This window comes from Vibrio sp. Hal054 (assembly GCF_037162405.1).
GTDB lineage: Bacteria > Pseudomonadota > Gammaproteobacteria > Enterobacterales > Vibrionaceae > Vibrio > Vibrio diazotrophicus.
Genome location: NZ_JARLUT010000001.1, coordinates 2,998,914 through 3,056,584 on the forward strand (window position 1 = coordinate 2,998,914; position 57,671 = coordinate 3,056,584).

Consider the following 57,671-nt stretch of genomic DNA (forward strand, 5'->3'; position numbering starts at 1 on the left):
TTCCCACTTAGTAATCATTTGGGACCTTAGCTGGCGGTCTGGGTTGTTTCCCTCTCCACGACGGACGTTAGCACCCGCCGTGTGTCTCCCGGATAGTACTTACTGGTATTCGGAGTTTGCAAAGGGTTGGTAAGTCGGGATGACCCCCTAGCCTTAACAGTGCTCTACCCCCAGTAGTATTCGTCCGAGGCGCTACCTAAATAGCTTTCGGGGAGAACCAGCTATCTCCGAGTTTGATTGGCCTTTCACCCCTAGCCACAAGTCATCCGCTAATTTTTCAACATTAGTCGGTTCGGTCCTCCAATTGATGTTACTCAATCTTCAACCTGCCCATGGCTAGATCACTCGGTTTCGGGTCTATATCCAGAGACTAAACGCCCAGTTAAGACTCGGTTTCCCTACGGCTCCCCTATACGGTTAACCTTGCCACTGAATATAAGTCGCTGACCCATTATACAAAAGGTACGCAGTCACCCCACGAAGAGGCTCCTACTGCTTGTACGTACACGGTTTCAGGTTCTATTTCACTCCCCTCACAGGGGTTCTTTTCGCCTTTCCCTCACGGTACTGGTTCACTATCGGTCAGTCAGGAGTATTTAGCCTTGGAGGATGGTCCCCCCATATTCAAACAGGATATCACGTGTCCCGCCTTACTCGTTTTCACTCAAAATGACATGTCGGTTACGGGGCTATCACCCGGTATCGCGATACTTTCCAGAATCTTCACCTGTGTCATTAAAAGCTTAAGGGCTAATCCAATTTCGCTCGCCGCTACTTTCGGAATCTCAATTGATTTCTTTTCCTCGGGGTACTTAGATGTTTCAGTTCTCCCGGTTCGCCTCCTTACCCTATGTATTCAGGTAAGGATACTCACTTATGTGAGTGGGTTTCCCCATTCGGAAATCGTAGACTCAAGTGGCTTTTACTGCCTTATCTACGCTTATCGCAAGTTAATACGTCCTTCATCGCCTCTGACTGCCAAGGCATCCACCGTGTACGCTTAGTCACTTAACCATACAACCCCAAAGGGTCTTTCGTATGGCAAACAACCAAGGTTTAGTTGTCTCTCATTATTTGAATGAGCGAGAGACATTTCGATTTTGCCGGACTCAAATATGAATACTTACTTAAAAAGTAAGATTCCCAAGAACACTTGAATGTGTATTGGTACCTAAATCATCTCTTCATAAAAAGAAATCATCTAGGATTTGAGAACTTTTAATAAATAACAATTCAATCAAAAATTGTTATTTGTCAGCTTTCCAAATTGTTAAAGAGCAAAGTGCATTTTCATCACTTTTTAAGGATTCTCGTCGTCAGAAGTCCGAACCACGTACGTTTTATTGAAGTGGTTTGGATTCTTTATCCAAAAATGCTTAAAGAGTGGTGGGCGATACCGGGTTCGAACCAGTGACCCCCTGCTTGTAAGGCAGGTGCTCTCCCAACTGAGCTAATCGCCCACATTTTCTAACTTGTCTTCACTTTAAAAAGTGAAATCAAACTAGTTTCCTGTGGAAGGAAATGGTGGGTCGTGCAGGATTCGAACCTGCGACCAATTGATTAAAAGTCAACTGCTCTACCAACTGAGCTAACGACCCATGGTATCCCGTAGGGGAGTCGAACCCCTGTTACCGCCGTGAAAGGGCGGTGTCCTAGGCCTCTAGACGAACGGGACACTAAGATACTCTTATCTTTCTAAACCTAATCAATCTGTGTGGACACTCATCAAGAGAATCTTTACGTAAGGAGGTGATCCAGCGCCAGGTTCCCCTAGCGCTACCTTGTTACGACTTCACCCCAGTCATGAACCACAAAGTGGCAAGCGTCCTCCCGAAGGTTAAACTACCTGCTTCTTTTGCAGCCCACTCCCATGGTGTGACGGGCGGTGTGTACAAGGCCCGGGAACGTATTCACCGTGACATTCTGATTCACGATTACTAGCGATTCCGACTTCATGGAGTCGAGTTGCAGACTCCAATCCGGACTACGACGCACTTTTTGGGATTCGCTTACTCTCGCAAGTTCGCTGCCCTCTGTATGCGCCATTGTAGCACGTGTGTAGCCCTACTCGTAAGGGCCATGATGACTTGACGTCGTCCCCACCTTCCTCCGGTTTATCACCGGCAGTCTCCCTGGAGTTCCCGACATTACTCGCTGGCAAACAAGGATAAGGGTTGCGCTCGTTGCGGGACTTAACCCAACATTTCACAACACGAGCTGACGACAGCCATGCAGCACCTGTCTTACAGTTCCCGAAGGCACACCTGCGTCTCCGCTGGCTTCTGTAGATGTCAAGAGTAGGTAAGGTTCTTCGCGTTGCATCGAATTAAACCACATGCTCCACCGCTTGTGCGGGCCCCCGTCAATTCATTTGAGTTTTAATCTTGCGACCGTACTCCCCAGGCGGTCTACTTAACGCGTTAGCTCCGAAAGCCACGGCTCAAGGCCACAACCTCCAAGTAGACATCGTTTACGGCGTGGACTACCAGGGTATCTAATCCTGTTTGCTCCCCACGCTTTCGCATCTGAGTGTCAGTATCTGTCCAGGGGGCCGCCTTCGCCACCGGTATTCCTTCAGATCTCTACGCATTTCACCGCTACACCTGAAATTCTACCCCCTCTACAGTACTCTAGCTTGCCAGTTTCAAATGCTATTCCGAGGTTGAGCCCCGGGCTTTCACATCTGACTTAACAAACCACCTGCATGCGCTTTACGCCCAGTAATTCCGATTAACGCTCGCACCCTCCGTATTACCGCGGCTGCTGGCACGGAGTTAGCCGGTGCTTCTTCTGTCGCTAACGTCAAATGATAGTGCTATTAACACTACCACCTTCCTCACGACTGAAAGTGCTTTACAACCCGAAGGCCTTCTTCACACACGCGGCATGGCTGCATCAGGCTTGCGCCCATTGTGCAATATTCCCCACTGCTGCCTCCCGTAGGAGTCTGGACCGTGTCTCAGTTCCAGTGTGGCTGATCATCCTCTCAGACCAGCTAGGGATCGTCGCCTTGGTGAGCCATTACCTCACCAACTAGCTAATCCCACCTGGGCATATCCTGACGCGAGAGGCCCGAAGGTCCCCCTCTTTGAGCCGAAGCTATTATGCGGTATTAGCCATCGTTTCCAATGGTTATCCCCCACATCAGGGCAATTTCCCAGGCATTACTCACCCGTCCGCCGCTCGCCACCCGAGAAACAAGTTTCTCTGTGCTGCCGCTCGACTTGCATGTGTTAGGCCTGCCGCCAGCGTTCAATCTGAGCCATGATCAAACTCTTCAATTTAAGATTTTGTCGGCTCAACGAATACTGACTTCAAAACTGCTCTTACTCGAAAGCAAGAAGTAATTTTAAAGCTATTACCATTCCAACAGAATGGTAATGAATTGACTGTGCCAAGACCGAAGTCTTGATTGGTCACTCAGTTCATTGAAACCTAAGTTGCTTTGTTACAAGAACAAAGACTTAACTTTGATTTTCATCAACGAGTGCCCACACAGATTGATAGGTTTAAATTGTTAAAGAGCTTTGCTTTCAGTGCCTTAGCACTTGGGCAGGACGCGTATATTACGCTTCATGCTTTGAAAGTCAACATAAAATTCTAAACATTTTAGAACTCTATGTTGACTCGCTTAATAAGTAAGCAAGTCATGAATATGAGCCTGGCGATGTCCTACTCTCACATGGGGAGACCCCACACTACCATCGGCGCTAATTCGTTTCACTTCTGAGTTCGGCATGGAATCAGGTGGGTCCAAATCGCTATGGTCGCCAAGCAAAATTTTAAAATTCGGAAAGCTGTTAATGTTCTCTACACATTCAATTCTGTTCTTGCTTTGAGCCCATCAAAACCCCTTGGGTGTTGTATGGTTAAGCCTCACGGGCAATTAGTACAGGTTAGCTCAATGCCTCACAGCACTTACACACCCTGCCTATCAACGTTCTAGTCTCGAACAACCCTTTAGGACACTTAAAGTGCCAGGGAGAACTCATCTCAGGGCTTGCTTCCCGCTTAGATGCTTTCAGCGGTTATCAATTCCGAACTTAGCTACCGGGCAATGCTACTGGCGTAACAACCCGAACACCAGAGGTTCGTCCACTCCGGTCCTCTCGTACTAGGAGCAGCCCCCTTCAATTCTCCAACGCCCACGGCAGATAGGGACCGAACTGTCTCACGACGTTCTAAACCCAGCTCGCGTACCACTTTAAATGGCGAACAGCCATACCCTTGGGACCGACTTCAGCCCCAGGATGTGATGAGCCGACATCGAGGTGCCAAACACCGCCGTCGATATGAACTCTTGGGCGGTATCAGCCTGTTATCCCCGGAGTACCTTTTATCCGTTGAGCGATGGCCCTTCCATTCAGAACCACCGGATCACTATGACCTGCTTTCGCACCTGCTCGAATTGTCATTCTCGCAGTCAAGCGGGCTTATGCCATTGCACTAACCACACGATGTCCAACCGTGTTTAGCCCACCTTCGTGCTCCTCCGTTACTCTTTGGGAGGAGACCGCCCCAGTCAAACTACCCACCAGGCACTGTCCTCGACCCGGATGACGGGTCTGAGTTAGAACATCAAACATACAAGGGTGGTATTTCAAGGACGGCTCCACACAAACTAGCGTCTGCGCTTCAAAGCCTCCCACCTATCCTACACATGTAGGTTCAATGTTCAGTGCCAAGCTGTAGTAAAGGTTCACGGGGTCTTTCCGTCTAGCCGCGGGTACACTGCATCTTCACAGCGATTTCAATTTCACTGAGTCTCGGGTGGAGACAGCGTGGCCATCATTACGCCATTCGTGCAGGTCGGAACTTACCCGACAAGGAATTTCGCTACCTTAGGACCGTTATAGTTACGGCCGCCGTTTACCGGGGCTTCGATCAAGAGCTTCGACCGAAGTCTAACCCCATCAATTAACCTTCCGGCACCGGGCAGGCGTCACACCGTATACGTCATCTTACGATTTTGCACAGTGCTGTGTTTTTAATAAACAGTTGCAGCCACCTGGTATCTGCGACTCTCATCAGCTCCATCCGCGAGGGACTTCACCGTCAAGAGCGTACCTTCTCCCGAAGTTACGGTACCATTTTGCCTAGTTCCTTCACCCGAGTTCTCTCAAGCGCCTTGGTATTCTCTACCCGACCACCTGTGTCGGTTTGGGGTACGATTCCTTACAATCTGAAGCTTAGAGGCTTTTCCTGGAAGCATGGCATCAATGACTTCACTACCGTAGTAGCTCGACATCGTGTCTCAGCCTTAAAGAGAGCCGGATTTACCTAACTCTCAAGCCTACGCACTTGAACCTGGACAACCGTCGCCAGGCCCACCTAGCCTTCTCCGTCCCCCCATCGCAATTGTAAGAAGTACGGGAATATTAACCCGTTTCCCATCGACTACGCCTTTCGGCCTCGCCTTAGGGGTCGACTCACCCTGCCCCGATTAACGTTGGACAGGAACCCTTGGTCTTCCGGCGAGGAGGTTTTTCACCCCTTTATCGTTACTCATGTCAGCATTCGCACTTCTGATACCTCCAGCATGCTTTACAACACACCTTCAACGGCTTACAGAACGCTCCCCTACCCAATACAATAAATTGCATTGCCGCAGCTTCGGTTGATTACTTAGCCCCGTTACATCTTCCGCGCAGGCCGACTCGACTAGTGAGCTATTACGCTTTCTTTAAATGATGGCTGCTTCTAAGCCAACATCCTAGCTGTCTGAGCCTTCCCACATCGTTTCCCACTTAGTAATCATTTGGGACCTTAGCTGGCGGTCTGGGTTGTTTCCCTCTCCACGACGGACGTTAGCACCCGCCGTGTGTCTCCCGGATAGTACTTACTGGTATTCGGAGTTTGCAAAGGGTTGGTAAGTCGGGATGACCCCCTAGCCTTAACAGTGCTCTACCCCCAGTAGTATTCGTCCGAGGCGCTACCTAAATAGCTTTCGGGGAGAACCAGCTATCTCCGAGTTTGATTGGCCTTTCACCCCTAGCCACAAGTCATCCGCTAATTTTTCAACATTAGTCGGTTCGGTCCTCCAATTGATGTTACTCAATCTTCAACCTGCCCATGGCTAGATCACTCGGTTTCGGGTCTATATCCAGAGACTAAACGCCCAGTTAAGACTCGGTTTCCCTACGGCTCCCCTATACGGTTAACCTTGCCACTGAATATAAGTCGCTGACCCATTATACAAAAGGTACGCAGTCACCCCACGAAGAGGCTCCTACTGCTTGTACGTACACGGTTTCAGGTTCTATTTCACTCCCCTCACAGGGGTTCTTTTCGCCTTTCCCTCACGGTACTGGTTCACTATCGGTCAGTCAGGAGTATTTAGCCTTGGAGGATGGTCCCCCCATATTCAAACAGGATATCACGTGTCCCGCCTTACTCGTTTTCACTCAAAATGACATGTCGGTTACGGGGCTATCACCCGGTATCGCGATACTTTCCAGAATCTTCACCTGTGTCATTAAAAGCTTAAGGGCTAATCCAATTTCGCTCGCCGCTACTTTCGGAATCTCAATTGATTTCTTTTCCTCGGGGTACTTAGATGTTTCAGTTCTCCCGGTTCGCCTCCTTACCCTATGTATTCAGGTAAGGATACTCACTTATGTGAGTGGGTTTCCCCATTCGGAAATCGTAGACTCAAGTGGCTTTTACTGCCTTATCTACGCTTATCGCAAGTTAATACGTCCTTCATCGCCTCTGACTGCCAAGGCATCCACCGTGTACGCTTAGTCACTTAACCATACAACCCCAAAGGGTCTTTCGTATGGCAAACAACCAAGGTTTAGTTGTCTCTCATTATTTGAATGAGCGAGAGACATTTCGATTTTGCCGGACTCAAATATCAATACTTACTTATAAAGTAAGATTCCCAAGAACACTTGAATGTGTATTGGTACCTAAATGACTGAGTCATCTAGGATTTGAGAACTTTTAATAGTTAATAATTAATCAAATTATTAACTGTCAGCTTTCCAAATTGTTAAAGAGCAAGAGTTTTTATAAACAAAGAGTTTACGAAAACCATTTTTAAACACACTCGTAAGAATGCTTAAAGATGGTATCCCGTAGGGGAGTCGAACCCCTGTTACCGCCGTGAAAGGGCGGTGTCCTAGGCCTCTAGACGAAAGGGACACTAAGATACTCTTATCTTTCTAAACCTAATCAATCTGTGTGGACACTCATCAAGAGAATCTTTACGTAAGGAGGTGATCCAGCGCCAGGTTCCCCTAGCGCTACCTTGTTACGACTTCACCCCAGTCATGAACCACAAAGTGGCAAGCGTCCTCCCGAAGGTTAAACTACCTGCTTCTTTTGCAGCCCACTCCCATGGTGTGACGGGCGGTGTGTACAAGGCCCGGGAACGTATTCACCGTGACATTCTGATTCACGATTACTAGCGATTCCGACTTCATGGAGTCGAGTTGCAGACTCCAATCCGGACTACGACGCACTTTTTGGGATTCGCTTACTATCGCTAGTTCGCTGCCCTCTGTATGCGCCATTGTAGCACGTGTGTAGCCCTACTCGTAAGGGCCATGATGACTTGACGTCGTCCCCACCTTCCTCCGGTTTATCACCGGCAGTCTCCCTGGAGTTCCCGACATTACTCGCTGGCAAACAAGGATAAGGGTTGCGCTCGTTGCGGGACTTAACCCAACATTTCACAACACGAGCTGACGACAGCCATGCAGCACCTGTCTCAGAGTTCCCGAAGGCACTCCCGCGTCTCCGCAGGATTCTCTGGATGTCAAGAGTAGGTAAGGTTCTTCGCGTTGCATCGAATTAAACCACATGCTCCACCGCTTGTGCGGGCCCCCGTCAATTCATTTGAGTTTTAATCTTGCGACCGTACTCCCCAGGCGGTCTACTTAACGCGTTAGCTCCGAAAGCCACGGCTCAAGGCCACAACCTCCAAGTAGACATCGTTTACGGCGTGGACTACCAGGGTATCTAATCCTGTTTGCTCCCCACGCTTTCGCATCTGAGTGTCAGTATCTGTCCAGGGGGCCGCCTTCGCCACCGGTATTCCTTCAGATCTCTACGCATTTCACCGCTACACCTGAAATTCTACCCCCTCTACAGTACTCTAGCTTGCCAGTTTCAAATGCTATTCCGAGGTTGAGCCCCGGGCTTTCACATCTGACTTAACAAACCACCTGCATGCGCTTTACGCCCAGTAATTCCGATTAACGCTCGCACCCTCCGTATTACCGCGGCTGCTGGCACGGAGTTAGCCGGTGCTTCTTCTGTCGCTAACGTCAAATGATGCTGCTATTAACAACACCACCTTCCTCACGACTGAAAGTGCTTTACAACCCGAAGGCCTTCTTCACACACGCGGCATGGCTGCATCAGGCTTGCGCCCATTGTGCAATATTCCCCACTGCTGCCTCCCGTAGGAGTCTGGACCGTGTCTCAGTTCCAGTGTGGCTGATCATCCTCTCAGACCAGCTAGGGATCGTCGCCTTGGTGAGCCATTACCTCACCAACTAGCTAATCCCACCTGGGCATATCCTGACGCGAGAGGCCCGAAGGTCCCCCTCTTTGAGCCGAAGCTATTATGCGGTATTAGCCATCGTTTCCAATGGTTATCCCCCACATCAGGGCAATTTCCCAGGCATTACTCACCCGTCCGCCGCTCGCCACCCGAGAAACAAGTTTCTCTGTGCTGCCGCTCGACTTGCATGTGTTAGGCCTGCCGCCAGCGTTCAATCTGAGCCATGATCAAACTCTTCAATTTAAGATTTTGTCGGCTCAACGAATACTGACTTCAAAACTGCTCTTACTCGAAAGCAAGAAGTAATTTTAAAGCTATTACCATTCCAACAGAATGGTAATGAATTGACTGTGCCAAGACCGAAGTCTTGATTGGTCACTCAGTTCATTGAAACCTAAGTTGCTTTGTTACAAGAACAAAGACTTAACTTTGATTTTCATCAACGAGTGCCCACACAGATTGATAGGTTTAAATTGTTAAAGAGCTTTGCTTTGCAGAAACTTTCTTCTCAAAGCGGAGGTGCATTCTAGCTAGATAACTGTCAGTGTCAAACACTTTTTCAATTTTTCTTTTTTAGAAGTCTTATCCTCTACCAACACCTGCTGAAGCCTTGCGACGTCTGCCGTGTCAGTGAGGCGGCATTATAGGGAGGAATTAAAACCGCGCAAGTGCTTTTTTAAAAAAATTGAAAAAACAGCTCATTCGTTTAAGAAAGCAGCAAAAATAACAAAAAGAGGGCTTTTAGCCCTCTTTTTTATCTCGAATTGAGTAAGTTTTTATATAAAAGCGTATGCATCCGCAAACATCTTTTCACTCAACGCTTGTTTATTTTGCGTAAATTGTTCTCTCGCAGCACCAGCCATTTCAAAGCGTCCGGCAATATAGATATCAAAATCTGCCAAAGAATCGAAATCAGAGCTTATTGCTTGCAGCACATTACCTACTTTTCCTTGCCAGTTTGTGCCAGCTTCTTCAACTACTGGAATAAAATGAACATTTTCATGTTTCGCAGCTACTTGCTCTAATTCAGTCAAAGCATAAAGTTGGCTTTCGTCACGAGCCCCCCAATATAAATAGATAGGATTAGCTTTATTTTGGGCGATGCAGTGATCCAAGATTGAACGAACGTAGCTAAAACCAGTGCCACCAGCAATAAGCAATATCGGGCTTTTACTCTCTTCTCTAACCCATGCATCTCCATGTGGTGCATCAATTTCAACTTCAAGTTGCTTCTCTAAAGCTTCACGCATCAGTTGAACAACTTCAATTGCGTAAGCATTATGCTCCGCAGCACCAATGTGCAACTCAAGCTCGCCCTCGTGACGACAAGGACTACTCGCGATTGAAAAAGGACGCTTATCTTTCTCGCCCATCACCACCATTAAGTACTGACCAGCTTTAAAAGTGACTGGCTGTTCAGGATGGAGCAATATTTGATATGTGTTACTGGCTAAAGACTGTATCGACTTTACTTTACATTTAATGGTCATATTTATCCTTCTTACTTACTCTTCAAAAGTAAGTACCAAATGACTTTCTGCTATAGCTTGGCAAGGGAATATCCATCCTTCAGCTTGCTCTTTCTCTGTAAGCATAGGCTCTAGATGGTAAGTTACATCACCTTCCACTTTACGGCACAGGCATGCAGCACATGCCCCCACTTGGCAACGATGAGGAAATGGAATCTGTTGGTTGAGCGCAGCCTCCAATATCGTTTGCCCTTGTTCAACTTCAAACTGAAGCTCGCTTGGCAGCAAACGTACAGTAAAAGTCATAGAATTCCTAGTTCATCCCAGAGGGCATCGATTTTCGCTACCAACTTAGGATCTTTATGAATTGGTGTTCCCCACTCCCGAGATACTTCACCCTCAAATTTATTGGTTGCGTCTAAACCTAATTTTGACACAGTTCCATTTGTAGCAGGAATGACGTAGGTATCTCGAGCAGGGTCCATTCTTGTTGTGATAGCCCAGATAATATCATTCCAATCTCGGGCATTCACATCATCATCGCACAATACAACGAACTTAGCGTCCGTGTACTCTGCCAAAAATGTCCACACTGATTCCAACAGAGTTTTTGACTCACCGGCAGCATATTTACGCATTGAAACTATGGCGATGCGATTTTCAGTTGTCGGCGGGAAATAGATATCTTCAACTTGCGGATAACGTCGTTTGAACTCTTCAATATCCGCACTCTTTATTTCGTGCGAAGGTCGAGCTTCGACTTTAGGCGTCATCGCAAGTTCCGCATCCCATTTAATCGTTGCATCTAAGCCCATCTTGGAACCTAAACCAGCCACAGGAGAAGCAAAATCCAACGAATCGATTGGCGTATTCTCTATCATTAATGTATCGCGTGCCGGATCCATATGTTCACACATGGCTTGGGTCACGGAATTCCAGTCTCGAGCATTTACGCTTTCATCAAGCACAACCACATATTTGGTGTACATGAACTGACGTAAGAAAGACCATACACCCATCATGACTCGCTTAGCATGACCTGGGTATTGCTTTTTCATTGTCACTACAGCCATACGGTAAGAACAACCTTCGGGCGGTAAGTAGAAGTCTACGATTTCAGGAAACTGCTTTTGAAGAATAGGCACAAAGACTTCATTAAGCGCAACACCTAGAACTGCAGGTTCATCTGGCGGACGACCAGTATAAGTACTGTGGTAAATAGGCTCATTACGCATAGTAATGTGAGTCACAGTGAAGACATGATGTCTTTCTACTTCATTATAGTAACCCGTGTGATCACCATAAGGGCCTTCGTCCGCGTACTCATTCGGGTCAATGTAACCTTCCAGTACTATTTCAGCACTGGCTGGCACCTCCAAATCATTGCTGATTGATTTAACCACTTCGGTTTTGCTGCCTCGTAGTAAACCTGCGAAAGCATATTCGGATAGCGTATCCGGCACTGGGGTAACAGCACCTAAGATAGTGGCAGGATCAGCACCAAAAGCGACCGAAACAGGGAAGTTCTTTCCTGGATTTGCTTCCATCCACTCTCTAAGGTCAAGCGCTCCGCCACGATGAGCTAACCAGCGCATAATAACTTTATTCTTCGCGATCTTTTGTTGACGATAGATGCCCAGATTCTGGCGTTTTTTATTTGGGCCTCTAGTGATGGTCAAGCCCCAAGTTAAAAGAGGAGCAACATCATCAGCCCAACAACTCATCACCGGAATTTTATCTAAATCAACATCCTCTCCCTGCCAAATTATGTCCTGACACGGTGCTTTACGCAGCTTTTTGGCTGGCATGTTCAGAACTTGCTTGAAGACTGGAAGTTTATCCAGAGCATCACGAAACCCACGAGGCGGCTCGGGCTCTTTCAGATATGCCAACAGTTTTCCAACTTCACGTAAATCCTGAACGTTTTCACGTCCCATCCCTATGGCAACACGCTCTGGCGTACCAAATAGGTTCGTCAGTACAGGAACATCGTAACCAATAGGGTTTTCAAACAGCAAAGCCGGACCAGCTTGACGTAGTGTTCGGTCACTGATTTCCGTCATTTCATAATGCGGATCAATGGGATGAGAAATACGTTTGAGTTGTCCGTGTGCTTCGAGATGGTCTAAGAAATCACGTAAGTTTTTAAAGCTCATATCTGCTCTATGAATGATTAAACTGCACGCAGTATAACAAAAAACACTTTGCTATCGATTTCTCTTTTCTAAAAAGTGTTGCGCTTTTGTAGAGAGATTGTTCCGGGGATGATGAACGATTATTGCTGAGAAAGAACCTGTAAGATCGCTTGGCTTTCAACACGACGATTACTGTTCAAAAGTTCTTTCAGCCAAGATTGATATCCTTGTTCCACAAGCGCTTGAGCCACAATGGGGGCATCTGAAGAATTTTCTAAGCGTTTCACCAAAAACTGCTTCACTTGATCAGAAAAAGGTTTCGGTATTTTGACTAAATACTGCAATGCGTAGGTCGCCAGTCTTGGATTGTCTGCGGCTAACATGATTTGATTAATGGCAAAATCATCAGCGACATTTGCTAAACGCTCAAGCTCTTGCTCGACATAAAAATCCGCGCGCATCAACCACAACAACTTATATAGCTGAAGGTCACCAGTTACTTGTGCCATTTTGACCATCACACTAGAAGACGGCAACCAAACAACGACATTAACCTGAGTAAGTTGTTGAACGAGATCGTGCTTAACTTTCGAAGACAAATTATCGAATTCACTCAGCAGCAAATTTTCTCGCTCCTGTACTAAATAGTCAGGCCCGGACAACCATTCATCCAGTATCAACTCACCACTTTCGGCTTTTAGGATGAAGTTAAGCACGCTCTGTTCTTGCTTCCATTGCTTTGTTAAGCGGTGAGCAATAGCAATGTAGTCAAATGCTGGGACGGAGAATTCATACCCTTCCCCTTTCTCCAATACTTGATAAACAGGAACGATGTTTTTTTGCTTTTCCACAAAATGGAACAAGTTCTCAGACAGGGCGACTTGCTGTTGTTCTAAGTGCTGCAGTAATAGAAAACGAGCGGCTTCCTGCTGCGGCAACGATATACGTTCTACAGCAAATGAAAGGGCATCAATATCGTCTTTTATCGCCAAGTCGACCAGTTCTGAGACCTTCTGCTGTAGCAGATGATCTTCCAGGAACTTTTGCTGACTTGCTGATGAAACCTCAACAGCAGAAGCAGGTGTCCAAGCAAATAAAAGAGAGAGGAATAAACTAAACAACAGTCCTTGTTGCATATTAACCTCCTGTTAACATTCCTCATAATTGTCGTGCGGTAATGAAAAGAATGCAAACAAAAACACCACCCAATGGGTGGTGCTTCAAAATAATCAATGTTTATTCATTACTGACGGCGCATTGCGTCAAAGAATTCATCATTGGTTTTGGTCATTGCCAGCTTGTCAATGAGGAATTCCATTGCGTCACTTTCGCCCATAGGGTGAACAATCTTACGCAGAATCCACATTTTTTGCAGCTCATCAGGCTTAGTTAATAACTCTTCACGACGAGTACCAGAACGGTTGAAGTCAATTGCAGGGAAAACGCGTTTTTCTGCAATCTTACGGTTCAAGTGCAGTTCCATGTTACCTGTACCTTTGAACTCTTCGTAAATCACTTCATCCATCTTAGAACCAGTATCAACTAGCGCTGTCGCAATGATAGTTAAGCTACCACCTTCTTCTACATTACGTGCTGCACCGAAGAAACGTTTTGGACGGTGCAGTGCGTTAGCGTCCACACCACCGGTAAGAACTTTACCTGATGAAGGGATTACTGTGTTGTATGCACGCGCTAGACGGGTGATAGAGTCAAGAAGGATAACAACGTCCTTCTTGTGTTCAACAAGACGTTTTGCTTTTTCAATAACCATTTCTGCAACTTGAACGTGGCGAGACGCTGGCTCATCAAACGTTGAAGCTATCACTTCACCTTTTACAAGGCGTTGCATCTCTGTTACTTCTTCAGGACGTTCGTCAATAAGAAGTACCATCAATTCACATTCTGGGTGGTTATTAGCAATACTTTGGGCGATATTTTGTAGCAACATAGTTTTACCCGCTTTTGGCGGAGCTACAATCAGACCACGTTGACCTTTACCGATAGGAGAAGCAAGATCAAGAACACGTGCTGTAATGTCTTCAGTCGAGCCATTACCACGCTCCATTACCATACGCTCATTGGCGTGTAGCGGAGTTAAGTTCTCAAATAGGATTTTGTTACGTGCGTTATCAGGTTTGTCGTGGTTAACAGTGTTCACTTTCAATAGTGCAAAGTAACGTTCACCTTCTTTTGGCGGGCGAATTTTCCCGGCAATCGAATCACCTGTACGTAGGTTGAAACGACGAATTTGGCTTGGAGATACGTAGATATCATCTGGGCCAGCAAGGTAGGAACTGTCCGCGCTGCGCAAGAAACCAAAACCGTCTTGAAGAATTTCCAAAACACCGTCGCCGAAGATATCTTCACCGCTCTTCGCGTGCGCTTTTAAGATGGCAAAAATAATGTCTTGTTTTCTCAGGCGCGCAAGGTTTTCTAAGCCTAGGCTCTCACCAAGTTTGACAAGATCAGATACGGGTCTGTTCTTCAGTTCTGTTAGATTCATTGTGGTGGATACTTGTTTAGTCAAAATAGGATCTATTTTCTAGTTAAGATGGATTTGGTCTCAGGATTGACCAAGAAGTGAACACTTGTTTAATTTACGTGCGATAAACTAGCACTAAATATTAGCCTAGTCTAGAAATTGTTTTTTACAAAAACAAAACCGTACATATTTCTATGTACGGTAAAGTTATGGCGAATTATAGGTTTGCGTCCAAGAACTCTTTTAGTTGAGTTTTAGACAGCGCGCCTACCTTTGTCGCTGCTACGCTGCCATCTTTAAATAGCAATAGCGTAGGAATACCACGAATACCGAACTTAGGTGGTGTACCTGCGTTGTGGTCGATATTCAATTTACCGATAGTGAGTTTACCTTCGTATTCTTCTGCGATTTCATCAAGAATAGGAGCAATCATCTTACAAGGACCACACCATTCTGCCCAAAAATCAACTAGAACAGGACCTGCAGCTTTGATTACATCGTTCTCGAAACCATCATCAGATAGCTGCAAAATTTTATCACTCATCTTCCACTCCAATGTGCTTTTTTCTGCACTGATTATTAACAATCATTAGACTGATTATCGACTAACCAGTAAATAGATGCCCTATTGGAATGTATTTACTTCCGTATTGCAAGTGGAAGCTGATATTCTATAGCAATGAAAAAGACACATATCACAGAGCAAAAATTCGCCGACTTGGATTTACATCCCCAAGTAATTGAAGGATTGGAAAAAAAGGGTTCGAATTCTGTACCCCTATCCAAGCGTTGGCGTTGCCGGTACTGCTCACCGGCCAAGACATTGCAGGCCAGGCCCAAACGGGAACTGGTAAAACCATCGCGTTTCTCGCTGCGACTTTTAACCATTTGCTAAAAACACCCGAAATTGAAGGACGTAAAGTCACTCAGCCTCGTGCAATTATTATGGCTCCGACGCGTGAACTCGCGATTCAGATCTTTAATGATGCAGACTCGCTTGTGGCGAGTACCGGTCTTAAAGCTGCACTGGCTTATGGTGGCGAAAGCTACGATAAACAGCTAGGTAAACTTCAAGAAGGCGTGGATATCTTGATTGGCACAACAGGCCGTATCATCGATTTCTACAAGCAACGCGTTTTCAATTTGAACAACATTCAAGCTGTGGTTCTGGATGAAGCAGACCGTATGTTTGATTTGGGTTTCATTAAAGACATCCGTTTCTTATTCCGCCGTATGCCTGAACCGAAAGATCGTTTGAACATGCTGTTCTCTGCGACCTTATCTTACCGCGTTCAAGAATTGGCATTTGAACACATGCACAACCCAGAGCACGTGGTGGTAGAGCCTGAACAGAAAACAGGTCACCGTATTAAAGAAGAGTTGTTCTACCCTTCTAATGAACACAAAATGGCACTTCTACAAACTTTGGTTGAGGAAGATTGGCCGGATCGCGCCATTATTTTTGCAAACACTAAACACCGTTGTGAAAACATCTGGGGGGCTCTTGCCGCCGATGGTCATCGTGTAGGCTTACTAACAGGTGATGTTCCACAGAAAAAACGTGAACGCATTTTAGAACAGTTTACTCAAGGTGAAGTAGATATTCTGGTTGCTACAGATGTGGCAGCGCGTGGTCTACACATCCCACAAGTAACACACGTATTTAACTACGATCTACCAGATGATTGTGAAGATTACGTTCACCGTATTGGCCGTACTGGTCGTGCAGGTGCAAGTGGTCACTCAATTTCATTTGCATGTGAAGAGTATGCGATCAACCTGACTGCAATTGAAGAATACACTGGGCACTCTATTCCTGTGTCTGATTACGATCCATCCGCACTACTGACGAATTTGCCGAAACCTTTAACGTTACGCTCATCGTCACCACAGCGCCGCACGAATACAGGCGGTTCTCGCAACGGAAATCGTAAGCCACAAAGACGCCCTCGCGCGCCACAAAAGCCAAAGGATTCGTAATTCATCTATGAGCCAAACTGTTTCTTCACCGTTATATGCCGCGATTGATTTAGGCTCTAACAGCTTCCATATGCTGGTAGTGCGCCACGTCGACGGTAGCGTTCAAACCATGGCTAAGATTAAGCGTAAAGTGCGTCTTGCCGCCGGTTTAGATGACAATAACGCGTTAAGTCATGAAGCCATGCAACGCGGTTGGGATTGTTTAAGTTTGTTTGCTGAACGCTTACAAGACATCCCACACGAGAATATTCGTATCGTAGGTACTGCAACATTGCGTACAGCGACGAACATCAATGATTTCCTAGTGAAAGCGAATGAAATTCTAGGACATTCGATTGAAGTCATCTCAGGTGAAGAAGAAGCTGCCACTATCTATAAAGGTGTCGCTCACACCTCCGGAGGCGTTGGGCGTCGATTAGTGGTAGATATTGGCGGAGCCAGTACCGAAGTGATTATCGGTGAGGGCTTTGAAGCAAAAGCGTTAACCAGCTTAAAGATGGGATGTGTGACTTGGCTTGAACGTCATTTTAAAGACCGCCAGCTCAACAGCACCAACTTTAACAACGCAATAGATGCAGCGAAAAAACGCTTAGCTCCCGTGTTAGAACAATATACCCAGTTAGGCTGGGATGTGTGTGTGGGAGCAAGCGGCACTGTTCAAGCTCTGCAAGAGATCATGTTGGCTCAGGGGATGGACGAAGTCATCACTTTGGCAAAGTTAAATCGCCTCAAAAAGCAGGCAATGCAGTCTGATCATCTTGAAGAGCTTGAAATTGAAGGTCTAACTCTAGAGAGGGCGTTAGTCTTCCCTAGTGGTTTATCGATTCTGATCGCTATTTTCGAATCGTTGAACATTGAATCTATGACCCTAGCTGGCGGCGCTTTGCGTGAAGGCCTGGTCTACGACATGATGGATAACTTGCGCCAAGACGACATTCGTTCGCGCACGATTCACAGTGTCCAGATTCGCTATCAGATAGACCAATGCTACGCACAGCAAGTTTCTGATCTTGCCAGCAAACTGCTTACTCAGTGTGGTGGGCAAGATTGGATTTCTGAACCACAAGCAGAGATGCTTCTGCTTACTGCTGCGCAGTTACATGAAATTGGTCTCTCTATCGATTTTAAAAAAGGCGGTGAGCATAACGCTTACCTGTTACAGAATCTTGATTTACCCGGGTTCACTCGTGCACAGAAGCACTTACTTGCTGAATTGACAAGACGCTACCGTGAACAATTAACAAGCTTGCCTGAACAACATGCGTTGTCCGTAACCAGCAGTAAGCGAGTATTACGCCTATTACGTTTAGCTGTACTTCTGAGTCACCGTCGCTGCGTAGAGTTAGAACCGAATATAATTCTCACTGCCGAAGATGACGAATTGACGTTATCTATCGACAAACAGTGGCTACAAGCAAATCCATTAACCCGCGCGGAACTTGAACTTGAAGCAAACCGTCAAACAGATATGGGTTGGCCGTTGAACATTCAAGCGAATGACTAAACGAACAATAGCTTTACCGTAATACGCTCAAATATTAAGAAGCCCTCAAATGAGGGCTATCTTTTATCCAATACGATTCAATAGAGCTCTTAACTTCAACGGTTTAACGGGTTTGGCCATAAAGCTAAAGCCGTTAGATTTAATGCCATCCAGAATATCCGGACTGCGGTCGGCACTGATGATCACCCCTTCAAAGCAATCACCTAGACGCAATCGGCACTGCTGAAGCACTTCTAATCCGGTACGTCCATTATCAAGGCGGTAATCAGAGAAAATCACATCAGGGATCCATTGGTTATCAAGAGCCTTCATACTCTGCTTGATGTCTAGCGCCGTTTTTACCTCACATCCCCAGCGTTCCAACAAGGTCTGCATGCCCACTAAAATGTCTTGTTCGTTATCCACACACAACACACGCAAATGCGCCAAATCATGCACCGCTTCCAATACCGCTGCTTTTTGCGGAACCACCTCATGTGGCTCAGCTTTATCCAAAGTAAGCGAGAACACACTGCCTTGATCCGGCCAAGAACGCATTGAGATTTCATGGCCTAACACAAACGCAATCCCTTTCGAAATCGCTAATCCTAATCCTAAACCTTGGTCTGAACGTACTTGACTGCCTCGGTTAAATTCTTCGAAAATCTCTTGTTGTTTATCTTGTTCTATACCGATGCCGTTGTCCCAGACATCGATACGCACCCTACCAGCGACTCTTCTTACACCTAATACAACCTTGCCTTTCGGGTTGTAGCGAAAAGCATTGGTTAAGAAATTTTGAATAACTCTACGCAACAGCTTAGGATCAGAGTGAACATACAGCGAGGAAGACACCGTGCTAAAATTGACCCCTTGTTGATGTGCCAGCGCTTCGAATTCCGCTTTCAAGTTGGAAAGCACATCATTCACCTTGAAGCTCTGCAAATGCACTTCAAGTTTTCCAGACTCCAAACGAGAAATATCGAGTAAGTCACCAATCAAATCTTCAGCTGCACTGAGCGCACTTTCAATATGACGAGACAAACGCTTCGACTCTTCTTCCTGAGCAACCTCCGAAAGTGAAGATGCAAATAATCTTGCCGCATTAAGCGGCTGCATCAAATCGTGACTTACCGCAGCTAAAAATCGCGATTTAGATTGAGATTCTTGCTCAGAACGCTGTGTGGCGGAAACGAGTTTTTTGTTCAGTGTTTCCAGCTCGCGAGTCCGCTCTAGTACTCTTTCTTCAAGATTTTCATTCGCTTCTTTCAGTGTCCGCTCTGCATCTCGGAACACAGTGATATCGGTAAAGCTCATAACGAAACCACCACCGGGCATTGGGTTTCCTTGTACTTCAATCACTCGGCCATCAGGGCGAATACGCGAAGAGGTATGGCGAGTCCCTTGCTCTAAGTGATAGACCCTACGACGTACATGTTCTTCAGGATCGCCCGGCCCACACAAACCTTGTTGCGCATTATGACGAATGACATCGGCTATCGGTCTTCCGACTTGTATCAGACCCGGAGGAAAATCAAACAGTTCTAGATAGCGTTGGTTCCAAGCCACCAGCCGAAGTTGTTTATCGACTACCGCAATGCCCTGTCCAATATGTTCTATCGCCCCTTGCAACAAGCCGCGGGTGAAGTCATAAAGTTCAGAGGCTTCATCAACGATGGTTGCCACCTCTTCCAACTGCATATTTCGACCTTGCAAAGCAGAAGTAAGCACTAACTTGGCAGACGAAGCGCCAAACACACCAGCAAGTACACGTTCCGTATGACGAATCAATGTTGCTGGCGCTTGCTGATTGGGCATAAGCGTTTCACGTTGCTGATCCCAATACTGACCAAATGCCGCGCGCACTCTTTGTCGTCCAACAAATCGCGATGCCAGCATTTCAAGCTCGGCGACGGTTACACGGCTTTGATACAAACTGATGTTTTCGTTTTCCGGCAACGGTGTGCCAACGAAAGATGCCGACTGTAATCGCTCACTTAAACTTGAGCGTGTCGCGATTGAAATCACCACATAGCAGATACTGTTCAGAGTAACGCTCAGCAACATACCCCAGTCGGAATTTTCTAACCCCATGTTGCCAAGGAACTGAGGTGGCGTGATCACCCACAACAGCACGTTACTTTCATGGTCGCCCGCCAGCATATTGGTTGCACTCATCAGAGTGATCAGCCACAAGGTGAAACCCACCAATAAACCGACATAAACCCCTTTGCGGTTTCCTTCTCGCCAGTACATGCCACCAATGAGTGCAGGAGCAAACTGAGTAATGGCAGAGAAAGACAAAAAGCCAATTGCAGACAGCGAAGGAATAGTATCCAAAACCAGATAGAATCCCCACGCCCCCATCAATAACAACAAGATCAAAGTGCGACGAATAATGACCAGAAGACCTGAAAAGTGACGATGATTTCGTTGTGACAAACGCATGCGACGCAGCAGTAAAGGCATCACCAGATCATTGGACGCCATAATCGCTAATGCGATAGTCGAGACAATCACCATTCCAGAAGCAGCGGAAGTGCCACCAAGGAACGCCAGCAAAGCAATATCATTCGCACCTACAGCAACAGGGACACTAATAACAAAAGTATCCGGTGATGTGCCGCTCAATAAACTCTGCCCCACCCATGCAATCGGCAGAACGAATATTCCCATCAGAATCAAATAAGAAGGGAAAAGCCAACGCGCAGTGTGCAGGTCTTGCGCACGCTCGTTTTCTACCACCATGGTATGGAACTGACGAGGCAAGCAGATGATGGCTATCATGGTTAAAACGGTGTGGATAATTAACGTTGGCCAGTTCGGAGCCTGATAGGTTTCTCGCGCCACATCCAACAACGCGACATCTTGTTCTCGTAATGCAAGATAGAGGATGAACATTCCCACGACCAGAAACGCAACCAGCTTGACGATCGATTCAAAAGCAATCGCCATCATCATGCCTCGGTGGTGTTCGGTATTATCAATATGGCGGGTACCAAACAGCATGGTAAACAGCGCTAATGCCAGAACCACAAACCAAGAAACATTGTCATCCTGATAACCAAAATGCGTACCCAGATCAGGAGCAATGATATTCAGTCCCATGGTAATACCGCGCAGCTGCAACGCGATATACGGCAGTATGCCAGCAACCGCAATCAGAGTGACGGCAACCGCTAAGCCCTGCGATTTCCCATAACGTGCGGCAATAAAGTCAGCAATTGAAGTGATGTGTTCCCGTTTCGCAATCAGGATCAGACGAGCTAATATGCGCCAGCCAAACGTAAAGACGATAATTGGGGCGATATAAATCGGTAAAAATGACCACGGGTTCTCACTAGCTTGCCCCACCGTGCCATAAAAGGTCCATGAGGTGCAGTAAACCGCAATCGATAGGCTGTATATCCAAGGTCGCCATTTCGCCAACCAACGAGTTTGACGATCGCCATACCATGCGATAAGAAACAGCACGCCTAAATAAGCGAGTGAGACTGGAACCACCAACCAACCCTGCATCCGACTTCCCTATTCCCTGTGAAATCTTTGAATGTTCTAAAGCCGCCAGTGCGGCTTATAAAGAAATAAAGCTTCTCCAATAGCTTAGGAGAAGCTTTATTAAACAGGTATGGGATTTTATCTCAATCTGATTGGGTTAATTTTGTGCTTCAGGCTCCGCTTTATGAACTGAAACATCGTTAACTTGTGATTGAAGTAATTCGACTTTCACAAACAAAGCAAGTAAGCCCATCAACGCCATTCCCCAGAACACACCTGCGCCCCAGCTTTCGTAGCCCCAGCCGCTCAGCGTCGTCATCATTGCAATCACTGCGCCAAGAGGGATCGCGTTATACAGCGCCTGAAGTGCAACCATTTTATGTTGCGGTGCGTGCTGAATGTATTTAATCGTCGCGATATGAGCCAAAGCAAAAGTCACCCCATGTAAGGATTGAATCGCCACCAATGCCACTAATGCCGTTGTTGATGCTGTTAACCCCCAGCGTACAATGACCCCTAACGCAGATATGATAAACAGGGTGCGGATATTCCAGTTGGAAAACACTCGCTTGCTGATAGCAAACACCAGAATTTCGGAAACAACCCCTAAGCTCCACAAGTAACCAATGATATCTTCTGAATGACCGGCCGCACGCCAGTGGATAGAACTAAAGCTGTAATACGCCGCATGGCTACCTTGGATCAGAGCGACCAAAAGCAAAAACTTAATCACTGGCCATTCACGAAGTAATTCCGTTAGCTTAGGACGAATTTTATGTTCGTGACTTTCTGTAACAGGCATAACCTTAGGATTGCGCAGACTGATCAACAAGGTGACAAGTGTGCCGAACAGTGCGGTGTAAACGATCATGTCTGAACCATAAAGCACAATCAGATACCCCACCACAGTAGAGCCTGCGATAAAGGCGATCGAGCCCCAGAGACGAGTGCGTCCATAATCGAGCATATTGCGCTTGGCATAGTGGTTAGCAACAGAATCCGACAACGGTAATACTGGGCCACACATCATATTGAAAAGAACCGTCGCCAAAGCTAGTAGCCAAAAACTACCACCAGTGAAAAAGTGAAAAGCGGTAAATAACATCAGTGCGAATGTCACCCAGCGAAGTGCTGGCAGAAGATGTTCCACTTTATGAATACGAGGTGTAATAACCAAGTTTGCGACACAACGTGTTGCAAAACCAATCCCCACTAACACACCGATGTCACTGGCAGACACACCCTGCCCTTCAAACCATAGCGCCCAAAACGGTAGATATACGCCGTAAGCAAAGAAGAAACCGAAAAAGTATTGAGAGATCCATCCGTAGGGAGAGGGCTTAAACATTAGTTATCCTAAACAACATGAGAAAAATAAACGCGCCCATTATGCAACGAGTCACGTCCACGAAAAAGGGAACTTTGTTAAACGAACTGTTTCCCCTATCACAACTTTCATCAGGTGAAAAATGGCGTCATTAGACCAAAGTCGTCTGGAGGGCTGAGGGAAATTTGTCACACTTACCCTAGATACCTCTCACTGACGAACTTTTGTGATGCCCAATTCAATAAGCATTTCAGCAAAGTAAAAAGTGAATGAGCCCCCATGAACACAGAGAATTAATTGCAGATAAACTATCTGCCTGTATTAAAGTTCAGTGTGATTGGGGCAAATGAACGCAGCGAATGTAGCGGCAGCTTCAAGTAGGAAGGGTATATGCCTGATAAATTCAACATGCAATCTCCACCCTTTGATCGTTTAACCTCTGATCAACAGAAAAAACTTCGCGCCTCATTAGATGTGGCTTATTACCGACAAGGCGCCCCCTACTAAAAAGCGGTCAAACCAGCACCCATTTACACGTCCTTATTAAGGGAACGGTAGAAGAACGCTCCACATCTGGAAAAGAAATATTCGCTCATTACGCTAACGACGACATGTTCGATGTGCGCGCCTTATTTGAAGAACATACCCGCCACCAGTACATTGCGTTAGAAGATACGCTGTCTTACCTGATCCCAAGAGAAATCTTTCTTTCCCTCTATTCTGAAAATGGGCAATTTGCCGCTTACTTCGATAACAACCTAGCCAAAAGACAAGAGCTAATTGAGGCGGCACAGCAACAGAAAAACATCGCTGAATTCATCCTGACCAAGGTCGACAACTCTATTTACTCTCCTCCAATGATTGTCACTCCGGAACAATCATTGAAAGCGGTCACTATGCAGATGAAAGAAAACGGTGTCGATGCCGCACTGGTTGAACTGGCTGAATCCGATATTCGCTTAATTGACTCTACTCATCATCCGTATGCCATCGTCACCCGAACCAATATGCTGCATGCTGTGATGTTGGAGAACCATCCGCTTGATACACCAGTAGGAAAAATAGCGACATTCCCTGTCATGCATGTCGATGAAGGAGATTTTCTGTTTAATGCCATGGTGATGATGACCCGTAATCGAGTCAAACGCGTGATGGTGTGCGATGGCAACAATGCCATTGGTATGTTGGATATGACACAGATCCTCAGTACCTTCTCTACCCACTCGCATGTACTGACACTAGCAATAGCCCGAGCCTCCAGCGTTGAAGAACTGGCCTTAGCATCCAATAAACAAATAGAGTTGATCGAAAGCTTGCTCAGCCGAGGCGTTCGCACCCGATTTATCATGGAGTTGATTGCTGCCGTCAACGAACAAATTATTGAGAAAGCGTTCGAACTTGTGGTGCCACCAGCGTTGCATGACCACTGTTGTTTTATCGTGTTGGGGTCGGAAGGACGCGGAGAACAAATACTAAAGACCGATCAGGACAACGCTTTAATTATCAAGGATGGGTTGGAATGGCATCAATGTGAAAACGTCATGCAGGAGCTGACCCACACCTTGTTGCAGCTTGGCTATCCTCTATGTCCCGGCAAAGTGATGGTGAATAACCCTAAATGGGTTAAAAGCCAGTCACAGTGGAAAAAAATGCTCAGCAGTTGGGTCAATGCCGCTAAGCCTGAACAAGTGATGGATATTGCCATCATGGCTGATGCTCATGCGATTGCAGGTAATAAGTCCTTGCTCGCTCCTATAAAGTCACATTTGAGTCACCTGATGGCCGATCAGGAACTGATTCTTACCGAATTTACCCGTCCGGCGCTGAATTTTTCCGTTCCGCTCACTTTGTTCGGTAACGTGAAGAATTCAAAAACAGGTTTGGATATCAAGCAAGGTGGCATATTCCCTATCGTTCACGGCATTCGCGCCTTGAGTTTAGAGCACATGATTGAAGTGAATAACACCTTCGACCGAATCAGTGAACTGGTAAATCGCCGTGTACTAGAGAAACAGACTGGCGATAACCTAAGCGAAGCGCTGAAGCAGTTTTTCAAATTGCGTCTCGCACAGCAATTAACTCATCCACCGGGTTCAGATGTAAAAGGCAGCAATAACATCGACATTAACTTGCTTGATCGTACTGAGCGAGACTTGCTGAGACATAGCCTGCATGTCGTGAAGAAGTTTAAACAGTGGCTTGGCTATCATTACCAAATAAGAGACTAGGCAAATCAGAGATAAACGGGCAGTACTATGAATTGGATAAGTCGCCGCTATTGGCACCATAAGCTTAAAGGATCTCATTATCAGTCACTGTTTGAACCAAGCAGTGGCAATGAGTATGTCTCGCTCGACTGTGAGACCACCAGCCTAGACCCAAACAGAGCGGAACTGGTGACCATCGCGGCAACCAAAATTATTGATAATCGCATTATCACTAGTCAACCTTTCGAAGTGAGGTTAAGGGCACCGCAGTCCCTTGATTCCAGTTCAGTCCGTATTCACCGTATGCGTCATCAAGACTTAATTGACGGTATTTCAGAAAAAGAAGCGCTCATTCAACTCATCGCCTTTATTGGTAACCGCCCTCTGGTTGGCTATCACATCCGTTATGACAAAAAGATCTTGGATATTGCTTGTCGTAAACAGCTTGGTTTTCCGCTGCCAAACGAACTGATTGAAGTCAGTCAGATTTATCACGATAAACTTGAGCGCCATCTGCCTAACGCTTATATCGATTTGAGTTTGGATGCTATTTGCAAACATCTCGGTCTGCCACAACAAGACAAACACGATGCACTGCAAGATGCCATCTCAGCCGCTTTGGTTTATGTACGCCTAACTCATGGAGACTTACCGACTTTCACCTCGTCCTATCACTAAAGTCTGATTTGTGGGTCATTTCCCTTTTCAAACAAACGCCTAATCAAACAAAAATCCGTTTTATTCCGCCTTAAACAAACCGCATTTATCCTAAAGTCTAATTGTGAAACTTCCCCTTGTGACTAAGAGTTATAGCTATAACGATATTCCTTGCTGGGTGTTTTAAACGCCATCAAGGTAATCGCCGTATTCACAAGGAGAATTTGTAATGAGTGAAGCCCACATTTATCCGGTAAAAGAAAATATTAAATCTCACACGCATGCGGATAATGACACTTACCTAGCCATGTACCAGCAGTCAGTTTCCGATCCTGAAGGGTTCTGGAGCGAACACGGTAAGATTGTGGATTGGATTAAGCCATTCACTAAAGTGAAACAGACTTCTTTCGACACAGGACACGTCGACATTCGCTGGTTTGAAGATGGCACACTAAACGTTTCTGCTAACTGTATCGATCGCCATCTTGCTGAACGTGGTGATGACGTTGCCATCATTTGGGAAGGTGACAACCCAGAGGAAGAGACGACTCTTACCTTTAAGCAATTGCATGAGCAAGTTTGTCGCTTCTCAAACGCAATGAAAGAGCAAGGCGTTCGCAAAGGCGATGTGGTGTGTCTATACATGCCAATGGTTCCAGAAGCAGCGATTGCAATGCTGGCTTGTACACGTATTGGTGCCGTTCATACCGTAGTATTTGGCGGCTTCTCTCCAGAAGCTCTGTCAGGCCGCATTATCGACTCTAACGCGAAACTGGTCATCACTGCCGATGAAGGTGTTCGCGGTGGCCGCGCAGTTCCTCTGAAGAAAAACGTCGACGAAGCACTGACTAACCCTGAAATCAAAAACATCAGCAAAGTCATTGTGTTTAAACGAACTGGAGGTGATGTTGCATGGCATGAGCATCGCGATGTTTGGTGGCATGAAGCAACCGCAAAAGTATCCTCTGACTGTCCTCCTGAAGAGATGAAAGCGGAGGATCCTCTATTCATACTTTACACCTCAGGTTCAACAGGTAAACCAAAAGGCGTACTGCACACCACGGGTGGCTACCTTGTTTACGCGACCATGACGTTTAAATACGTGTTCGACTACCAACCAGGTGAAACTTTCTGGTGTACTGCCGATGTGGGCTGGATTACGGGTCATACTTATCTGATTTACGGACCGCTGGCGAACGGAGCGAAAACCATTCTGTTTGAAGGTGTGCCAAACTACCCTGATACAAACCGTATGAGCCAAGTCGTCGACAAGCATCAAGTCAATATCCTTTACACAGCACCAACGGCTATACGTGCTCTAATGGCAAAAGGCGATGAAGCGGTAAAAGATACTCATCGTAATAGCCTTCGCATCATGGGCTCAGTGGGTGAACCTATCAACCCAGAAGCTTGGGAGTGGTACTACAAAACCATCGGTAATGAGAAGTCTCCAATTGTCGATACTTGGTGGCAGACAGAAACTGGCGGTATTTTGATTACGCCACTTCCGGGCGCAACAGACTTGAAACCGGGCTCAGCGACTCGTCCATTCTTCGGGGTGCAACCAGCGCTAGTTGATAACATGGGTGAAATCGTGGACGGTGCAGCTGAAGGTAACCTAGTCATTCTTGACTCTTGGCCGGGTCAAATGCGTACCGTGTATGGTGACCACGAACGTTTTGAGCAAACCTACTTCTCTACCTTTAAAGGCATGTACTTTACTGGTGACGGTGCTCGCCGTGATGAAGACGGTTATTACTGGATCACAGGTCGTGTGGATGACGTACTCAACGTATCCGGTCACCGCATGGGTACGGCTGAGATCGAATCGGCTCTAGTCGCATTCGAGAAAATTGCTGAAGCAGCTGTTGTAGGTGTACCTCACGACATTAAAGGCCAAGCAATTTACGCTTACATCACGCTCAATGATGGTGTGTATCCAACGGCGGAACTGCACAAAGAAGTGAAAGACTGGGTGCGTAAAGAGATTGGCCCTATCGCAACACCAGATGTGCTGCACTGGACAGATGCGCTACCGAAAACACGTTCAGGTAAAATCATGCGTCGTATTCTACGTAAGATTGCAACTGGCGATACCGGAAACTTGGGTGATACCTCTACCCTAGCGGATCCAAGCGTTGTCGATAAACTGATCGCAGAGAAAGCCGAACTGGTGTAACCAACCACATAGCAAAAGTCTAAAAGTAGAAAGCCCCAATTCATTGGGGCTTTTCTTTGTCTCGACATCAATATTTGTCTCAATATTAGTCTCGCCAACTTCACTCAATTAGTTAAATTGGTAGGTATATGACGCAATAACACGTTTATCGGCTTCATCTAAGTAAGTGTTGTTGTCCATCAGAAAACTCATCAAGCTGAATGAGTGGTTCTTATTTGCCAGATAGCTAACGCCACCACCAAGGAAGTATCCTTTGTAGTTTTCACCTTCATCGTTTTCAGAACCATAAGTGCCCGCAGCAAAGCCCATTAATGTCACTTCTTGAGATAGTGGTTTCAAACCAAAAGCACCGACATAGCCACTACTACCTGCAGAGTCAGCCATATAAAAGCCATTTTCAGCACTTGGCGTACCCACGAAGTTTACGTCTGAACATGCACTAGCGCTGTTACCATCACAACGAGGAGACTCACCATCGTTGTAGGTGTAACCCGCCATTGGGAACAACTGAAGACCCAAAGGTTCAATACCAAATAAACTCATAGGAATAAAGGTACCCACACTATAATTCGTTTGTGTTGCTCCGTTAGTGTATTCATTCTTACCAAAGTTAAAGTTCAAGATACCAACTGGAAATAACCAAGAGCCACCCACACGCCATTCACTCGCATCTGAATTAAGTCGAACATTAATCTTTCTCGCAGGATCAAACGCTAATGAACCGGAAAGAGAGACGTTTGAGTCATCGAAATCATAGTTATTCGCATAAGACACTCCCACTTTGGTTACTACCTTGGTTGGGTCATCGGCTAACTTAGATTCATTATCTTTAATATCTGAGCTCGGTGCTGCTTGCACTGCACTAGCGAAAACTAACGTTGCTATCGATATAAATGGGGCTGTTTTCATTTTTAAATACCTTCATTGAGAAGAAATGCTTGATGCAGGAGTCTGCCCCCTTCAATCAAATTCGCTCTTCTACTAGACCACTGACTTGAGTGTAAGAACACTTTTTAAAGCCGAATTCATAAACTATAGTTTCTGATTGAGTCTTGAATATCAGATTAATAACAATATTCTGAATTTTCAGACAAATCTGATATTGGCTTGCTCATAAAAGAATGAAAGGCTTATGGATCGGCCTACTGTGTGCTGTTCCTTCCATTTCATCTATACTTAAAAGCCAAATAAAAGTGATAAGACCAGTAATTTGCTGCCATTTGCTGTGAATTAGCTATAATCTTGGTCAATTTGAAAATTTCTACGAATTTTTGACAAAAAATAGTGTCGAATACGAGAAGATTCTCAAGAATCTCCGATTCGCTCCACATTAGAGGAAGATAACGACACAATGGCTGCCAAATCACGCATTCTTGTCCTAAACGGCCCCAACCTAAACCTTTTAGGTTTACGTGAGCCGACACATTATGGTTCTAACACCTTAGAACACATTGTCACGACGTTGCGTGAAAATGCAGAAAAAGCAGGCGTTGAGTTGGAACATCTTCAATCTAATCGCGAATATGAGTTGATAGAAGCTATTCATCAGGCTCATGGAAATGTGGATTTCATTATTATCAACCCAGCAGCATTTACGCACACAAGTGTCGCTATTCGTGACGCTTTGCTCGGCGTTGCCATTCCGTTTATCGAAGTGCATTTGTCGAACGTGCATGCTCGTGAGCCATTCCGCCATCACTCTTACTTGTCCGATAAGGCACAAGGAGTAATTTGTGGTCTGGGCGCACAAGGTTATGAATTTGCTTTATCTGCAGCAATCAAAGCTCTGCAGGCAAAGTAACCAAACACTCTGCAGTCCTAACGGATTGTCTTACTCAACAAGATAAAAGAGAAAAGAAACAATGGATATTCGTAAAATCAAGAAGCTAATCGAGTTAGTTGAAGAATCAGGCATCGCTGAATTAGAAATTTCAGAAGGCGAAGAGTCGGTACGAATCAGTCGTCACGGTGTTGCTGCGCCAGCACCAATTCACTATGCGGCACCAGCTCCTGTAGCTGCACCTGCACCAGTCGCGGCACCTGCTCCTGCAGCACCAGCGGCATCAGCAGAGCCAAGTGCGCCAGCAGGTCATAGCGTTCTTTCTCCAATGGTTGGTACGTTCTACCGCTCTCCAAGTCCAGATTCAAAACCATTCATCGAAGTGGGTCAAAAAGTGTCTGTTGGCGATACTCTATGTATCGTTGAAGCGATGAAAATGATGAACCAAATCGAATCAGACAAATCTGGTGTTGTTACTGCGATCCTACTTGAAGACGGTCAACCTGTTGAATTCGACCAACCACTTGTTGTTATCGAATAATAGAGGCCTTTTCTATGTTAGATAAAGTAGTCATCGCGAACCGAGGTGAAATTGCACTTCGTATTCTTCGCGCATGTAAAGAATTAGGGATCAAAACGGTTGCTGTTCACTCAACAGCAGACCGCGATCTAAAACATGTATTGCTAGCAGATGAGTCTATCTGTATCGGTCCAGCGTCAAGCATGGAAAGTTACCTAAACATTCCACGCATCATTTCTGCTGCAGAAGTGACAGGTGCTGTTGCGATTCATCCAGGATACGGCTTCCTATCTGAGAACGCAGACTTTGCTGAACAAGTAGAGAAAAGCGGCTTTATTTTCGTTGGCCCTAGAGCAGAAACCATTCGCCTAATGGGTGACAAAGTTTCAGCAATCAACTCAATGAAAAAAGCTGGCGTACCTTGTGTTCCGGGTTCTGACGGTCCTTTGGACAATGACGAAGCGAAAAACAAAGCTCACGCTAAACGCATTGGTTACCCAGTCATCATTAAAGCGTCTGGCGGCGGCGGCGGTCGTGGTATGCGTGTTGTTCGCTCTGAAGCAGAACTCGTTAACGCGATCAGCATGACTCGTGCAGAAGCAAAAGCGGCCTTCAACAACGACATGGTTTACATGGAAAAATTCCTAGAAAACCCTCGCCACGTTGAAGTTCAGGTGCTTGCTGATGGTCAAGGTGGCGCAATCCACTTAGGTGAACGTGACTGTTCAATGCAGCGTCGTCACCAGAAAGTTGTTGAAGAAGCTCCGGCTCCAGGTATCACTGAAGAGATGCGTAAGTACATCGGTGAACGTTGTACTCGTGCATGTATCGAAATCGGCTACCGCGGTGCTGGTACATTCGAATTCCTATACGAAAATGGTGAGTTCTACTTCATCGAAATGAACACGCGTATTCAGGTTGAACACCCAGTAACAGAAATGGTAACTGGCGTAGACTTGATTAAAGAGCAACTTCGTATTGCGGCTGGTCAACCTCTGTCATTTACTCAAAGTGACATCAAGATCCGCGGCCATGCAGTTGAGTGTCGTATCAATGCTGAAGACCCAGTACGCTTCCTGCCAAGCCCAGGTAAGATTACTCGTCTACACACTCCGGGTGGTATGGGCGTTCGTTGGGAATCGCACATTTACTCTGGTTACACAGTTCCACCGTACTACGATTCAATGATCGGTAAACTGATCACTTTCGGTGAGAACCGTGATGTAGCAATCGCACGTATGCGTAACGCGCTGAACGAAATGATTGTAGAAGGCATCAAGACAAACGTACCTCTACAACAAGACATCATGAAGGATGAGAACTTCCAACATGGTGGCGCGAACATTCACTACCTAGAGAAAAAACTGGGTATGAATAAGTCTTAATAGACAAATTGAAAGAAATGCCCACTTCGGTGGGCATTTTTATTTCTGTGATTTTTTCTTTTGTGGCTTTTTTTGTGATGGCCGTCATTAACGAACAAAGTTGCAGCAGCATCAGTGCGAGAGTAAACTCTGCGCCAACATAAAGTACGAAGAGAGCAATAACATGCCTTGGATTCAAATTAAGCTTAACGCGACCAATGAAAACGCCGAACAAATTAGCGATATGCTAATGGAAGAGACTGGCGCGTTATCCGTCACTTTCCTAGATGCAAAAGATACCCCTGTATTCGAACCTTTACCGGGTGAAACTCGCTTATGGGGTGATACAGACGTATTAGCTCTCTACGACGCTGAAGTTGATACAGCGCTTATCATCAGCCAAATTCGCGACAGCCAGCTTCTTCCTGAAGGCTTTGCACATAAAGTTGAACAGATTGAAGATAAAGACTGGGAACGTGAATGGATGGATAACTTTCACCCAATGAAGTTCGGTGAACGCTTATGGATTTGTCCAAGCTGGCGTGATGTTCCTGATCCAAGCGCTGTCAACGTGATGCTCGATCCGGGTCTTGCATTCGGTACGGGTACTCACCCAACCACAGCACTGTGTCTTGAATGGCTTGAGTCCCTCGATTTAAGCGGTAAAACCGTCATCGATTTCGGTTGTGGCTCTGGCATCCTAGCTATTGCAGCTATCAAACTCGGCGCAGCAAAAGTTATCGGCATCGATATCGATCCTCAGGCACTACTCGCTTCTAAAGACAATGCTGGCCGTAACGGCGTTGAAGACCAAATCGAAGTCTATCTGCCGCAAGACCAACCTAAAGGTTTGGTTGCTGATGTGGTTGTCGCCAATATTCTTGCTGGCCCTCTACGCGAACTTTCTGGCGTCATCAAAGGGCTTATGAAACCAAATGGTCTGTTAGCAATGTCTGGCGTGCTAGATACTCAAGCCGAAGACGTCGCCAACTACTACCGAGATGAACTGCGTGTTGACCCTATTGTGGAGCTCAATGAGTGGTGCAGAATCTCTGGACAGAAATTAAGCTAAAGATAAGTTATCTGCTTAATTGATTGAAAATTGGACTATTTACAAAAACAATTTGTAAATGCTCAAATATTAGTCTTTTCACGCAGTAAAAAAATGCGTAAAATGCGCGCCCTTGCTGGTACTAAGCTGTGAAGACGTTTTGAAGATCGGAAATTATCAACTTAAGAACAATCTTATCGTTGCTCCTATGGCAGGTGTCACTGATAGACCTTTTCGTGAGTTGTGTCTTCAATATGGTGCAGGAATGGCCGTCAGTGAAATGATGTCTTCCAACCCTGCACTGTGGAATACCGATAAATCAAAAAACCGTATGGTACATGAAGGCGAATCGGGCATTCGTTCGGTACAAATTGCGGGAAGTGATCCACAGCTTATGGCTGATGCGGCTCAATTCAGTGTTGAAAACGGTGCGCAAATCATCGACATCAACATGGGCTGCCCAGCGAAAAAAGTGAATAAGAAGCTAGCCGGCTCTGCACTACTTCGTTTTCCTGATCTTATAGAAGAGATTTTAAAAACGGTGGTAGATGCGGTGAATGTCCCAGTGACACTCAAAACCCGTACTGGCTGGGATACAGACAATAAAAACTGTGTCTACATCGCTCAATTAGCCGAAAACTGCGGCATACAGGCATTAGCACTCCACGGGAGAACGCGAGCTTGTATGTACAAAGGTGAGGCCGAATACGACAGCATTAAAGCGGCGAAAGAGGCAATCAGTATTCCGGTTATCGCTAACGGTGATATCGATTCTCCGGAGAAAGCCAAATATGTGCTTGAGTACACAGGCGCTGACGCTTTAATGATTGGACGTCCTGCCCAAGGTCGTCCGTGGATTTTCCAGGAAATCCGACACTATTTGGAAAACGGCACCACAATGCCCGACCTTCCTCTTGAGGAAGTGAAAAGTATTATGCTTGGTCATGTGACAGCTCTACATGGTTTCTATGGAGAGTATTTAGGGCCACGAATCGCGCGTAAGCACGTGGGTTGGTACTTAAAAGAACATGAAGAAGCGAGTGAGTTTCGCCGTACCTTCAACGCCATAGAGGCAGCCTCGCTGCAATTGGAAGCGCTTGAAGGTTATTTTGATAACGTTGCATCATAATTAAGAGAAGAGCTAGACCGAATATGTTCGAACAAAATCTGACTTCAGAAGCTTTAACAGTAACTACAGTAACTTCACAAGACCAAATCACGCAAAAGCCACTACGTGATTCCGTTAAAGCATCTCTTAAAAACTATCTTGCTCAGTTAAATGGCCAAGAAGTAACAGAACTATACGAGTTAGTTCTAGCGGAAGTTGAACAGCCACTATTAGATACGATCATGCAGTACACTCGCGGTAACCAAACTCGCGCAGCAACTATGATGGGTATCAACCGCGGCACTCTTCGTAAGAAACTTAAAAAATACGGCATGAACTAATAAAAAGTGCTAACTAATTGAATTTAAAAAGCTCAGCTAGAAATAGTTGAGCTTTTTTATTGGTTCATTATCAAATCCTTTGTCCTGCCATCAAATTCCATTACAACACTCACGCCAAATTTCAACTAACTATTGTAGACCTCACTAACAGTTTTCACTTTTTTATCCTTTAGTCTCATATACAAATCAAAAGGCACATTGTTACATTAATGTTAACAACACAATTCATTATTCAGTTTGCTAGCCCGAATTGCCGTATTACAAGGAGTGGCTTTATGATTTTTGTCTCTTTACGCCGAATCAGCATCCGTGCTCGCTTATATCTGCTTAGTGGAATGATCACTCTGTTCCTTCTGTTTCCGCTTATGGTAATGGTGCAGGATTATCAAAGTGACCTAATAAAAGCTAAACAAACACAAACTCGCCATTTGGTTGAAAACACCCACTCTCTACTCAACCACTTCTATCAACTCCAGACTCAAGGAGCCTTGAGCGAACAACAAGCTCAAGACCAAGCCAAACAAGCCGTAGCCCAGTTGCGTTATGGAGAAGAGGACTACTTCTGGATGAATGATCTGACTCCGACAATGATCATGCACCCATTTAAACCTCAACTTGATGGAAAAAACCTTTCTGCGGTGAAAGATCCACAAGGCAAAGCCTTATTTATCGAAATGGCGAACATTGCCCGTGAGCAGGGCGAAGGAACGGTTTATTACATGTGGCCTAAACCAGGTTCAGACACTGATGTTGAAAAAGTCTCTTACGTTAAATTGTTTGAGCCGTGGGGCTGGATTGTCGGTTCAGGGGTTTATATTGATGATGTAAACGCTTTGGTTTGGCAACGTCTGCAAAGTGTATTTACTGGCTTAGCTATCGTACTGGTAGCTATGTTGACTCTTGCGTATTTGATCGGTCTAAGTATTACCAAACCATGTGTTGCGACATTGCAGGCGATGGAAGATATCGCTAAAGGTGAAGGAGATCTTACCAAACAACTTGATGCATCAGGCAAAGACGAACTTTCGCGTATCGCTCAAGCATTCAACCAGTTTACTCATAAACTTCGCCATATAGTGCTGGATATTGTTCCGGTGACTGATGGAGTGACCGATTCAGCACTTGAGCTGACTCATGTCGCTCAAAATGCGGCGGGTAAGGCAATGGAACAACAGCAATCGGTGGATACCGTTGCTTCTGCCATGAACCAACTTCACTCCAGCAATCAGGAAGTGGCTAATGCGGCACAAAATGCAGCGATTGCAGCTCAAACCGCCAATGAGAAGAGCCAGCAAGGGCGTGATGTCATTAATCAAGTATCCGTTTATATGGATTCGCTATCAGAAAGACTTACCGCTACCGACAGCAACACCCAGGCCTTAGCTAAGGAAATTCAGCAAGTAAGCGCAGTACTAGAAGTCATTTACGGCGTAGCAGAACAAACTAACCTGTTGGCTCTCAACGCAGCCATTGAAGCAGCACGAGCAGGCGAGCAAGGGAGAGGTTTTGCGGTGGTTGCTGATGAAGTGCGTTCACTGGCAACTCGCACCCAGAGCAGCACCCAACAAATAGAGCAGATCATTGCAGGGTTACAAGAGCGAGCACATCAGGTGAGCGCGTCAATGGACGAGACTCAGCTACAATCGAAAGGCACTCAGGAGCAAGCAGAGAAAGCTCAACAAGCATTGGATGATATTGATCAGCAGATTCGCCAAATCCTGCAATTGAATGAACATATAGCCGAAGCCAGTGCCCAGCAATCTTTAGCAACAGATGAAATCAGCCGTAACCTTACCCTGATAGCCGATCACAGTGCTCAAGCAGCCATTCAGGCAGAACAAGTCACGGCAGCAAGCGAGCAGCTACAAGAAAACGGACAGCGTCTAACTCACAGCTTTTCGGTATTTAAGGTTTAAAGGGGAAGTGGGCAAATGCCCACTTTTTTCTTCCTCACATCAAGCTTTTACTTATTAACACATCTATATCTTATTTTCTGACTACAATATCAGCGGCTCAATCCACTCCCACTTCCCTACTAGAAATAACTTACTTTATTTACCTCTTCGTTACTTTTTTCTCTTGAAAAACCTGTTTTTAGAGTTTATTTTCCCCATGCCAAACGATTGCGCGAGATCTTTTGTAATAAATTGGTTAGAATACGCGCCATCCGAAATCTGGAAGACTATTGATACAGATATAGGGTCTTTACCAAAACTGACCAAGCTGTAATGAATCATCATTGCCCATGAACAGTTTTGGCAAACACCTTTCGTATCAACTCCATGAATTAAAGGAAAATGGAAGCATGAGTAACGCTCGTCCAATTCGCCGCGCACTGATCAGTGTTTCAGATAAAACTGGTATCGTTGAGTTCGCCCAAGCGCTAGCACAGCGCGGTGTCGATATCCTATCTACTGGCGGTACCGCTCGCCTGCTTGCTGAAAAAGGCATCGCTGTAACTGAAGTTTCAGACTACACCGGTTTTCCGGAAATGATGGACGGGCGAGTAAAAACGCTACACCCGAAAGTTCATGGTGGCGTATTAGGTCGTCGCGGCCAAGATGATGAAATCATGGCTACTCATGGCATCAACCCTATCGATATGGTCGTTGTTAACCTTTACCCATTCGCTGAAACAGTCGCGAAAGAAGGTTGTACGCTGGAAGATGCTGTTGAAAACATCGATATCGGTGGTCCAACAATGGTTCGTTCTGCAGCGAAAAACCATAAAGATGTGACTATCGTAGTTAACGCTTCAGATTACGACCGCGTTATTGCTGAAATGGATGCGAACGAAAAATCTCTGACACTTGCTACTCGTTTTGACCTAGCTATCGCAGCATTCGAGCACACAGCGGCATACGACGGCATGATCGCGAACTACTTCGGCACTATGGTTCCATCTTACGGTGAGAATAAAGAGGGTGACGATGAGTCTAAATTCCCTCGCACATTCAACATGCAGTTCGAGAAGAAACAAGACATGCGCTACGGTGAAAACAGCCACCAAGCAGCGGCTTTCTATGTTGAAGCGAATCCGCAAGAAGCGTCTGTTTCTACAGCTAAGCAAATTCAAGGTAAAGCGCTTTCTTACAACAACATCGCAGATACAGATGCTGCGCTAGAGTGTGTTAAAGAGTTCGCTGAACCCGCTTGTGTGATCGTAAAACACGCCAACCCATGTGGTGTAGCGCTAGGTAAAGATATTCTAGAAGCCTACAACCGCGCTTACCAAACTGACCCAACGTCAGCATTCGGCGGCATCATCGCACTCAACCAAGAGCTAGACGCAACAACAGCTTCAGCTATCGTTGAACGTCAATTCGTTGAAGTGATCATCGCGCCAAAAGTTTCTGCTGAAGCGATTGAAGTTATCGCAGCGAAGAAAAACGTTCGTCTACTTGAGTGTGGTGAATGGTCAACGAAAACAACTGGCTTTGATGTTAAACGCGTTAACGGCGGCCTTCTTGTTCAAGATCGCGACCAAGGTATGGTTTCACTTGATGACCTGAAAGTGGTTTCTAAGCGTCAACCAACAGAAGAAGAGCTAAAAGATGCCCTATTCTGCTGGAAAGTCGCAAAATACGTGAAATCAAACGCAATTGTTTACGCAAAAGGCGATATGACAATTGGTGTCGGCGCAGGCCAAATGAGCCGCGTATACTCAGCTAAAATTGCCGGCATCAAAGCAGCAGACGAAGGTCTTGAAGTTGCGGGTAGCGTAATGGCTTCTGACGCATTCTTCCCATTCCGCGATGGTATCGACGCAGCCGCAGAAGCTGGCATTAAGTGCGTAATTCAACCGGGTGGCTCAATGCGCGATGACGAAGTAATTGCAGCAGCAGACGAACACGGCATGGCGATGATCTTTACGGGTATGCGCCATTTCCGCCACTAATTTTTACTCTTCATATTTGGCGTTGTAGCGGCATTAACGGCTTTCTCCCTCCCCAGTCACATAGATATCTATGCTTCTGGGGAAGTGCTCAATTGTCGCCTAGCTACATCACCAACTATTTTGAGTAAACATTTTTGATATTTTTGCATTTTAAATATCTGATATTTTGAAATGCGTTAGAGCAAACCAATAGCTTTAGTTCAAGGAAAAAAGTGCGCAGTTTATAAGCATAAATGAGCTCTTTTGACACAGAAATAATGGCATTGGCGCAGCTATAAGGATTTTAAAGAATGAATGTATTAATTATTGGTTCCGGCGGCCGTGAACATGCGCTTGGTTGGAAAGTTGCCCAAAACCCGAACGTTAAAAACATCTTTATCGCACCGGGTAATGCAGGTACAGCTCTTGAACCTAAACTGCAAAATGTGGCGATTCAGGTAGAAGATGTTACTGGTTTAGTGGCATTCGCACAAGAAAACGCCATTGACTTAACGATTGTTGGCCCAGAAGCGCCACTCGTTATCGGTGTGGTTGATGCTTTCCGTGCAGCAGGCTTACCAATTTTTGGCCCAACCCAAGCCGCGGCTCAATTAGAAGGTTCAAAAGCGTTCACTAAGGATTTTCTAGCTCGTCACAACATTCCAACGGCGGCATATGCAAACTTCACGGAAATTGAGCCAGCATTGGCTTACGTTCGTGAACAAGGTGCGCCTATCGTTGTTAAAGCAGATGGCCTTGCAGCTGGTAAAGGCGTTATCGTTGCGATGACGCTGGAAGAAGCAGAAGATGCGATTAAAGACATGCTCGCTGGCAATGCATTCGGTGATGCTGGCAGCCGTGTTGTTGTGGAAGAGTTCCTTGATGGTGAAGAAGCAAGCTTCATCGTAATGGTTGATGGCGTTAATGTGTTACCTATGGCCACCAGCCAAGACCATAAGCGTGTAGGCGACAAAGATACAGGTCCTAACACTGGTGGTATGGGTGCTTATTCTCCAGCTCCAGTGGTTACTCAAGAAATTCATGACCGTATCATGCAGGAAGTAATTTACCCAACAGTACGCGGCATGGCTGCAGAAGGTAATCCATACACAGGTTTCTTGTATGCTGGCCTTATGATTGACAAAGCGGGTACACCTAAAGTTATCGAATACAACTGCCGCTTCGGCGATCCAGAAACTCAACCTATCATGATGCGTATGCAATCAGACCTAGTTGAACTTTGTCTGGCCGCTATTGATGGCAAGTTAGACCAAATGGAATCTAAGTGGGATCCACGCGCTTCTATCGGTATTGTACTTGCTGCGGGTGGATACCCTGGCGATTACAACAAAGGTGATGTGATTTCTGGCTTACCAACAGTTGAAGTTGAAGGTCAAAAAGTTTTCCACGCTGGTACAACTGACAAAGACGGCAATGTTGTGACTAACGGTGGTCGCGTTCTATGCGCAACGGCACTGGGCAATACAGTATCTGAAGCACAGCAACGCGCTTATGAGTTAACTAAACAAATTCAGTGGGACGGTGTGTTCTACCGTAATGACATCGGCTACCGTGCTATCGCGCGCGAGCAACAAGCTGATAAGTAATAGCTAAAGCAATTAAGATTAAGGCGCTGTGGAAACTCAGCGTCTTTTTTATTGGTTGGAAACTCAAAAAACGTTATTCAGTTATCAACTGAGGCCTTTCGATACAGTCGTGATCGTCATCTGCAAGAATGAGCAATTCATCGATATAAACGGTGTTATTGCGGATTTTCCCTAGAAAACCAATGTAGTTATCCAGCGTAGACAAACGGCTCATAACGAAATTCGGAAGAGTATGGTTAAACTCAACCTTGTTGTAATCGGGCCCGTTGCAACGTTCAAATGTTGAACCATCCCAATACCCCTGAATAAGCTCAAGACCTTGTTTATTTTGGTCTTTAGTCATTTTGGTAATGGCTTTTGCTTCTAAAACGTAGCGTTCTAATTGCCCTTCGTTGAGAGGTAAAATTTTCTTGTTCACTCGGTACTGCTGATATACCGCTTCGCCATCCTTATTAAAACGGACATGTGCAGTATAAGGTACCAAGTCACCATCTTTGAGTTGCTCACCTTTACGAACCACTTCACGCACACTTCCTTCATCCCAACGGTAAGAGGTTTCATACCAGCCATAGGTTTCAGAGGTAACATGATCAGAAGCAGATAAAGCTTGAGATGCACTTTCGGTGTACCAGTAATAACTGGTTGCATCTCCGGTACGTTGACCACCAGAAAACTGACTCATTTGAGCGAAGTTAGATGTGTCGACGGAAGAAGAACATCCCGCAATAAGAGTGGCAGCGATAACAGAGGAAAGAATTTTTTTCATAGAAAAGAACGCCGAGATAAGACTACCTCGGCGTAGTATAGATTACTTAACAGAATCTTTCAGTGCTTTACCTGCTACGAATGCAGGTACATTAGCTGCAGCGATTTGAATCTCAGCACCAGTTTTTGGGTTACGGCCAGTGCGAGCTGCACGATGATTTACTTTGAATGTACCAAAACCAATTAGTTGAACTTGGTCACCATCTTTTAGTGCACCTTCAACTGCGCCTAGAGTCGCTTCAAGAGCAGCTTTAGCTTGAGCTTTAGATAGGTCTGCTTTTTCTGCGATAAAGTCGATTAATTGGGTCTTGTTCATTAGTTTTCCCTTCTGATAGGTTATCGAATTCGCTTCACTCTAAAGCATAAGTGCCCCAGCTGGCAAAGGTTTGTCACGCAAGATCTGCTTATCTGACGTAGTTTTAACCATATTCTGAGCATTAACTCACAATTTGCTAAATCAATTGGCTGCATATCCCCTTGCTTTACCGCAAAAAAGCCTTATTAAATAAGCATCAATGTGTTGAAACATCTGAAATATTAGGGTGTATTTCGCTCTCTTACCTAAGGAGTACTCATGTTTCTACTCACGATTTACGTCTTGATTGCGATTGGCGTGTCGTTTATTTGTTCGATTCTTGAAGCCGTGATACTCAGTATTACACCAAGTTATTTGGCACAGTTACGTCAACAAAATCATCCTTGCGCACAAAAACTGGAACGCCTAAAAGCCGATATTGACCAACCTCTGGCCTCAATTTTGACGCTAAACACCATTGCGCATACAGCAGGGGCTGCGGGAGCGGGCGCTCAAGCATCTGTCGTATTTGGCAGTCAGTGGCTGGGGTTATTTTCTGCCATATTAACGCTGGGTATCCTTTTTCTTTCAGAAATAGTGCCTAAAACTATTGGTGCAACTTACTGGCGACAACTTGCTCCGTTTACCGCAAAGATCCTGAACTGGATGGTATTGTTGCTTTTGCCTTTCGTTTGGATGTCTAAAAAGATCACTCATGTGCTTACTCGCAACCGAACAACGCCCAAAGTTCGTGATGAGTTGTCAGCGATGGCTCAGCTCGCCAATGAGAGTGGCGAGTTTACTTCTGGTGAATCCAAAATTCTCTACAACTTATTGAACATTCAAAACGTGCCGGCAATTCAGGCAATGACACCGAGAAGAGTGCTTTTTAGAGTTGATGCCACAATGACCATCAATGAGTTTTTGTCCCAACACAAAAACACACCGTTTTCCCGACCACTGATCTATAGCGAGAACAAAGACAACATCCTTGGTTTTGTGCACCGATTAGAGCTGTTTAGATTGCAACAAAAAGGAAAAGGGGAAAAGCAAATAGGCAGTGTTATGCGGCCATTGCATGTTCTGCTGAACACTATCTCTTTACCCAAGGCTTTTGAGCAAATGATCGAAAACCGTTCACAACTGGCGATGTTGGTTGACGAATATGGAACTGTTCAAGGTCTGTTAACGTTGGAGGATATTTTTGAGAATTTGATTGGTGAAGAGATTATTGATGAAGCTGACCGTACAACCAACATGCAAAAATTAGCGGTTGAACGCTGGGAGCGCTGGAAACAAGCACACCGTGTGATTGAAAGTCGCGACAATGACGAGTAACTGAGTGAGATTGCCCTTAGCGCAACTCACTCAGGGCAATATAAAAAAGAATGGTTACTTAACCCGCAAGAGATGATGCGTCTGTTGGTCAAAGTGAAAAATACGAACCTGAGATCGTTGCATATCCTCGACCTGTTCTAGCATCACGGGAGTGTAATTACGACGCTTCATCCACTGTAAAGGTTCTTGAAAACTATCTTCGTTGATAACAAAGGATTCATCTTTCAATCTCGATTCCGATATTCGAATCACCCAGATACGCGAATGAAAATCTAACGCTCGAACAACCTTGCTACTTACTGCACTTTTCAACTGCACTATTTTTTTAGATAGAAACATAGCTCGTTAAACCTAAACAGAGTTAGAGAGTCACACCAATATTGCTCACGCCTTCATCACGAAGTTCTTGGCGTAAATCTTTAATTAGATTGATATCACGACCTTCAGCTTCACGCAGCGGACGATAAATTGCCCACTGAACGTCCCATTCAGCATAAACGGCTTCGTTCTGCTTTTGGTTTTCGTTAGTGATCTCTTCACCCGTTTGAGCTTCTTCCAATTGAGCGACAGTGGTTACCGATATCTGGCTGACTTCTAACATGTTTTCAAACAGGTAGTCACGGTCTAGCAGGCCGTGTAGCAAGGTAGACAAAGCCACACAAGCATCGATAGCAGGATAAACAGCATACATATCGAAATCTTCAGAATTCGGGATAATCTCTTCTAATTTCTCTAATTGATGCTCAAAGTTTACTTTGGCCGTTTTGACTGTGAGCTGCTCCCACACGCTGTCTAAAATATCGCGATATACACGGGCATGAGCAAATTCAGTATTTTCACAAAACATGGCATAGTTAGGGTACATACGCTCACACAAGCAAGCCATGAAGGTAATTTGTTGCCAAGGCTCGAACTTTTCTAGACGAACCTGTACAGGATTTTGGAGCATAAGCACTCAACCGTTGAGGAAAATAGACAGCGGAAGTGTACTGGATAACCAACGGGGAAAAAAGCCGCTCTTATGAACAATTTCACTCACAAGCTTTATATTTTGACAGAACAAAACGACGTTTATCGAGAAAACGTTGAATCATTGATGCTTGAAGACTTAGTCATCACAGAACAAAGAGAAGAAGCGTCGATACTTTTGGCTGCGCCTCCCATGGCTGCGAAATGCCTTGATGATTTCCCAAAGCTAGAATGGCTGCAATCCGCTTATGCAGGTGTGGATGCTTTAACCGCACTTCATCTTCGAAAAGACTATGAGCTGACCAATGTGAAGGGCATCTTCGGCCAGCAAATATCCGAATATGTTTTAGGTTACACAATTAGCCATTTCCGTCACTTTGCAACGTATGAGAAGAAGCAAGCTCAACATCAATGGCAGCAACACTTATATCAATCCCTTGATACCAAGGTGATGCTCATACTCGGCACTGGTTCTATCAGTTCTCACCTCTCTTCAGCAGCCGCGGCACTAGGTATCAAGGTGATAGGCGTGAATACGACGGGGATTCCTGCAAAATCGGGAAGATTTCATGATACTTACCATATCAATGAACTCGAAAACGCCATGAAATGCGCTGATATCGTCGTTAACACCTTGCCAAATACCGCAGAAACTAAAGGGTTGTTAAACGCTAAAACATTGGGTTACTGCTCAAACGCTCTGCTGTTTAATGTTGGACGCGGTGCTATTTTGATTGAAGAAGATTTGATTCCTGCTATCGAACATGGGCATATCACACACGCCTTTCTTGATGTCTTCATCAATGAGCCACTAATACCAGAACACCCTTTCTGGCAACATAGTAGTATCACTATCACACCACACATAGCAGCCTTGAGTTTTCCACATCAGGTGGTTGAAATTTTTGCTCACAACTATCGTTTATGGAGAGAGCGCTTGTGGCGAGATGGCTTCCAACTAGAAAATCGAATTGATTTTGATAAAGGCTACTGATGTTAGATCTTCTACTTAGGGAAATCAGAACTTGTGATGTATGTGCTCACTCACTTCCCTTAGGTGCAAACCCGGTTATTCAGGCTAGCAAAGAGGCTAAGTTGCTCATCATCGGGCAAGCTCCGGGAGTAAAAGTACACGAGACTTCTATTCCTTGGAATGACCCCAGTGGCAATCGACTACGAAGCTGGCTGGATATCGATAAAGAGACATTCTATAACCCAGAGAAAATTGCCATCATGCCAATGGGATTATGCTATCCCGGCAAAGGTAACAGTGGCGATTTACCGCCAAGAAAAGAATGTGCCCCACTCTGGCATCAAAGAGTGCTAGTCGAATTACCGAATATAGAAATGACCTTACTGATCGGTCAGTACGCGCAAAATTACTATCTAAAAGATAAACCCGTAACTCTCACAGAAACCGTACAGCAATGGCAAAAGTGGGCACCGAGGTTTATACCACTTCCGCACCCTTCACCTCGGAACACTCTTTGGTTAAAGAAAAACCCTTGGTTTGAAGAAGAGGTTGTGGAATACATCCGCAAGCACGTTCATTCTTGTATTTAGTCGGTAAGCTTACTCAACGACCTCGTACCCTTTGGAACGCAGGATATTGGCAAAAGCTTGTTTAGATTCGAGTTCTCCGTGAATGAGATGAATCTGCTTAGGTTTGTTTGGTATTCCTTCAACAAACTTGAGTAAGTCATCACTATCTGCATGAGCAGAATAGCCAGACATAGTATGAATGTGAGCGTTAACTGACACTTCCTCTTCATCAATCCAAACTGTTTTGTTTCCCTGTTGGATACACTTACCTAGCGTCCCCTCAGCCTGGAACCCCGCAAATATCACATCGGTTCTCTCATCAGGCAAAAGAGCTTTGAGGTAATCCATAATTCTCCCGCCTTCGCACATGCCAGAGGCAGCTACGACAATCGCCGGTTCCCCTGTTGAAACAAGACGATTCACAAGTTCTTGATGCGCTTGATGGTCGCCAACCGTAATACACTGTTCAAACGCGAGTGGATGACGATGCATTTTCAGGCGTTGTTTAGCTTCTTCTCCCCAAAGACTTCTAAATTTTTGATAAGACAAGGTGACCTTTTGCGCCATGGGTGAATCAAGAATGATAGGTAGTTTAGAATCGAGTTGATGCTCATGAATCAATTGCTCGATATCGAATAACAACTCTTGAGTTCGCCCGACACTAAATGCGGGGATCAGGATTGTGCCTCCATCAGACAAAGAGCGATCGATGATCTCTTTTAGTTTCTGAGAACGGTGCTCTACCCCTTCATGTTTGGCATCACCGTAAGTCGTTTCAATTACCAGATAGTCTGCTTTTTTAGGAGAAACCGGATCTGGCAATAACGGCGTATTGCATGGCCCTAAATCGCCAGAAAACACCACAATTTCCTGATTCGGCAATTCCACTTCTAAATACGCAGAGCCTAAGATATGACCAGCTGGATTAAATCGGCATCGGAAAGTATCGACATCAATCCAGCGATAATAATCTACCGGATGAAGAAGACGAATGATCGCTTCAATGATCGGCTTGCGAGCTTCAAACGTCAGTCCCTGCTGAATTTTAAGCCCATCATCAAGCATCAAAGGCACTAACTCAGCCGTCGCTTTGGTGCAATAAATGGGTTTATTAAACTCTTGAGTGATGAGCCAAGGCAAGCGTCCGATATGGTCAATATGAGCGTGAGTAAGCACTAACGCTTTCACGTTATCTAAAGGAAATGGTTCGGTAAGTTGCTGCGCATCCGCGCCTTGAAACATACCACAATCAATCAAAATCGAGCGGTCTCCAAACACGAGTTCGTGACAAGAACCTGTAACTGTGTGTTTACCGCCGTGGTGGATGAGTTGCATTGCCAGCACTCCCTATCTTTGTCTTTAATTTCAGAGTAATACTCAAGACAAAATTAGGAAGATTAAGATTGTGATCTTGCGGAGGAAGTCGAGTTAAACTCGATCTCCAGCTCCTTTACCTGTCGCTGTTTGGATTAAATAAGTGAAATAGTTCTTCAATGACATAGTTTGAATCATCTTCTCATCCCATTCAGCCAACTTCTCAGGTGTAGACATATCAATTTCATTAACCTGAGCTAAACCTGTGACACCGGGAAGAACCTGAAAAACACCTCTAGCTTCTCTGGCATCGATAAGCTCTTTTTGATTAAAAAGACATGGTCTAGGACCAACCAAGCTCATTTCACCTTTAACCACATTAATTAATTGAGGAAGCTCGTCCAACTTGGTTTTGCGTAAAAAGCTGCCTAGTTTCGTCACAGAGCTAGCACCAACTAAGTGCGTAGCAACCGACTGAGTATTTACCGGCATTGTACGAAATTTAATAAGTGTAAAAGGCTTCTGATTTCTGCCTACTCTCTCTTGTCTAAATATTGGAGAGCCAGTATCAAAATAACCAAGAACGCAAATAACCAATAAAATTGGCCAAAGAAACAATAAACCAAAAAAAGAAAACAAAAAGTCAAAAATACGGATCAAAATTTAAACCCCAAACGGCAAATAATCTGGTATCGATAGATTCTTAAACAGTTTCATATTGTATTGCTTTTTAAATAAGCATCCACCGTTTTCTGAATTCCATACTCAAATGAATAAGGTGGCTTCCACCCTAGTGTTTCTTCGGTATGTGATATATCAACTTGCAGGTTTCCGCATATTTTTTGAGATATTTGAGGTTTTCCAATCAATCGAGCTGCAAAATTTATCCATGACATTGGAATTGGTAACATTCGATTTGGTCTACCCATCGCTTTCGAGACGCTATCAAGAAGCTGAGAAGTCGACACATCATAACCATCAGAGACTAAAAATGTTTGGCCTTTAGCATTCGGATGCGTACAGCAAGTCGAGATCAGATCAACTAAGTTATCCAAGAAAACCAAACTTCTTTGATTACGAATAGCACCTAAAGGCAGAGGTAAGCCTTTTTCCACCCAACGCATCATAGAATAAAAATTGGCTTTAACTTCCGGACCATAGACTAGCGGTGGACGAATAACTACCACTTCAAGCCCTGTCTCTTTTGCGATGTCCCACAGCCCTTTTTCTGCTTCATACTTACTAAGTCCATAAGGATCAGTAGGAACTTGATTTGATTGGCTAACAAAAGGAGCATCCGAAGGTGTAAATTCACCATTTACTTTTATCGAGCTGATAAAAACAAGGCGTTTAACACCGTTCTTTGCGGCTTGACGCGCCAAATTTAGTGTTCCGAAGGTATTTACACCTCGGTAAGCATCAATTGGTGATTCTATATTTTCTTTCATTTGATGCACGCGTGCCGCACAATGAACGACACAATCAACACCTTGAAGAGCCTCTCTCCAGTCTGTGTCTTCTGATATTTCACTTTTGAAAATAGAAATATCGTCAATGCTCTTACTACGCGATTGACCTATAACAGCCCAGCCTTTAATGACGGCCATTTGGACAATCGAATGACCGACTAACCCTGATGCTCCAGTTACTAATAGTTTCAAAGTGATTCCCACGAAAGTTTAAAGTGAAAACGTGACAAAGAGTCATTGGTATGTGCAAAGTCTATCACACTGAACGCTAGCTTATCGTACTCAAGAGTTTTACAATCTGGGCGATATAAAATAATAGACTCCACATAACAACTCATCTGTTGGCGAATAATTATAAGGCAAGCTGTAGCGCAATGTTCACACCTATTCGAATTCTACTTAACGCACAACGACATAATAAACGTATTATCACTCTGATTTACGATATTTTAGCGATATTTGCCTCGCTACTTGCTGCGCATGCCTTAAGGCTGGATACACTGACTTTTGATATAGGTTCTCGAGAGTTACTCAGCATGATAACGACTGCTGTAGTGACTATTGTGTGCTTTGTGAAACTGGGAATGTACCGAGCGGTGTTGCGTTACATGATGTTACCAGCCATAGGCTATATCTTTCTATCTGTACTGATATCAGCGATTACGCTAGCTCTTAGTGGATTTTTCTTTCAAGCATTTATTCCTCGCAGCGTTCCTTTTATTTACGCAGGATTGGCAACATTAACTCTTGGAGGTCCAAGACTTTTCATCCGAACCGTATACTACCATTACTACAAAAGACAAAAACCTAATGTTCTAATCTATGGAGCGGGCTCTACTGGACGAGACTTGGCCTACTCTCTAATCCAAGGGGGTGAATATCATCCGGTAGCAATTTTGGATGACGACACCAGTAAAGTTGGCCAGATCATGTTTGGTATTCGAGTGCATCACTCTAGCGAGTTTGCGAATATTCAGTCTCTCTACCAACCCGTCAAACTCTTGCTTGCCATCAACAATATCAACAAGGGAAAGCGCCTGCGTTTGGTTGAGAAGCTTTCTAGCTGGCCAATCGAAGTACAATCGGTTCCTTCGGTGGAAGACATTGCAACAGGTAAGGCACAGGCAACTGACGTACAGGATCTCGATGTGGCAGATCTATTAGGAAGAGCACCCGTTGACCCAGATAAAGAATTGTTAAGAAAAAACATCATTGGCAAAAGTGTTCTAGTAACAGGTGCCGGTGGCTCTATTGGGTCTGAGCTTTGTCGTCAGATATTGGCACAAAAACCAAAAACCTTGGTTCTTTTTGAACTGAACGAATATAACCTCTATAAAATTGATCAAGAACTAAAAAGTATTAAAGCGAACATCAAAGGTGAGACAGAGATAATTACCGCCCTCGGTTCAGTGCAAAACGAAAACCGACTGTTTAATATTATGACAACTTACCAAGTAGAGACGGTATACCATGCAGCAGCTTATAAACATGTTCCCATTGTTGAAGATAATATTGTTGAAGGTGTTCGCAATAACGTATTCGGCACGCTCTGTTGTGCTAGAGCAGCAATACGAGCTGATGTCGCTAACTTCACGCTTATTTCCACTGATAAAGCTGTACGTCCGACAAATATAATGGGAACCACCAAGCGCATGGCTGAGTTGGTGTTACAGGCTTTAGCTGATACTGACACCAAGACATTATTTACCATGGTAAGATTTGGTAATGTATTAGGCTCTTCCGGATCAGTTGTCCCGCTGTTTAAAAAACAAATTCGATGTGGTGGCCCGGTAACTGTTACACACCCAGAAATCATTCGTTACTTTATGCTTATTCCAGAAGCCGCCCAGCTAGTAATTCAAGCAGGCGCGATGGGCCGTAATGGGCAAGTTTTTGTTCTGGATATGGGCGAGCCTGTCAAAATCGTCGATCTAGCCAAACGAATGATTCACCTCATGGGAATGAAAGAATTCTACGATGGCAACAGCGATGATGGCGATATCGAAATAAAGTTCACTGGATTGAGGCCAGGCGAAAAACTGTACGAAGAGTTGTTGATAGGTGACAATGTCGAGGGTACAAGCCATCAAAAAATCATGACGGCTTCTGAGGACAAACTTAGTTGGGAAGAAATGGAAATACTTTTAAAAGAGCTAGATACGTGTTGCCATAGTTTTGATGTCGAATGCATTAAGCGCTTATTAATTGAAGCACCGACGGGTTATACGCCTAAAAGTGCTTGATAAACATTAAGAGTTTTTTCAAACACAATTTCTTGGGAAAACTCTTGTTCTACTTTCTTCCGGCCATTTTTGCCAAATTTGACTAGCTTGTTGCTATCTACAATTAAAGCCTCTAGATAATTAGCTAAAGACTCAGGATTATTAGGAGTGACTAAATATCCATTGTAATCGTGGCTGACAATTTCACGACAACCAGCAACATCTGTAGTGACAATCGCCCTCTGACATGATGCGGCTTCAATTAATATTCTTGGTACACCTTCACCATAAGTTGTAGGCAAACATATAATGTCATTCTGGCTAATCAATTTGGGCATATCTTTCACATTACCAAGCCAATTAATGTCACCATTATTCGCCCAAGCTTCGATTTGACTCAGAGGTATCGCGGATGAAACATCATTATCAATAATCCCAGCGACATTGAGTGAGAAATGACAGCCCCGCTCTTTTAACAGTCTCTGTGCATCAACCAAACAGCTTAGCCCTTTGTCTTGCAAAAGACGAGCAGCAAAAAGTATCGAACCATTATTTGGCGGTGATGACGGTCTAAAACGGTTTAAGTCGATCCCTGCCCCCTTGATGACCGTCCCATTACAGTACTTAAGAATACCAAGTGATTTGAATAACTCACTATCTTCGCTATTTTCAAATACAAAATGAGATTGTGGTGTCGATATCATCTTATATAACACAGTGATCAAACGCTTTAATATAATAAACTTATAGGCAGATGAACTGAACACAGCTCCAAGTCCCGTAATACTATAAATAATCGGTTTATACAAAAAAAGTCGATTCAATAATCCAGCATAAATGTTGGGCTTAATAGTAATACTGTGAATCAAATCTGGATTAATATCTTTAAGCAATTTCCCAAGCTGATTAAAGCTCATGAATTCGTTGAAAAAATTAATACTTTTCCGTTTCACATTTAGGTGGTAACACTGATACCCCTTGTCTAATAATACATTTTGAATATCTTTATCGCTAAAATTACTAACAATATGAATGGAATAACCTAAAGATTTAAAATACTCTGCACGTTCAACCCAATGTAAATTAAAGTACCAATCTACATTGATAACAAAAGCAACCACTTTACTCATATTTACCTTTACGCCCAATTATCCCGTGAAAGATACCTTTAATTATATATTTAAAGTGTTGTATTCTTGGCTTTAAAAAGCAACAGAAGATTATGGCTTGTGCGCTAGATTTAAAAAACGTATATCTTTTCCAAGCTAAAGATATATATGGACGACGTAAGAGAATATAAAAATTTCTATAATAATAATAATGGCGTAAAGGATTATGTGTTGTAAAATTACGACTCAATATACTTAAAGGAGCATCTCCGACTTTGTGATACATCATCTCTCCTAGTGCAACTATACAAACTAAATCTTTACTTTTAGCTCTATAACACCACTCTATATCAACACAATCAATAAATAGTTCTGAATCCATCAAGCCAACAACATTAAGTGCAGAGACAGAAATAAGGCAACCTGAAGCTATAATAAAATCAGATTGAGTGAAATCGTCACTATCACTTACTGGACGTAATTTTACCAACTTCCTATCTTTTGTTAAAGAAATAACACTTTTTTCTTTAGTGTCAACATCTATATGAACAGGCCCTACTGCTGCTATACTTAAACCACTCAACTCAGCTTTATTTCTAGCATTTAATAGATTTCCTACGAACCCCTCTGAAATAGCACTATCTTGATCAAATAATATTAAATTTTCGAAACCTAAATCAACAACGTTCTTAATACCCACATTCTGAGCATTAGCTATACCGGTATTACTTACCAGAGGTATCCAAGAAATATTTCCGCTATCATTTTTTTTAAATTAGATGACCCATTATCAACAACAAAAACTCTATCAACTTGCATTGATAAACTAGCCAACAATTGGTTAAGTACGACTTCATCGGGGTTATAAGTAACAACAATTGCAGCAATTGACTCGCCTAAATTATCCATTTTCAATACCACTAAAAATTAGCTGACAAGAAAACATCCACCTAAAAAGGTGGATAATAAAAAAGCCAACTATCTAAATTCCCATCTCTTTCTTAAAATGAATTCGCAATTGAACTAAAACTGGATTATGTTCTAATTGCAAACAATAATTACGTATAGCATCTGAACCATATATACTTCTTAGTTTCTGACCAGCTTTTTCCATATGAATAAGGCGTTCCTCGTCCTCAATACTCTTCGATTTGGCATGGAAAACAAATGTGTTTGTAGCGATGGCCAATTCATATCCAGCATTATACGCCCTTAAACAATAATCGTTTTCTTCTCCGTAATAGCGCTCAAAGTTAACATCGTCGAAATAGCCAATCTTTCTTATAACTTCTGCTTTGATACAAATACAAAAGCCATGAATCAATGGAACCGATGGATAACCTTTAACTTTAAAACTTTCCGCTATTTCATTCATCCGATTGGGTGTTAAATTTGATGGTAGATTATTAATTGCTGTTTGTCCTTTTGTACCTTTAATATCAGGCACAGATTGTGAACTTGCAGCATTAGAAATAGGGCCAACTATTCCTATCTCATTACTTGAATATGCCAAAGTAGCCAACTTCACATCCCAATTTGGAGTAACTATAGCATCACTATTTAGCAATATTTTAAAATCTGACACTGATGATGACAGTCCTAAATTTGCTGACTTGGTGTACCCTAAATTATCTACATTTTCTATTAAATTGACTTTATGTAATTTTGAAAACTCTCGCAAATAGTTTGTGGTTTCTTCATCAGAGTTATCATTTACAATAGTAACTTCAGATACATTTCCTGAATATTCAAACACAGAATTCAAACATTTGGTAACATCTTCCAAGGCATTATAAACACATATAATTACGCCAATACTAACATTGTGGGGCAATGTGGTACCAAGGTTTCTATACTGAGTTTGCTCGTAATTAAAATTTGGTTTGCAGTACTTACTTAACGCTTTGAGAGATTTAGGAGCAGTAAGATATCTAGATTTTTTATGCTCAAAAATTTCAAAACCTTCAGAGTTTCTCACAGAATAACCAGTATCAAATGAGATCGTTACAATGTACCTCGCTCTGCTGAAGTGCGAAGGTGACCGAAAGTTGATCCCTCCTTGAGCCAACCTTCAGTTCATGCCACCAAATACGATAAAAATCATGAACCTTTTCATATTTGGGTTTTACTAAATATAAGTTAGTTTCATACATTCCGTAATTTCGAGGAAAGCCCTTCTTCTTATATCGCTCGATTTGATTTCTAATTTTATCAACCGAATCTTTCCCACGCTCAATACAAGCTTCTGCTTCATCATAAAGACAGTTACGTAACGGGTGACGAACAAGAGACAATTCAAAATTTGATCTATCGAACTCTTCTACTTTGTTTCCCAAACGATAATCAAATCTAACATTTCCATCACACCACACCACTACATCGTAATTAGGGAATAATGTATGCAAATGAGTTTTAACAAAGCGAGCAACTCGAGTTGGATCACTATCATAATATGGGGCGCTACATAGCTTCCATAAACCAAACGTTTCTCGTCCTATATCTGAAAAGCAATAGTAGTCAAATCTTTCGTCTATAGATTTAGGCAACATTAATGCATCATAATCACCATACACAGCGGTGACTACTGCAAAACGCCGCTTAGATTCTGAATTACGATGTGCTTCTAATCGTGCTATTTCATCAGAATCAAAACTCCAAAATTCTTTCGACAGTTTTCGTCTTAATATTGACTGAATTTGATCTACACACTTAAATAATATATTTTTACCTTTAACATAGACTCTCTTTGAATAAGGCACCCTCCCAATAGTAGCAGCTATTTTTTCCACACCACGAACATAAAACCTATTTAACCTTAATTGTTGCTCACTAATCACTTGATGATGACGATATATTTCTTTATTTTTATTCCGTATAAGCAAATTTAGTTCTCTGATTTTTTTGCATCATTTCAATTCGCTTTGAATTCATTGACAGATTAATATTGTCAATACCTTTAAATATAAATTCTTCATCCTCTCTTGTTTTATCAGCAAGCAATCCTCTTATTTTAATCCAGTGTTGAGATAGCAAACGCGAAGCATTTCTTGTTACCTCTCTTGATAATTCAATACGTTGTGAATAATTGAATAAATCTATTTTATCATAAACAGAATCCCAACTATTAAAATATACTTGTGTATTTGAGAATAGCTTTTGAATACCGTCAAATTTAATTTTATCCTCAGCAACACATATAGCCATATTTCCATATGAGCTGCTAATAATGAATCCATGCATTGATGAACCAAAGTAGGCAATAGAATGAGCTAATATAGCTATGCATTTTTTTAAACTATCAGGTTTATCTACAACAATGGAGTCTATAGTTAAGCCCTCCGCTATATTTCTAATAAGATGTTCATCATTGTGACAATTGCCTAATGCCAATAAAATGGGGGTAACATCAAACTGAATACATATAGACTCAACATAGCGACAAATAGAAGATAAACTGTTCTTTGTCAAGTATCGGTCGTTAAAATGAAACGTTGCATATTTTCTCTGTTGCTCTCCCTAATAACTTCTAAGAATAATGATTTGAGTTCTTCTTTTTTAAAGATTTCAGAAATTTGCCAAGCACTGTCAGGAACAATTGAAACATTAATATCGTGATTTACTACACGTAATAAATCAGCGCTTTCATCATCTCTAACCGAAATATAGTTTGTTCGCTCCAATACATCACTTATACTATTTACGAAACCACCATCAAGTGATTCAGAAACTCCCGGACAATTCCAAATAATAGGGACTGAATTATCCAAATTATTCAATGTTGGCGTAAACCAAATATTAGGATATGCAACATGCTCAACCGTACAATTAACGTAGTTATTTAGGTAAGAGGAAGATAATCGAATTATATTACCACCACCGATTATCACACCAGACAATGGTTCTAAAACATTATCGGATACCGCTGTTGCTTGTAAGGCATCAGTAAAACTAGTCTTCATCGAAGTAGGAGAGAAAGGAATCACCTCTACCCCCTCTAATTTACTACTAACAATTAAAGGAAATAATAAATCACCAAAGTTATCTACATCGAAAGTTCCAAAAAGACCTACTTTCATTTCTCCACCTATCATTATTTAATTTTCTAATCTCTGTATTTTTCTTTTTTATTTTAATGCCTGATTTTTTCGCTACCCAAGAAATATCTTCCGTGATATACAATTTTGCCTTCGCCCTAAACCCATTTATTATGTTAATAAATATCTTAGCTTCCACTTCAAAATCATGAGCTTTTATTCCAGAAGGGGTTAAATTACTCCAGTAATGATGCTTAGTATTTTGTAAGAACATAGTAAAACCAGTAACTGATATAACTGATGGTTTAAGCACTCTGGATAATAGTTGTATACCATATGTGCCCGTACTCAAAGATTCATAGTGTTTATTATCTTCTACAGCAATAATATCTGGACTATAGGAGTATATAACTGAATTATTGTTCAGCCAATATTCAAATTCATGGTGAGACCCTCGACGAGTCTGTGAAAATAAAGCAATCACCAGCATATGTTCATCATATTCAAGCCTGTTACCACGTTCTTCAATATACGGATTGGTAACCAATATTGACGTTTTATTACCTACATCAGCTACCAATGCTTTGGGAGGTAAGTTGTTAAAGCGCACTACTATATCATGGCTGTCTATCCACTCTCCCAGCATTTCTCCTTTCAATGAAGGGGCATTACCAACAAAAATAACACTTCTTCGTTCGTCAAAGCGAGAAATTAGGTCGAATGGCGTTAATATAGTCATAAAAAGCAGTCTCAAACTCTTTGATGTAATCATTTTTTAACAGCAGATTTTTCTTCTTATTGTTAGCGCCGTTATCTAACATTGATTTTAGTGACTCATAATTATAAGCAACACCTATTGTAGGTTCCAAGAGTTCTAAAGTTCCCTCAATTTTCAATGTATTCGACGGGAGAGGTATTAAAGTCACACCAGATTCTAAGACAAAAAGGTTTAAATGATGGCGCCCAGAAACAACCATATCAAATTGTTTTAGGTAAGAAGGGACATCATCTAATATAAGATTTTTAGATTCAATAATATCAACACCTAATTCTGCGCATACTTTAGCCGCAACTTTAAACTCATTCCCATCTCCCATAGAGAGATAATATGGAGTATAGCCTGAACCTTGAACTATATTTAAAGTATTTTTAATTGATATCTCGTTAGCTAACACACCCAAACTAACTAAACAATTTTTCATTTTAGGATTTATAAGCCCTGTGTTGATCACAAATTTATGCGATTCACTGATACTGATTTTAGCAATATCGGTAGATAAAGTACATTTTAACCCCAATGACTGAAGATAACTTTGACTATATTTTTCTCTCACATGTATAAAATCAACATTATTCAGAGAACTTTTCAAAACATCTTCAGACATATCACTAATAGTTGCATTCAGGACTATAACTTTTTTCCCAATTTCAGTATAATTCTTTATTTGCGCTAATATTGCTAAAGCTCTCTTAGAATTATGATGAATACTACCCTCAGCATTAACAATGATAAGATCATAATTGTCAGACTTTAATAAATAACTGTCATTATCTTTTTGTTCAACTCTAATCGACTCCCACTCATCATAATTTAATGCCGAAGAAATCGATTTGTACTTAGGATAATCATTAGTTCGATCTATCCAATCTGAACTTGGTGAGGCAATATTACTATAATATTCTTGTCCATATCCTACGTAAGAACTTTCAACAATATCGATTTTATTAGATATTAATTTTTCTATAGCCGCCCTTACCGCTCTACAGCCTATATTTTCAGTCAACCCAGTATCATTAATCAAAAGAGCACGAAGGTTACGCGTAATAGACTCATCATATTTAGTTTTAATTTTACTCTCTACATCAATTTTGTGCCTATATAGTTCAAGTATATTTTCCATATCCCCCATAGAAACAATTTTTCCATGTTCAAATAAAATCGCTTTATTGCATATTTGTCTCAATACTTTATTTGAATGTGATGCTAACACAAGAATATTTGATGAAGAAACAAATTCTTCCAACATGTTTTTTGCTTTGTTAATAAAATTCGCATCACCAGTACCAATCATTTCGTCAAGTAATAATATGTCAGCATCTACGCTTGTTGAAACAGCAAACGCCAAACGTGCCAACATACCCGAAGAATATGTTTTTATCGGCATATGAAGAAAATCGCCCAACCCTGAACATTCTACTATTCGGGGCTTTTTCTCTCGAATCTCCTTACGGGATAGCCCTAAATAAAGCCCTCTCAACTCAATGTTTTCATATCCAGTTAACTCGTTGTCCATACCAAACTTCAAGTTGAATAGAGGGGCTACCTTCCCACTAACCTCAACATCGCCGCTGCTGGCTTGATAGATACCAGCCATAACTTTTAGAAGTGTGGATTTCCCTGCGCCATTATGTCCTACAAGAGCAACCCTATCTCCTCTATTAATTTCAATATTGATATTATCAAGTGCTCGCAAATATGTTTTACCAGACTCAGTGATAATATTACCGCCAACTTGAGATTCATTGTCTTTCTTAACAAAATCCTTATTATTAACAGGATAATCTAAAACAAGTTTTTTTAATTTAATATGAGCCATAACTACACCAAAAATGGAATTCTGGAACGGTACCTTGTATATAAAAAGGCAGAAAAAACAAGGAAAGCACTTGCAATACTAAAGGTTATATATATAGTATTTTCATTTATCTGCTCTCCCAGAAGCGGACTTCTAACAATATCAACAAAGTAATAAAGAGGGTTAAAATGAACTAAAAACGCTCGTTCTCCAGCTAGCTCAGGCATCCATAAGATTGGAGTAATAAAAAACACTAACCGAAGAATATTATTAATTAACTCATACATATCTTTTATTAAAAGAACTAGCACCCCCAAGAAAACCCCAACTCCAAATCCAGCAAATATTAAAACCAACACTCCAAAAACAAACTCTACTATATTTAACTGAGGCAGACGGTCAAAAAAAAGCAGCACAAAAATAACAGATATCAGACCAAGTGAAAAATTTATAATACATTT

The 57,671-nt window shown here is 43.6% G+C and carries 41 protein-coding genes, 4 tRNA genes, 5 rRNA genes and 3 pseudogenes (2 of these 53 cut by a window edge); 19 read left to right on the top strand and 34 right to left on the bottom strand.

Going from position 1 to position 57,671, the window contains the following annotated elements; all coding sequences use genetic code 11:
- From P4S58_RS14000 to trxA, 15 genes are all read right to left on the bottom strand, one after another.
- Window positions 1–1,014 (bottom strand): 23S ribosomal RNA (locus tag P4S58_RS14000) (it extends 1,875 nt beyond the left edge of the window).
- A 370-nt stretch (window positions 1,015–1,384) separates the two neighbouring features.
- Window positions 1,385–1,460 (bottom strand) — tRNA-Val (locus P4S58_RS14005).
- Between the two features lie 62 nt (window positions 1,461–1,522).
- Window positions 1,523–1,598: transfer RNA gene (locus P4S58_RS14010), tRNA-Lys, on the bottom strand.
- 1 nt (window position 1,599) lies between these two features.
- Window positions 1,600–1,675, bottom strand: a tRNA-Glu gene (locus tag P4S58_RS14015).
- Window positions 1,676–1,742: 67 nt separating this feature from the next.
- Window positions 1,743–3,284, bottom strand: a 16S ribosomal RNA gene (locus P4S58_RS14020).
- A 375-nt stretch (window positions 3,285–3,659) separates the two neighbouring features.
- Window positions 3,660–3,775: ribosomal RNA gene (gene rrf / locus P4S58_RS14025) — 5S ribosomal RNA — on the bottom strand.
- 90 nt (window positions 3,776–3,865) lie between these two features.
- Window positions 3,866–6,754: ribosomal RNA gene (locus P4S58_RS14030) — 23S ribosomal RNA — on the bottom strand.
- A 316-nt stretch (window positions 6,755–7,070) separates the two neighbouring features.
- Window positions 7,071–7,146, bottom strand: a tRNA-Glu gene (locus P4S58_RS14035).
- Between the two features lie 67 nt (window positions 7,147–7,213).
- Window positions 7,214–8,755 (bottom strand): 16S ribosomal RNA (locus tag P4S58_RS14040).
- The 16S, 23S and 5S rRNA genes sit together here with 4 tRNA genes alongside, the layout of an rRNA operon.
- Window positions 8,756–9,288: 533 nt before the next feature.
- Window positions 9,289–10,002: an NAD(P)H-flavin reductase gene (fre, locus tag P4S58_RS14045; protein ID WP_042489941.1), complete on the bottom strand. Its 714-nt coding sequence runs from the start codon at window positions 10,000–10,002 to the stop codon at window positions 9,289–9,291.
- 15 nt (window positions 10,003–10,017) lie between these two features.
- Window positions 10,018–10,287, bottom strand: a complete 270-nt coding sequence (locus P4S58_RS14050) for a 2Fe-2S iron-sulfur cluster-binding protein (protein ID WP_337164308.1) — start codon at window positions 10,285–10,287, stop codon at window positions 10,018–10,020.
- Window positions 10,284–12,137 (bottom strand): 4-hydroxy-3-polyprenylbenzoate decarboxylase, encoded by a 1,854-nt coding sequence (gene ubiD, locus P4S58_RS14055; RefSeq protein WP_337164309.1) that lies wholly within the window; start codon window positions 12,135–12,137, stop codon window positions 10,284–10,286. The genes P4S58_RS14050 and ubiD overlap by 4 nt, the downstream gene beginning before the upstream one ends.
- Window positions 12,138–12,256: 119 nt before the next feature.
- Window positions 12,257–13,252, bottom strand: coding sequence for a hypothetical protein (locus P4S58_RS14060; RefSeq protein ID WP_337164310.1), 996 nt, complete (start codon window positions 13,250–13,252; stop codon window positions 12,257–12,259).
- 107 nt (window positions 13,253–13,359) lie between these two features.
- Window positions 13,360–14,619 (bottom strand): transcription termination factor Rho, encoded by a 1,260-nt coding sequence (gene rho / locus P4S58_RS14065; protein ID WP_042489934.1) that lies wholly within the window; start codon window positions 14,617–14,619, stop codon window positions 13,360–13,362.
- 196 nt (window positions 14,620–14,815) lie between these two features.
- Window positions 14,816–15,142, bottom strand: coding sequence for a thioredoxin TrxA (gene trxA, locus P4S58_RS14070; RefSeq protein ID WP_042489933.1), 327 nt, complete (start codon window positions 15,140–15,142; stop codon window positions 14,816–14,818).
- Between the two features lie 135 nt (window positions 15,143–15,277).
- On the opposite strand from trxA, the pseudogene rhlB reads away from it, so the two are divergent.
- Together rhlB and gppA are read left to right on the top strand one after the other, a co-directional pair.
- Window positions 15,278–16,578: pseudogene (gene rhlB / locus P4S58_RS14075) on the top strand (ATP-dependent RNA helicase RhlB).
- A 7-nt stretch (window positions 16,579–16,585) separates the two neighbouring features.
- A complete protein-coding gene (gppA, locus tag P4S58_RS14080; protein WP_102955082.1) occupies window positions 16,586–18,082 on the top strand; it encodes a guanosine-5'-triphosphate,3'-diphosphate diphosphatase in 1,497 nt (498 codons plus the stop codon).
- A 63-nt stretch (window positions 18,083–18,145) separates the two neighbouring features.
- On the opposite strand, the gene P4S58_RS14085 is transcribed toward gppA, so the two are convergent.
- Both P4S58_RS14085 and P4S58_RS14090 read right to left on the bottom strand, forming a co-directional pair.
- Window positions 18,146–21,580 carry a hybrid sensor histidine kinase/response regulator gene (locus P4S58_RS14085; protein ID WP_102986604.1) on the bottom strand — a complete coding sequence of 1,145 codons (3,435 nt, stop codon included), beginning with the start codon at window positions 21,578–21,580 and terminating at the stop codon, window positions 18,146–18,148.
- 136 nt (window positions 21,581–21,716) lie between these two features.
- On the bottom strand, window positions 21,717–22,907 hold the full coding sequence (locus P4S58_RS14090) for a 3-phenylpropionate MFS transporter (RefSeq protein ID WP_042489927.1): 1,191 nt from the start codon (window positions 22,905–22,907) through the stop codon (window positions 21,717–21,719).
- Window positions 22,908–23,276: 369 nt separating this feature from the next.
- Here P4S58_RS14090 and P4S58_RS14095 point away from each other — a divergent pair.
- From P4S58_RS14095 to acs, 3 genes and pseudogenes are all read left to right on the top strand, one after another.
- Window positions 23,277–25,114 (top strand): annotated as a pseudogene (locus P4S58_RS14095) (DUF294 nucleotidyltransferase-like domain-containing protein).
- A 27-nt stretch (window positions 25,115–25,141) separates the two neighbouring features.
- A complete protein-coding gene (locus P4S58_RS14100) occupies window positions 25,142–25,771 on the top strand; it encodes a 3'-5' exonuclease (protein ID WP_337164312.1) in 630 nt (209 codons plus the stop codon).
- Between the two features lie 208 nt (window positions 25,772–25,979).
- Complete coding sequence (gene acs / locus P4S58_RS14105; RefSeq protein WP_337164313.1) at window positions 25,980–27,929, top strand: acetate--CoA ligase; 1,950 nt, start codon at window positions 25,980–25,982, stop codon at window positions 27,927–27,929.
- A gap of 108 nt (window positions 27,930–28,037) precedes the next feature.
- Here acs and P4S58_RS14110 read toward each other — a convergent pair whose 3' ends face one another.
- Window positions 28,038–28,838 carry a hypothetical protein gene (locus P4S58_RS14110; protein ID WP_337164314.1) on the bottom strand — a complete coding sequence of 267 codons (801 nt, stop codon included), beginning with the start codon at window positions 28,836–28,838 and terminating at the stop codon, window positions 28,038–28,040.
- Window positions 28,839–29,280: 442 nt separating this feature from the next.
- Between P4S58_RS14110 and aroQ the strand changes: the two genes are divergently transcribed.
- From aroQ to purD, 10 genes and pseudogenes are all read left to right on the top strand, one after another.
- Complete coding sequence (gene aroQ / locus P4S58_RS14115) at window positions 29,281–29,730, top strand: type II 3-dehydroquinate dehydratase (protein WP_102962930.1); 450 nt, start codon at window positions 29,281–29,283, stop codon at window positions 29,728–29,730.
- A 61-nt stretch (window positions 29,731–29,791) separates the two neighbouring features.
- Window positions 29,792–30,250: an acetyl-CoA carboxylase biotin carboxyl carrier protein gene (gene accB, locus P4S58_RS14120; protein WP_102955090.1), complete on the top strand. Its 459-nt coding sequence runs from the start codon at window positions 29,792–29,794 to the stop codon at window positions 30,248–30,250.
- Between the two features lie 14 nt (window positions 30,251–30,264).
- Complete coding sequence (gene accC, locus P4S58_RS14125) at window positions 30,265–31,614, top strand: acetyl-CoA carboxylase biotin carboxylase subunit (protein ID WP_102955091.1); 1,350 nt, start codon at window positions 30,265–30,267, stop codon at window positions 31,612–31,614.
- Window positions 31,615–31,777: 163 nt separating this feature from the next.
- Window positions 31,778–32,665: a 50S ribosomal protein L11 methyltransferase gene (prmA, locus tag P4S58_RS14130; RefSeq protein WP_337164315.1), complete on the top strand. Its 888-nt coding sequence runs from the start codon at window positions 31,778–31,780 to the stop codon at window positions 32,663–32,665.
- Between the two features lie 139 nt (window positions 32,666–32,804).
- Window positions 32,805–33,773 (top strand): tRNA dihydrouridine synthase DusB, encoded by a 969-nt coding sequence (gene dusB, locus P4S58_RS14135; protein ID WP_180980130.1) that lies wholly within the window; start codon window positions 32,805–32,807, stop codon window positions 33,771–33,773.
- Between the two features lie 23 nt (window positions 33,774–33,796).
- On the top strand, window positions 33,797–34,093 hold the full coding sequence (gene fis / locus P4S58_RS14140; protein ID WP_000462885.1) for a DNA-binding transcriptional regulator Fis: 297 nt from the start codon (window positions 33,797–33,799) through the stop codon (window positions 34,091–34,093).
- Window positions 34,094–34,368: 275 nt separating this feature from the next.
- The gene (locus P4S58_RS14145; RefSeq protein ID WP_337164318.1) at window positions 34,369–36,009 is read left to right on the top strand and encodes a methyl-accepting chemotaxis protein; all 1,641 of its coding nucleotides are present in this window, start codon (window positions 34,369–34,371) and stop codon (window positions 36,007–36,009) included.
- Window positions 36,010–36,147: 138 nt separating this feature from the next.
- Window positions 36,148–36,282, top strand: a pseudogene (locus P4S58_RS14150) (phosphoribosylamine--glycine ligase); the annotation flags it as partial.
- Window positions 36,283–36,398: 116 nt separating this feature from the next.
- Complete coding sequence (gene purH / locus P4S58_RS14155; RefSeq protein ID WP_337164319.1) at window positions 36,399–37,991, top strand: bifunctional phosphoribosylaminoimidazolecarboxamide formyltransferase/IMP cyclohydrolase; 1,593 nt, start codon at window positions 36,399–36,401, stop codon at window positions 37,989–37,991.
- A 290-nt stretch (window positions 37,992–38,281) separates the two neighbouring features.
- Window positions 38,282–39,577, top strand: a complete 1,296-nt coding sequence (gene purD / locus P4S58_RS14160) for a phosphoribosylamine--glycine ligase (RefSeq protein ID WP_337164320.1) — start codon at window positions 38,282–38,284, stop codon at window positions 39,575–39,577.
- Window positions 39,578–39,650: 73 nt separating this feature from the next.
- Here the strand turns inward: purD and P4S58_RS14165 are convergent, their stop codons facing one another.
- Together P4S58_RS14165 and hupA are read right to left on the bottom strand one after the other, a co-directional pair.
- Window positions 39,651–40,343, bottom strand: a complete 693-nt coding sequence (locus tag P4S58_RS14165; RefSeq protein ID WP_102955101.1) for a DUF1481 domain-containing protein — start codon at window positions 40,341–40,343, stop codon at window positions 39,651–39,653.
- A gap of 42 nt (window positions 40,344–40,385) precedes the next feature.
- Window positions 40,386–40,658, bottom strand: a complete 273-nt coding sequence (hupA, locus tag P4S58_RS14170) for a nucleoid-associated protein HU-alpha (RefSeq protein WP_102941587.1) — start codon at window positions 40,656–40,658, stop codon at window positions 40,386–40,388.
- A 258-nt stretch (window positions 40,659–40,916) separates the two neighbouring features.
- Here hupA and P4S58_RS14175 point away from each other — a divergent pair, with 258 nt between their 5' ends.
- Window positions 40,917–41,975 carry a CNNM domain-containing protein gene (locus P4S58_RS14175; protein ID WP_102966394.1) on the top strand — a complete coding sequence of 353 codons (1,059 nt, stop codon included), beginning with the start codon at window positions 40,917–40,919 and terminating at the stop codon, window positions 41,973–41,975.
- A gap of 361 nt (window positions 41,976–42,336) precedes the next feature.
- Here the strand turns inward: P4S58_RS14175 and P4S58_RS14180 are convergent, their stop codons facing one another.
- Entirely contained in the window at window positions 42,337–42,924 is a 588-nt protein-coding gene (locus P4S58_RS14180; protein ID WP_337164324.1) for a YjaG family protein, read from the bottom strand.
- Window positions 42,925–42,996: 72 nt separating this feature from the next.
- Here P4S58_RS14180 and P4S58_RS14185 point away from each other — a divergent pair, with 72 nt between their 5' ends.
- Together P4S58_RS14185 and P4S58_RS14190 are read left to right on the top strand one after the other, a co-directional pair.
- Window positions 42,997–43,938, top strand: a complete 942-nt coding sequence (locus tag P4S58_RS14185) for a D-2-hydroxyacid dehydrogenase (RefSeq protein WP_337164326.1) — start codon at window positions 42,997–42,999, stop codon at window positions 43,936–43,938.
- Window positions 43,935–44,507 carry a uracil-DNA glycosylase family protein gene (locus tag P4S58_RS14190; RefSeq protein ID WP_337164577.1) on the top strand — a complete coding sequence of 191 codons (573 nt, stop codon included), beginning with the start codon at window positions 43,935–43,937 and terminating at the stop codon, window positions 44,505–44,507. The genes P4S58_RS14185 and P4S58_RS14190 overlap by 4 nt, the downstream gene beginning before the upstream one ends.
- A gap of 9 nt (window positions 44,508–44,516) precedes the next feature.
- Here the strand turns inward: P4S58_RS14190 and P4S58_RS14195 are convergent, their stop codons facing one another.
- The 3 genes from P4S58_RS14195 to P4S58_RS14205 form a co-directional block, all read right to left on the bottom strand.
- Window positions 44,517–45,821 (bottom strand): MBL fold metallo-hydrolase RNA specificity domain-containing protein, encoded by a 1,305-nt coding sequence (locus tag P4S58_RS14195; protein WP_269350927.1) that lies wholly within the window; start codon window positions 45,819–45,821, stop codon window positions 44,517–44,519.
- A gap of 93 nt (window positions 45,822–45,914) precedes the next feature.
- Window positions 45,915–46,463, bottom strand: coding sequence for a sugar transferase (locus tag P4S58_RS14200; RefSeq protein WP_269350938.1), 549 nt, complete (start codon window positions 46,461–46,463; stop codon window positions 45,915–45,917).
- A gap of 50 nt (window positions 46,464–46,513) precedes the next feature.
- A complete protein-coding gene (locus P4S58_RS14205) occupies window positions 46,514–47,461 on the bottom strand; it encodes a UDP-glucose 4-epimerase family protein (RefSeq protein WP_269350929.1) in 948 nt (315 codons plus the stop codon).
- Window positions 47,462–47,643: 182 nt separating this feature from the next.
- On the opposite strand from P4S58_RS14205, the gene P4S58_RS14210 reads away from it, so the two are divergent.
- Window positions 47,644–49,512 carry a polysaccharide biosynthesis protein gene (locus P4S58_RS14210; protein WP_337164328.1) on the top strand — a complete coding sequence of 623 codons (1,869 nt, stop codon included), beginning with the start codon at window positions 47,644–47,646 and terminating at the stop codon, window positions 49,510–49,512.
- Here P4S58_RS14210 and P4S58_RS14215 read toward each other — a convergent pair.
- From P4S58_RS14215 to P4S58_RS14260, 10 genes are all read right to left on the bottom strand, one after another.
- On the bottom strand, window positions 49,491–50,621 hold the full coding sequence (locus P4S58_RS14215; RefSeq protein ID WP_238097019.1) for a glycosyltransferase family 4 protein: 1,131 nt from the start codon (window positions 50,619–50,621) through the stop codon (window positions 49,491–49,493). The two genes, P4S58_RS14210 and P4S58_RS14215, sit on opposite strands and share 22 nt — an antisense overlap.
- The gene (locus P4S58_RS14220; protein ID WP_337164331.1) at window positions 50,614–51,300 is read right to left on the bottom strand and encodes a glycosyltransferase family 2 protein; all 687 of its coding nucleotides are present in this window, start codon (window positions 51,298–51,300) and stop codon (window positions 50,614–50,616) included. Before P4S58_RS14220 ends, P4S58_RS14215 begins: the two co-directional genes overlap by 8 nt.
- A 29-nt stretch (window positions 51,301–51,329) precedes the next feature.
- The gene (locus tag P4S58_RS14225; protein ID WP_337164332.1) at window positions 51,330–51,509 is read right to left on the bottom strand and encodes a hypothetical protein; all 180 of its coding nucleotides are present in this window, start codon (window positions 51,507–51,509) and stop codon (window positions 51,330–51,332) included.
- A 73-nt stretch (window positions 51,510–51,582) separates the two neighbouring features.
- Window positions 51,583–52,578, bottom strand: a complete 996-nt coding sequence (locus P4S58_RS14230) for a glycosyltransferase family 2 protein (protein ID WP_337164333.1) — start codon at window positions 52,576–52,578, stop codon at window positions 51,583–51,585.
- Between the two features lie 13 nt (window positions 52,579–52,591).
- The gene (locus tag P4S58_RS14235) at window positions 52,592–53,482 is read right to left on the bottom strand and encodes a glycosyltransferase domain-containing protein (RefSeq protein ID WP_337164334.1); all 891 of its coding nucleotides are present in this window, start codon (window positions 53,480–53,482) and stop codon (window positions 52,592–52,594) included.
- Window positions 53,466–54,068: a hypothetical protein gene (locus P4S58_RS14240; protein ID WP_337164335.1), complete on the bottom strand. Its 603-nt coding sequence runs from the start codon at window positions 54,066–54,068 to the stop codon at window positions 53,466–53,468. Before P4S58_RS14240 ends, P4S58_RS14235 begins: the two co-directional genes overlap by 17 nt.
- Window positions 54,065–54,676: a polysaccharide pyruvyl transferase family protein gene (locus tag P4S58_RS14245; protein ID WP_337164337.1), complete on the bottom strand. Its 612-nt coding sequence runs from the start codon at window positions 54,674–54,676 to the stop codon at window positions 54,065–54,067. Before P4S58_RS14245 ends, P4S58_RS14240 begins: the two co-directional genes overlap by 4 nt.
- Entirely contained in the window at window positions 54,639–55,373 is a 735-nt protein-coding gene (locus P4S58_RS14250; RefSeq protein WP_238097022.1) for a glycosyltransferase family 29 protein, read from the bottom strand. The genes P4S58_RS14245 and P4S58_RS14250 overlap by 38 nt, the downstream gene beginning before the upstream one ends.
- Window positions 55,333–57,231: an ATP-binding cassette domain-containing protein gene (locus P4S58_RS14255; protein ID WP_238097023.1), complete on the bottom strand. Its 1,899-nt coding sequence runs from the start codon at window positions 57,229–57,231 to the stop codon at window positions 55,333–55,335. Before P4S58_RS14255 ends, P4S58_RS14250 begins: the two co-directional genes overlap by 41 nt.
- A 2-nt stretch (window positions 57,232–57,233) precedes the next feature.
- Window positions 57,234–57,671, bottom strand: partial view of an ABC transporter permease gene (locus P4S58_RS14260; RefSeq protein ID WP_337164339.1) — the 3' portion only. 345 nt of this gene lie beyond the right edge of the window; the window shows 438 of its 783 coding nt (coding positions 346–783); the start codon falls outside the window, past its right edge — the gene reads right to left on this strand; it ends in the stop codon at window positions 57,234–57,236.

Coding starts and splice junctions, on each gene's coding strand:
- fre (WP_042489941.1), bottom strand. CDS start 10,002: ATGACCATTAAATGTAAAGTAAAGTCGATACAGTCTTTAGCCAGTAAC.
- acs (WP_337164313.1), top strand. CDS start 25,980: ATGAGTGAAGCCCACATTTATCCGGTAAAAGAAAATATTAAATCTCAC.
- P4S58_RS14145 (WP_337164318.1), top strand. CDS start 34,369: ATGATTTTTGTCTCTTTACGCCGAATCAGCATCCGTGCTCGCTTATAT.
- P4S58_RS14195 (WP_269350927.1), bottom strand. CDS start 45,821: ATGCAACTCATCCACCACGGCGGTAAACACACAGTTACAGGTTCTTGT.
- P4S58_RS14215 (WP_238097019.1), bottom strand. CDS start 50,621: ATGAGTAAAGTGGTTGCTTTTGTTATCAATGTAGATTGGTACTTTAAT.
- P4S58_RS14255 (WP_238097023.1), bottom strand. CDS start 57,231: ATGGCTCATATTAAATTAAAAAAACTTGTTTTAGATTATCCTGTTAAT.
- P4S58_RS14110 (WP_337164314.1), bottom strand. CDS start 28,838: ATGAAAACAGCCCCATTTATATCGATAGCAACGTTAGTTTTCGCTAGT.
- P4S58_RS14210 (WP_337164328.1), top strand. CDS start 47,644: ATGTTCACACCTATTCGAATTCTACTTAACGCACAACGACATAATAAA.
- P4S58_RS14060 (WP_337164310.1), bottom strand. CDS start 13,252: ATGCAACAAGGACTGTTGTTTAGTTTATTCCTCTCTCTTTTATTTGCT.
- trxA (WP_042489933.1), bottom strand. CDS start 15,142: ATGAGTGATAAAATTTTGCAGCTATCTGATGATGGTTTCGAGAACGAT.
- aroQ (WP_102962930.1), top strand. CDS start 29,281: ATGGCTGCCAAATCACGCATTCTTGTCCTAAACGGCCCCAACCTAAAC.
- P4S58_RS14185 (WP_337164326.1), top strand. CDS start 42,997: ATGAACAATTTCACTCACAAGCTTTATATTTTGACAGAACAAAACGAC.
- P4S58_RS14085 (WP_102986604.1), bottom strand. CDS start 21,580: ATGCAGGGTTGGTTGGTGGTTCCAGTCTCACTCGCTTATTTAGGCGTG.
- prmA (WP_337164315.1), top strand. CDS start 31,778: ATGCCTTGGATTCAAATTAAGCTTAACGCGACCAATGAAAACGCCGAA.
- purD (WP_337164320.1), top strand. CDS start 38,282: ATGAATGTATTAATTATTGGTTCCGGCGGCCGTGAACATGCGCTTGGT.
- P4S58_RS14180 (WP_337164324.1), bottom strand. CDS start 42,924: ATGCTCCAAAATCCTGTACAGGTTCGTCTAGAAAAGTTCGAGCCTTGG.
- fis (WP_000462885.1), top strand. CDS start 33,797: ATGTTCGAACAAAATCTGACTTCAGAAGCTTTAACAGTAACTACAGTA.
- rho (WP_042489934.1), bottom strand. CDS start 14,619: ATGAATCTAACAGAACTGAAGAACAGACCCGTATCTGATCTTGTCAAA.
- purH (WP_337164319.1), top strand. CDS start 36,399: ATGAGTAACGCTCGTCCAATTCGCCGCGCACTGATCAGTGTTTCAGAT.
- P4S58_RS14225 (WP_337164332.1), bottom strand. CDS start 51,509: ATGGATAATTTAGGCGAGTCAATTGCTGCAATTGTTGTTACTTATAAC.
- P4S58_RS14100 (WP_337164312.1), top strand. CDS start 25,142: ATGAATTGGATAAGTCGCCGCTATTGGCACCATAAGCTTAAAGGATCT.
- accB (WP_102955090.1), top strand. CDS start 29,792: ATGGATATTCGTAAAATCAAGAAGCTAATCGAGTTAGTTGAAGAATCA.
- P4S58_RS14090 (WP_042489927.1), bottom strand. CDS start 22,907: ATGTTTAAGCCCTCTCCCTACGGATGGATCTCTCAATACTTTTTCGGT.
- P4S58_RS14050 (WP_337164308.1), bottom strand. CDS start 10,287: ATGACTTTTACTGTACGTTTGCTGCCAAGCGAGCTTCAGTTTGAAGTT.
- P4S58_RS14245 (WP_337164337.1), bottom strand. CDS start 54,676: ATGAAAGTAGGTCTTTTTGGAACTTTCGATGTAGATAACTTTGGTGAT.
- P4S58_RS14175 (WP_102966394.1), top strand. CDS start 40,917: ATGTTTCTACTCACGATTTACGTCTTGATTGCGATTGGCGTGTCGTTT.
- hupA (WP_102941587.1), bottom strand. CDS start 40,658: ATGAACAAGACCCAATTAATCGACTTTATCGCAGAAAAAGCAGACCTA.
- ubiD (WP_337164309.1), bottom strand. CDS start 12,137: ATGAGCTTTAAAAACTTACGTGATTTCTTAGACCATCTCGAAGCACAC.
- gppA (WP_102955082.1), top strand. CDS start 16,586: ATGAGCCAAACTGTTTCTTCACCGTTATATGCCGCGATTGATTTAGGC.
- P4S58_RS14165 (WP_102955101.1), bottom strand. CDS start 40,343: ATGAAAAAAATTCTTTCCTCTGTTATCGCTGCCACTCTTATTGCGGGA.
- P4S58_RS14250 (WP_238097022.1), bottom strand. CDS start 55,373: ATGACTATATTAACGCCATTCGACCTAATTTCTCGCTTTGACGAACGA.
- accC (WP_102955091.1), top strand. CDS start 30,265: ATGTTAGATAAAGTAGTCATCGCGAACCGAGGTGAAATTGCACTTCGT.